52 protein-coding genes (2 of these 52 only partly in view) are annotated in these 57,458 nt (G+C 65.8%); 13 read left to right on the forward strand and 39 right to left on the reverse strand.

The window, feature by feature from the left end; all coding sequences use genetic code 11:
- The 7 genes from ACSF9G_RS11685 to dusB all read right to left on the reverse strand — a co-directional run.
- A protein-coding gene (locus ACSF9G_RS11685) for a TrkH family potassium uptake protein (protein ID WP_436641687.1) crosses the window boundary here: on the reverse strand, positions 1-972 show its 5' portion. It extends 480 nt beyond the left edge of the window; 972 of the gene's 1,452 nt are visible here — the first part of the coding sequence; it begins with the start codon at positions 970-972; the stop codon falls past the left edge of the window.
- 16 nt (positions 973-988) lie between these two features.
- The gene (gene trkA, locus ACSF9G_RS11690) at positions 989-2,365 is read right to left on the reverse strand and encodes a Trk system potassium transporter TrkA (protein ID WP_436641689.1); all 1,377 of its coding nucleotides are present in this window, start codon (positions 2,363-2,365) and stop codon (positions 989-991) included.
- Positions 2,366-2,482: 117 nt separating this feature from the next.
- Positions 2,483-3,847, reverse strand: a complete 1,365-nt coding sequence (gene ntrX, locus ACSF9G_RS11695) for a nitrogen assimilation response regulator NtrX (protein WP_436641691.1) — start codon at positions 3,845-3,847, stop codon at positions 2,483-2,485.
- 23 nt (positions 3,848-3,870) lie between these two features.
- A complete protein-coding gene (locus ACSF9G_RS11700; protein WP_436641693.1) occupies positions 3,871-6,129 on the reverse strand; it encodes a sensor histidine kinase NtrY-like in 2,259 nt (752 codons plus the stop codon).
- Between the two features lie 155 nt (positions 6,130-6,284).
- The gene (ntrC, locus tag ACSF9G_RS11705) at positions 6,285-7,724 is read right to left on the reverse strand and encodes a nitrogen regulation protein NR(I) (RefSeq protein ID WP_436641695.1); all 1,440 of its coding nucleotides are present in this window, start codon (positions 7,722-7,724) and stop codon (positions 6,285-6,287) included.
- 6 nt (positions 7,725-7,730) lie between these two features.
- The gene (locus ACSF9G_RS11710) at positions 7,731-8,891 is read right to left on the reverse strand and encodes a two-component system sensor histidine kinase NtrB (RefSeq protein ID WP_436641697.1); all 1,161 of its coding nucleotides are present in this window, start codon (positions 8,889-8,891) and stop codon (positions 7,731-7,733) included.
- Positions 8,891-9,985, reverse strand: coding sequence for a tRNA dihydrouridine synthase DusB (gene dusB / locus ACSF9G_RS11715; RefSeq protein WP_436641699.1), 1,095 nt, complete (start codon positions 9,983-9,985; stop codon positions 8,891-8,893). The genes ACSF9G_RS11710 and dusB overlap by 1 nt, the downstream gene beginning before the upstream one ends.
- Before the next feature lie 131 nt (positions 9,986-10,116).
- Between dusB and ACSF9G_RS11720 the strand changes: the two genes are divergently transcribed.
- Complete coding sequence (locus tag ACSF9G_RS11720; protein ID WP_436641701.1) at positions 10,117-11,298, forward strand: bifunctional 2-C-methyl-D-erythritol 4-phosphate cytidylyltransferase/2-C-methyl-D-erythritol 2,4-cyclodiphosphate synthase; 1,182 nt, start codon at positions 10,117-10,119, stop codon at positions 11,296-11,298.
- Positions 11,295-11,798, forward strand: coding sequence for a CinA family protein (locus tag ACSF9G_RS11725; protein WP_436641703.1), 504 nt, complete (start codon positions 11,295-11,297; stop codon positions 11,796-11,798). The genes ACSF9G_RS11720 and ACSF9G_RS11725 overlap by 4 nt, the downstream gene beginning before the upstream one ends.
- 22 nt (positions 11,799-11,820) lie before the next feature.
- Here ACSF9G_RS11725 and ACSF9G_RS11730 read toward each other — a convergent pair whose 3' ends face one another.
- The 11 genes from ACSF9G_RS11730 to eno form a co-directional block, all read right to left on the reverse strand.
- Positions 11,821-14,103 (reverse strand): fused MFS/spermidine synthase, encoded by a 2,283-nt coding sequence (locus ACSF9G_RS11730; protein WP_436641705.1) that lies wholly within the window; start codon positions 14,101-14,103, stop codon positions 11,821-11,823.
- A 63-nt stretch (positions 14,104-14,166) separates the two neighbouring features.
- Complete coding sequence (locus tag ACSF9G_RS11735; protein WP_436641707.1) at positions 14,167-14,631, reverse strand: type II toxin-antitoxin system RatA family toxin; 465 nt, start codon at positions 14,629-14,631, stop codon at positions 14,167-14,169.
- 10 nt (positions 14,632-14,641) lie between these two features.
- Positions 14,642-15,604, reverse strand: a complete 963-nt coding sequence (gene lipA, locus ACSF9G_RS11740) for a lipoyl synthase (protein ID WP_436641709.1) — start codon at positions 15,602-15,604, stop codon at positions 14,642-14,644.
- 156 nt (positions 15,605-15,760) lie between these two features.
- Complete coding sequence (locus ACSF9G_RS11745; RefSeq protein WP_436641711.1) at positions 15,761-16,015, reverse strand: GlsB/YeaQ/YmgE family stress response membrane protein; 255 nt, start codon at positions 16,013-16,015, stop codon at positions 15,761-15,763.
- A 15-nt stretch (positions 16,016-16,030) separates the two neighbouring features.
- Complete coding sequence (gene lpdA / locus ACSF9G_RS11750; RefSeq protein WP_436641713.1) at positions 16,031-17,449, reverse strand: dihydrolipoyl dehydrogenase; 1,419 nt, start codon at positions 17,447-17,449, stop codon at positions 16,031-16,033.
- Between the two features lie 27 nt (positions 17,450-17,476).
- Positions 17,477-17,791: a hypothetical protein gene (locus tag ACSF9G_RS11755; RefSeq protein ID WP_436641715.1), complete on the reverse strand. Its 315-nt coding sequence runs from the start codon at positions 17,789-17,791 to the stop codon at positions 17,477-17,479.
- A gap of 43 nt (positions 17,792-17,834) precedes the next feature.
- A complete protein-coding gene (locus ACSF9G_RS11760) occupies positions 17,835-19,232 on the reverse strand; it encodes a pyruvate dehydrogenase complex dihydrolipoamide acetyltransferase (RefSeq protein WP_436641717.1) in 1,398 nt (465 codons plus the stop codon).
- Between the two features lie 49 nt (positions 19,233-19,281).
- Positions 19,282-20,715 (reverse strand): pyruvate dehydrogenase complex E1 component subunit beta, encoded by a 1,434-nt coding sequence (locus tag ACSF9G_RS11765; RefSeq protein ID WP_436641719.1) that lies wholly within the window; start codon positions 20,713-20,715, stop codon positions 19,282-19,284.
- Between the two features lie 18 nt (positions 20,716-20,733).
- Positions 20,734-21,822, reverse strand: a complete 1,089-nt coding sequence (gene pdhA, locus ACSF9G_RS11770; RefSeq protein WP_436641721.1) for a pyruvate dehydrogenase (acetyl-transferring) E1 component subunit alpha — start codon at positions 21,820-21,822, stop codon at positions 20,734-20,736.
- Between the two features lie 170 nt (positions 21,823-21,992).
- Positions 21,993-22,307 carry an FtsB family cell division protein gene (locus tag ACSF9G_RS11775; RefSeq protein WP_436641723.1) on the reverse strand — a complete coding sequence of 105 codons (315 nt, stop codon included), beginning with the start codon at positions 22,305-22,307 and terminating at the stop codon, positions 21,993-21,995.
- Between the two features lie 215 nt (positions 22,308-22,522).
- Positions 22,523-23,800 (reverse strand): phosphopyruvate hydratase, encoded by a 1,278-nt coding sequence (gene eno, locus ACSF9G_RS11780; protein ID WP_436641725.1) that lies wholly within the window; start codon positions 23,798-23,800, stop codon positions 22,523-22,525.
- A 155-nt stretch (positions 23,801-23,955) separates the two neighbouring features.
- Between eno and queF the strand changes: the two genes are divergently transcribed.
- On the forward strand, positions 23,956-24,408 hold the full coding sequence (gene queF, locus ACSF9G_RS11785) for a preQ(1) synthase (RefSeq protein WP_436641727.1): 453 nt from the start codon (positions 23,956-23,958) through the stop codon (positions 24,406-24,408).
- Here the strand turns inward: queF and kdsA are convergent.
- The 8 genes from kdsA to ACSF9G_RS11825 all read right to left on the reverse strand — a co-directional run bounded on the left by kdsA (position 24,405) and on the right by ACSF9G_RS11825 (position 30,834).
- Entirely contained in the window at positions 24,405-25,250 is an 846-nt protein-coding gene (kdsA, locus tag ACSF9G_RS11790) for a 3-deoxy-8-phosphooctulonate synthase (RefSeq protein ID WP_436641729.1), read from the reverse strand. The two genes, queF and kdsA, sit on opposite strands and share 4 nt — an antisense overlap.
- An 83-nt stretch (positions 25,251-25,333) precedes the next feature.
- Positions 25,334-25,837 carry a P-loop nucleotide/nucleoside kinase family protein gene (locus ACSF9G_RS11795; protein ID WP_436641731.1) on the reverse strand — a complete coding sequence of 168 codons (504 nt, stop codon included), beginning with the start codon at positions 25,835-25,837 and terminating at the stop codon, positions 25,334-25,336.
- A gap of 1 nt (position 25,838) precedes the next feature.
- Positions 25,839-26,714 carry a VOC family protein gene (locus tag ACSF9G_RS11800; protein ID WP_436641733.1) on the reverse strand — a complete coding sequence of 292 codons (876 nt, stop codon included), beginning with the start codon at positions 26,712-26,714 and terminating at the stop codon, positions 25,839-25,841.
- Positions 26,715-26,764: 50 nt separating this feature from the next.
- Entirely contained in the window at positions 26,765-28,393 is a 1,629-nt protein-coding gene (pyrG, locus tag ACSF9G_RS11805) for a CTP synthase (protein ID WP_436641735.1), read from the reverse strand.
- A gap of 154 nt (positions 28,394-28,547) precedes the next feature.
- Entirely contained in the window at positions 28,548-28,934 is a 387-nt protein-coding gene (secG, locus tag ACSF9G_RS11810; protein ID WP_436641737.1) for a preprotein translocase subunit SecG, read from the reverse strand.
- Between the two features lie 85 nt (positions 28,935-29,019).
- Positions 29,020-29,790 carry a triose-phosphate isomerase gene (tpiA, locus tag ACSF9G_RS11815; RefSeq protein ID WP_436641739.1) on the reverse strand — a complete coding sequence of 257 codons (771 nt, stop codon included), beginning with the start codon at positions 29,788-29,790 and terminating at the stop codon, positions 29,020-29,022.
- A gap of 78 nt (positions 29,791-29,868) precedes the next feature.
- Positions 29,869-30,339: a hypothetical protein gene (locus ACSF9G_RS11820; RefSeq protein WP_436641741.1), complete on the reverse strand. Its 471-nt coding sequence runs from the start codon at positions 30,337-30,339 to the stop codon at positions 29,869-29,871.
- A gap of 204 nt (positions 30,340-30,543) precedes the next feature.
- Entirely contained in the window at positions 30,544-30,834 is a 291-nt protein-coding gene (locus ACSF9G_RS11825; protein WP_436641743.1) for a virulence factor, read from the reverse strand.
- Between the two features lie 204 nt (positions 30,835-31,038).
- Here ACSF9G_RS11825 and ACSF9G_RS11830 point away from each other — a divergent pair, with 204 nt between their 5' ends.
- The 8 genes from ACSF9G_RS11830 (at position 31,039) to lexA (ending at position 39,630) form a co-directional block, all read left to right on the forward strand.
- Positions 31,039-32,928, forward strand: coding sequence for a SurA N-terminal domain-containing protein (locus tag ACSF9G_RS11830; protein ID WP_436641745.1), 1,890 nt, complete (start codon positions 31,039-31,041; stop codon positions 32,926-32,928).
- Between the two features lie 28 nt (positions 32,929-32,956).
- Entirely contained in the window at positions 32,957-34,477 is a 1,521-nt protein-coding gene (gene trpE, locus ACSF9G_RS11835) for an anthranilate synthase component I (RefSeq protein ID WP_436641747.1), read from the forward strand.
- Between the two features lie 32 nt (positions 34,478-34,509).
- Complete coding sequence (locus ACSF9G_RS11840) at positions 34,510-35,100, forward strand: anthranilate synthase component II (protein ID WP_436641749.1); 591 nt, start codon at positions 34,510-34,512, stop codon at positions 35,098-35,100.
- Positions 35,101-35,164: 64 nt separating this feature from the next.
- Positions 35,165-36,184, forward strand: a complete 1,020-nt coding sequence (gene trpD / locus ACSF9G_RS11845; protein ID WP_436641751.1) for an anthranilate phosphoribosyltransferase — start codon at positions 35,165-35,167, stop codon at positions 36,182-36,184.
- 4 nt (positions 36,185-36,188) lie between these two features.
- A complete protein-coding gene (gene trpC / locus ACSF9G_RS11850; protein ID WP_436641753.1) occupies positions 36,189-37,001 on the forward strand; it encodes an indole-3-glycerol phosphate synthase TrpC in 813 nt (270 codons plus the stop codon).
- A gap of 19 nt (positions 37,002-37,020) precedes the next feature.
- On the forward strand, positions 37,021-37,524 hold the full coding sequence (gene moaC / locus ACSF9G_RS11855; protein ID WP_436641755.1) for a cyclic pyranopterin monophosphate synthase MoaC: 504 nt from the start codon (positions 37,021-37,023) through the stop codon (positions 37,522-37,524).
- Between the two features lie 4 nt (positions 37,525-37,528).
- Complete coding sequence (locus ACSF9G_RS11860; RefSeq protein ID WP_436641757.1) at positions 37,529-38,740, forward strand: molybdopterin molybdotransferase MoeA; 1,212 nt, start codon at positions 37,529-37,531, stop codon at positions 38,738-38,740.
- Between the two features lie 173 nt (positions 38,741-38,913).
- Positions 38,914-39,630, forward strand: coding sequence for a transcriptional repressor LexA (gene lexA, locus ACSF9G_RS11865; protein WP_436641759.1), 717 nt, complete (start codon positions 38,914-38,916; stop codon positions 39,628-39,630).
- Between the two features lie 15 nt (positions 39,631-39,645).
- Here lexA and ACSF9G_RS11870 read toward each other — a convergent pair whose 3' ends face one another.
- Positions 39,646-41,736 (reverse strand): ComEC/Rec2 family competence protein, encoded by a 2,091-nt coding sequence (locus ACSF9G_RS11870; protein WP_436641761.1) that lies wholly within the window; start codon positions 41,734-41,736, stop codon positions 39,646-39,648.
- A 209-nt stretch (positions 41,737-41,945) separates the two neighbouring features.
- Here ACSF9G_RS11870 and gltX point away from each other — a divergent pair, with 209 nt between their 5' ends.
- Both gltX and gltA read left to right on the forward strand, forming a co-directional pair.
- A complete protein-coding gene (gltX, locus tag ACSF9G_RS11875; protein ID WP_436641763.1) occupies positions 41,946-43,370 on the forward strand; it encodes a glutamate--tRNA ligase in 1,425 nt (474 codons plus the stop codon).
- A gap of 194 nt (positions 43,371-43,564) precedes the next feature.
- The gene (gene gltA / locus ACSF9G_RS11880; RefSeq protein ID WP_436641765.1) at positions 43,565-44,875 is read left to right on the forward strand and encodes a citrate synthase; all 1,311 of its coding nucleotides are present in this window, start codon (positions 43,565-43,567) and stop codon (positions 44,873-44,875) included.
- A gap of 23 nt (positions 44,876-44,898) precedes the next feature.
- Here the strand turns inward: gltA and lpxB are convergent, their stop codons facing one another.
- From lpxB to pyrH, 12 genes are all read right to left on the reverse strand, one after another.
- A complete protein-coding gene (gene lpxB, locus ACSF9G_RS11885) occupies positions 44,899-46,098 on the reverse strand; it encodes a lipid-A-disaccharide synthase (RefSeq protein ID WP_436641767.1) in 1,200 nt (399 codons plus the stop codon).
- Positions 46,095-46,991: an LpxI family protein gene (locus ACSF9G_RS11890; protein WP_436641769.1), complete on the reverse strand. Its 897-nt coding sequence runs from the start codon at positions 46,989-46,991 to the stop codon at positions 46,095-46,097. Before ACSF9G_RS11890 ends, lpxB begins: the two co-directional genes overlap by 4 nt.
- Positions 46,992-46,995: 4 nt before the next feature.
- The gene (lpxA, locus tag ACSF9G_RS11895; RefSeq protein WP_436641771.1) at positions 46,996-47,796 is read right to left on the reverse strand and encodes an acyl-ACP--UDP-N-acetylglucosamine O-acyltransferase; all 801 of its coding nucleotides are present in this window, start codon (positions 47,794-47,796) and stop codon (positions 46,996-46,998) included.
- A 10-nt stretch (positions 47,797-47,806) separates the two neighbouring features.
- Entirely contained in the window at positions 47,807-48,280 is a 474-nt protein-coding gene (fabZ, locus tag ACSF9G_RS11900) for a 3-hydroxyacyl-ACP dehydratase FabZ (RefSeq protein ID WP_436641773.1), read from the reverse strand.
- The gene (gene lpxD, locus ACSF9G_RS11905; RefSeq protein WP_436641775.1) at positions 48,255-49,340 is read right to left on the reverse strand and encodes a UDP-3-O-(3-hydroxymyristoyl)glucosamine N-acyltransferase; all 1,086 of its coding nucleotides are present in this window, start codon (positions 49,338-49,340) and stop codon (positions 48,255-48,257) included. The genes fabZ and lpxD overlap by 26 nt, the downstream gene beginning before the upstream one ends.
- Positions 49,341-49,524: 184 nt before the next feature.
- Entirely contained in the window at positions 49,525-52,038 is a 2,514-nt protein-coding gene (gene bamA, locus ACSF9G_RS11910; RefSeq protein ID WP_436641777.1) for an outer membrane protein assembly factor BamA, read from the reverse strand.
- 250 nt (positions 52,039-52,288) lie between these two features.
- Complete coding sequence (gene rseP / locus ACSF9G_RS11915) at positions 52,289-53,437, reverse strand: RIP metalloprotease RseP (RefSeq protein WP_436641779.1); 1,149 nt, start codon at positions 53,435-53,437, stop codon at positions 52,289-52,291.
- Positions 53,438-53,460: 23 nt separating this feature from the next.
- Positions 53,461-54,678, reverse strand: a complete 1,218-nt coding sequence (locus tag ACSF9G_RS11920) for a 1-deoxy-D-xylulose-5-phosphate reductoisomerase (RefSeq protein WP_436641781.1) — start codon at positions 54,676-54,678, stop codon at positions 53,461-53,463.
- On the reverse strand, positions 54,672-55,526 hold the full coding sequence (locus ACSF9G_RS11925; RefSeq protein ID WP_436641783.1) for a phosphatidate cytidylyltransferase: 855 nt from the start codon (positions 55,524-55,526) through the stop codon (positions 54,672-54,674). The genes ACSF9G_RS11920 and ACSF9G_RS11925 overlap by 7 nt, the downstream gene beginning before the upstream one ends.
- A 1-nt stretch (position 55,527) precedes the next feature.
- Positions 55,528-56,286 carry an isoprenyl transferase gene (locus tag ACSF9G_RS11930; RefSeq protein WP_436641785.1) on the reverse strand — a complete coding sequence of 253 codons (759 nt, stop codon included), beginning with the start codon at positions 56,284-56,286 and terminating at the stop codon, positions 55,528-55,530.
- Positions 56,287-56,320: 34 nt separating this feature from the next.
- Positions 56,321-56,881 carry a ribosome recycling factor gene (gene frr, locus ACSF9G_RS11935; RefSeq protein ID WP_436641787.1) on the reverse strand — a complete coding sequence of 187 codons (561 nt, stop codon included), beginning with the start codon at positions 56,879-56,881 and terminating at the stop codon, positions 56,321-56,323.
- A gap of 72 nt (positions 56,882-56,953) precedes the next feature.
- Positions 56,954-57,458, reverse strand: partial view of a UMP kinase gene (gene pyrH / locus ACSF9G_RS11940; RefSeq protein ID WP_436641789.1) — the 3' portion only. The gene runs 215 nt beyond the window's last position; only the last 505 of its 720 coding nucleotides appear in the window; its start codon lies off the right edge, out of view; it ends in the stop codon at positions 56,954-56,956.

Raw genomic sequence — 57,458 nt, forward strand, 5'->3', positions numbered from 1 at the left:
CTCGAAGCTAGCATGTCGGATCTCGAAGCCGGACGTGGTGATCAGCGACGTCGCGGTGAACATTCCGTCCCGGATGGCAATGCCGACGCCCTGCCCCGCGGCCTGAAAGAACGCGAAGCCCGCGATCAGGCCGAGCCCCAGGCACAGTCCGATCGTCCACAGGCTCTCCCGATCCGACATCCGGCGCGAACGGCGCAGTTGGAACAGATTGCGCTGCCACAGCACGTTCGTCGCTCCGTACAGCATCGCCACGACGAGGACGACAATGCCAAAAGTCGGCACGTATTCGCCGATCGTCACCGATCGCGGCGAGAATCCGCCGGTCGACACCGCGCTGAACGCAAGGCAAAGCGCTTCGAACGCCTCGAGCTCCGTTGCCGCCAGCAGCAGGAACGTGACGGCCGTGGCGCCGAGATAAATCGGAAAGACGTCACGAACGAGCAGGACAAGGCGGCGCCGCTCCGGCAGTCCGCCGTGCTCGATCATCCGAGAATGGGTCTCGGGCAGACCGCCGACGCCGGAGGGAGCGAGCGCCAGCACCACGACCAGCAGGGTCAGGCCGCCGCCGATCCACTGTGTCATCGCCAGCCAGAGCACGACGCTGCGCGGCAGCTCCTCGGGCGGCGGCAGCACGGTGGCGCCCGTCGTCGTCAGTCCCGAGACCGCTTCGAAATAGGCATCGACCGCTCCCAGCCCGTCGACGGTCATCGCGAGGGTCAGCGCCCCGACCAGAGGCAACAGCAGCCAGAGCATCAGGGCCAGCAGATAGCGCTGGGACGGCCGCAGCCGCCGCTCGCGCCCGCGCAGGCTCAGCATCATCGCCCCCGCGACGAAGATCCAGAGGCCGGCGCTGATCAGGAAATCGAGGCCCAGTGTCCCCTCGCCCAGACCGATCGCCACCACGGCCGGCAGAACCAGCGCAATCGCGTAGGCGGCGAGGAAGTAGGCGAAGACGTAGACGACGGGGATCATGGGAACCGCGATCGGCTTAGAAGAATTCCAGGCTGACGCGGAACATCTGCTCGACCTTGCGAACCTGGTCGGCCATCGCCGCCATGACGATGCGATCGTGTGGTTGAATGTAGGTGTCGCCGCGCGGAATGATCACCTCCTCGCCACGATAGATGGCGCCGATCCGCACGCCATCGAACAGATCGAGTTCGCGCAGCGGCTTGCCCACGAGCGGAGAGGTTTCCAGCGCCTCCGCCTCGATGATCTCGGCAGCGCCGTTCTGGACCGAATGGACGCCGCGGATACGGCCGCGCCGCACGTGCTGAAGCACCTTGGAAACGGTGATCTGGCGCGGATTGACGTAGGCAGAGATGCCCAGCGACCGCGTCAGGTCGGGATAGCCCCGGTTGTTGATCAGACAGAGGCTGCGACCCGCGCCGAGTTTCTGGCCCATCACGCACGCCAGGATGTTGACTTCGTCGCTGTTGGTCAGCGCCACGATGGTGTCGGCGTCGGCGACATCGGCTTCGCGCAGCAGTTCCTCGTCGAGGGCGCTGCCGTGCAGCACGACGGTGCGGCGCAGCTCGTCGGCCACCTCGATCGCGCGTTTGCGGGACGTCTCGATGACTTTCACCCGCGCACTGCGTTGCCGCGCCTCGATCTCGCGCGCCACGTAGAAGCCGATATTGCCGGCACCGACGATCACCACCCGGGAGGCGGCCGCTTCCTCGTGGCCGAAAATGCCGAGCGTGCGACGCACCTGGTCGCGGTCGGCGGCGAAGTAGGCGACGTCGCCGACCAGCATCGAATCGGAGGAATCCGGCACGAAGAAGCGTTCGCCGCGCTGAATGCCGATGACCAGCGCCTTCAGGTCGGGGAATAGCTCGGTGAGCTGGCGCAGCGGCGTGTCGACGATCGGGCAGTTCTCGTCGCAGTAGACCCCCGCGACCACGACCTGCCCGTCGGCGAAGGTGACCGTGTCTGTCGCCCCCGGCAGCGCCAGCCGCCGCAGCACCATCTCGCCGACCTCCACCTCCGGCGAGATGATCACGTCGATCGGCAGGTGCTCGCGCGAGAACAGGTCGCGCCAGTGCGGCGCGAGATAGCTCTGGGCACGGATGCGGGAGACCTTTGTCGGGACATTGAACAAGGAATGCGCCACCTGGCAGGCGATCATGTTGACTTCGTCGTGCAGCGTCACGGCGATCAGCATGTCGGCCTGCTCGGCGCCGGCCAGGGCAAGCGTGTCCGGATGGGCGCCATGGCCGACGAAACCGCGCACATCGAGCGTCTCGGTGATCGACTGGATCAGTTCCGGAGCCCGGTCGATGATGCTGACGTCGTTGCCTTCGGCGGCGAGTTTCTCGGCAATGCCGAATCCCACCTGGCCAGCTCCACAGATCACGACCTTCATGGTTCATCCCCGAATTGCGACGACGCGGCGCCCGCGGCCCCCCGGCCGCGGACGTCAGCCCAGCTTCATAGCTTGTTTTGCTTGATCAGCCTACGTCCGGCGTAGCGTCTTGTCCGCTCAGCCAACACCGAGCGTCTTGAGCTTGCGGTGCAGCGCCGAGCGTTCCATGCCGACGAACTCCGCGGTGCGCGAGATATTGCCGCCGAAACGATTGATCTGGGCGATCAGGTATTCCCGCTCGAAGATCTCGCGCGCGTCGCGCAGAGGCAGGGCCAGCATCTCCTCGGCCCGCGAATTGCCGGGCGCCGGCGGCAGCGACGCGCCGACCTCCGCCGGCAGCAGGTCCGCGGTGATGACCGCATCGGCATCGCCGCCGGCGAGGATCATCAACCGTTCGACGTTGTTGCGAAGCTGGCGCACGTTGCCCGGCCAGTCGTGCGCCTGCAGCACCGCCATCGCGTCGGCGCCGATGCGGCGGATCGGCAGGCCGCTCGAGTTGGAGATCTGCTGCATGAAGTGGTCGACGAGTTCGGGAATGTCCTCGCGCCGCTCGGCCAGCGCGGGAACCCGCACGGGAACCACGCCCAGGCGATGGAACAGGTCCTCCCGGAACCGGCCTTCCTGCACCTCCAGCTCGAGGTCGCGGCTGGTCGAGGAGACGATCCGCACGTCGACGAACACCCGGGCCGAACCGCCGACCCGCTGGAAGTTCTGATCGACCAGAACCCGTAGAATGCGGTTCTGGGTCTCGCGCGGCATGTCGGCGACTTCGTCGATGAACAACGTGCCGCCGTGCGCTTCTTCGAGAGCGCCGATCACGCGCCGGCCGTCCGCGGTCTCCGTGCCGAACAGCGCGACCTCCATGTTCTCCGGCGTGATCGTAGCTGCGTTGATGACGACGAACGGCCCGGACGCGCGGGCCGACAGGCTGTGCAGCGTCCGCGCGGCGAGCTCCTTGCCCGCCCCCGAAGAACCGGAAATCAGTACGCGGCTGTTCGTCGGGGCAATCCGCTCGATCGCATTGCGCAACTGATTGGCCGCGCTCGACTTGCCGACGATGCGGTTGGTTTCGCCGGAGCGCTGCTTGAGGTCCTTGACCTCCCGGCGCAGCTGCGAGGTCTCCAGCGCGCGCGTGGCCACGAGCACCAGGCGGTCGGCCTTGAACGGCTTCTCGATGTAGTCGTAGGCGCCCTTCTTGATCGCCGAAACCGCCGTCTCGATGTTGCCGTGGCCGCTGATCATCACCACCGGAAGGTCCGGATGGTCCTCCTTGATGACCTCGAGCAGCTCGAGCCCGTCGAGCCGACTGCCCTGCAGCCAGATGTCGAGAAAGACCATGGAGGGCCGGCGCGACTCGATCTCGGACAACGCCTCCTCGCTGTTGCGGGCCGACCGGGCGTTGTAGCCCTCGTCCTCCAGGATTCCCGCCACGAGATCGCGAATATCGGCCTCGTCATCGACGATCAGGATATCTTTCGCCATTCACCGTTGCTCCACTGAAGCGTTCACGACACGGCCGCGTCGACCGCGCGTTCGAGTTCGTCCATTTCCAGATCCGAATTGCCGCCGACAGGCAGGGCAAGGCGAACCCACGCGCCGTGTCCGCCCTTCGCCACCGACGGCGCATCCGCCAGCTCGACCCGTCCGCCGTGTTCCTCCATGATGCGTCCGACGATGGCCAGCCCGAGGCCCGTGCCCTTCTCGCGCGTCGTCATGTACGGCTCGAGCAGCCTGGCCCTGTTCTCGCTCGGCAGGCCGATCCCGTTGTCGATCGCGTCGATCGTCACCCAGCCGTTCGCCTCGCCGACTTTCACCGCGACGTGGCCGCGTTCCCCGTCGGCCTCGAGATCGGTCGCCGATATGGCCTCGATCGCGTTCTTGATGATGTTGGTCACCGCCTGCGAGATGAGCCGGCGATCGACGGGCACGGTGATCGGCGCGTCCGGCAGGTCGAGCTCGATGTCGACCTCCGGGTTGCCGACCCGCATCAGGAACGCGGCCTGCTTGACCGTCTCCACGATATCGGCGGGCTCGATCACCGCCTTGGGCATGCGCGCGAACGACGAGAACTCGTCGACCATGCGGCCGATATCGCCGACCTGCCGGATGATCGTGTCGGTGCACTGGTCGAAGATCTCGCGGTCTTCGGTGATCGCTCTGCCGTATTTGCGTTTTAGCCGCTCCGCCGAAAGCTGGATAGGCGTCAGCGGGTTCTTGATCTCGTGGGCGATGCGACGCGCGACGTCGGCCCAGGCGGAGGTCCGCTGCGCCGTCACCAGTTCGGTGATGTCGTCGAGGGTGACGACATAGCCGCGATGGCCTGTCGCCGAGATCTCGGTCGCCACCCGAACGGCGATGGTCCGGTCGCGCCCGCCGCGGCGCACCGATATCTGCTCCTGGATCAGCCGTGACGGCTGCACCCGGGCCTGCTCGATGCAGGGAATGAGTTCCGGCAGTTCGTCGGTCAACGGTTTGCCGAGCAGCTCTTCCTGGCTCGTCTCCAGCAGCACGGCAGCCGACCGGTTAGCCAGCGAGACGGCGCCGGAATCATCGACCCCGAGCACGCCTGCCGGGACGCCGGCGAGCACCGTCTCGATGAAGCGCCGCCGTTCGTCGAGTTCCTCGTTAGCTTCGAGCAGATCGTCGCGCTGGGAGCGCAACTGCGTCGTCATCTTGTTGAAGGTCGTGCTCAGGCTCGCCAGATCGCCTTCCTTATTGCGGATAGGCACCTGTACGTAGAGGTTACCCTGGGCGACCTGATCGGCGGCGCCGATCAGCCGTCGGATCGGAGAGACGAGCCGGTTGGCGAACCCCATGCCGACCCACACCGCCGCCAGCAGCAGAATGAAGGCGAAGCCCACATACATGAGCCCAAAGGCGATTTGCACGCCGAAGCGCCGCCGCTCGAGGCTGGAGAACTCGGCGATATTCGCCTGGGCCAGACGCAGGTAGTTGATCACCAGGGGATCGACCGAGCGGGCGACGTAGAGATAGGCCCCGTCGAAGTCATCGAGTTTCTTGATCGCACCGACCTGGTTCGAGACGCCGGGGGCGATGACGATCACCTCGCCGCCCTTGGCCTGCTCCACCGCGTTCGCCGGCGGCATGAGAAACTCGCGCTTCAGGTCGATATCCGCGCGTCTCAGGACAGTCAGGTTCTCGTCCAGCAGGAAAGCCGCCGGCAGCGACCGGATCGCGGCCTGCGCGGTGAAGAACTTCTGGAACTGCACCGGATCGTCCCGATACATCGCCTCGGCGCGTTCCAGGTCGGTCGCCATGGCGAGGATGTCGGCCCGGATGACCTGCCCGTGTTCGCGCAGATAGGCATCGGCGACCGACAGAGAGGTCTGCATGATCGTCTTGGTGCGCTCGGAGAACCACGTATCGAGACCGCGGCTGAGCGTGACGCTGGCGATGATCGCGACGATCACCGCCGGAACCACCGCGATGACCGCGAATAGCCCGAGAATGCGCAGATGAAGTCCCGCCCCCGCGATGCCGCGCCGGCGCGCCAGCCACAACCGGCTGATCTCGACCGCGACGATAGCGCCCAGGCCGGCAACCAGTATCAGGTTCACGACGAGCGCAGCGGCGACGACGTCCTCGTCCGGCTCGACGGCGGTCAGACCGGTCAGGACCGCGAACGTACCGGTCCCAGCAACGAGCGACAGGACGACCAGAAGCGCGCCCACGATCCGCAGGGATTTGCTGCGTCGCGTCGAAAACGCCGGCACTGTGGGCTGTCGCGGTTCGACAATCGTCACTGACAGAAATCCATTCGCGTTCCGGCTCGAAACGCTGCAGCGGAATAGCGACAGCGGCGCGTGCCGAGCCGGCGCCGAATACTGGTCGCCGGACCGATGCAGATCAACCACAAATGTTGCAGAAATGAGACAAGGAAAAGGCAGCGGCCGGAAAATTACCGGCTGCTGCGGATAACCTGGATATCGAGGTCGCGGATTTTCTTGCGCAGAGTGTTGCGATTCAGCCCCAGAAGCTCGGCGGCGCGAATCTGATTGCCGCGCGTCGCCGCCAACGCGGCGCCGATGAGCGGCTCCTCGATCTCCCGCAGAACCCGGTGATAGAGCCCCGGGGGCGGCAGGTTGTCGCCGAACTCCCGGAAGTAGCCCGACATATGGCGTTCGACGGAGCCACCGAGCGTTTCTTCCTCATGGTCGCCATCGTTGGCGGGGTTGGACAACGGCTCCCCGAGCTCGGCCTCGATCGTCTGCTCGGTTATGATTTCCTGCGGATAAAGCGCGGCGAGCCGCCGGACCAGGTTTTCCAGTTCGCGCACGTTGCCCGGCCAGCGATACCGCCGAAGACGGTCGAGGGCCGCCTGCTCGATCTGCTTGTGCGGCAGGCCTTCCTTTTCGGCCTGGGCGAAGAAATGGCGCACCAGATCGGGAATGTCCTCGGTGCGTTCGCGCAAGGGCGGCAGCCGGATCGGCACGACGTTCAGGCGATAGTAGAGGTCCTCCCTGAACAACCCCTGGTTGATAAGCTGCCGGAGATCCTTGTTGGTGGCCGCGATGATCCGGACGTTGGTCTTGATCGGCACGCGCCCGCCGACCGTCGTGTACTCGCCCTGCTGCAGGACGCGCAGGAGACGGGTCTGCGCCTCCATCGGCATGTCGCCGATCTCGTCGAGGAACAGCGTCCCGCCCTCCGCCTGTTCGAAGCGGCCGGTGTTGCGGGTCTGCGCGCCGGTGAAGGCGCCCTTCTCGTGGCCGAACAGCTCGGCTTCGATCAGGTCGCGCGGAATGGCCGCCATATTGATGGCCACGAACGGCCCGTTCGCGCGCTTGCCGTAGTCGTGCAGCGCCTTGGCGACCAGTTCCTTGCCGGTGCCGGACTCGCCCGCGATCATCACCGTCAGATCGGTCTGCATCAGCCGCGCGAGCAGCCGGTAGATATCCTGCATCGCCGGCGAGCGGCCGACGAGCGGGATATTGTCCCCCTCCACGTCAGCGACGTCCGCCGTCCGCGGCTTCGGTTCGGCCAGGGCGCGGCCGACGATCGTCACCAGTTCGTTCAGGTCGAACGGCTTCGGCAGGTATTCGTAGGCACCGCGCTCCGATGCCTTGACCGCGGTCAGGAATGTGTTCTGGGCGCTCATCACGATGATCGGTATTTCGGGCCGGATCTTCTTGATGCGCGGCAGAAGATCGAACGCGTTCTCGTCGGGCATCACCACGTCGGTGATCACGAGGTCGCCCTCCCCTTGCGAGACCCAGCGCCACAGGGTGGCGGCGTTGCCGGTCACGCGCACGTCGTATCCGACGCGCGACAGCGCCTGGTTGAGCACGGTTCGGATCGCGGCGTCGTCGTCGGCGACCAGGATGTTACCGTTAGGCATCGTCTCTCAGTCCTCGTCGGATTTCGCGTCGGACGCGCGCGGGTCGGGGGCGCGGTGGGTCAGATACATCGGCATGAGAACGCGGAACACGGTTCGTCGCGGCTGCGACTGGCACTCGATCACGCCGCCATGATCGCCCACGATCTTGGCGACGAGCGCGAGACCGAGGCCGGAACCGGAGATCTTGGTGGTCACGAACGGATCGAACAGATGCGGCAGGAAGTCCTCCGCCACGCCGGGACCGTTGTCGCGCACGCAGAACTCCAGCGGCAGGCTGACCTTCTCGGTATTTCCCGGAACCGACAGCCGCACGCCCGGCCGGAACGCCGTCGACAGCACGATCTCGCCGTCCGTCGCGTTGGGGCCGATCGACTCCGCGGCGTTCTTCACCAGGTTCAGGAACACCTGCACGAGTTGATCGCGATTGCCCAGAACCGGCGGTAGCGAGGGGTCGTATTCCTCGACGAAGCGGATGTGCTTGGCGAAACCGGCCGACGCGATGTGCTTCACCCGATCGAGCACCACGTGGATATTGACTGGATCGCGGTCGACCGGACGCTGGTCGGAAAACACTTCCATCCGGTCGACCAGCTTGACGATCCGGTCGGTCTCCTCGCGGATCAGCCGGGCAAGGGCCCTGTCGCCCTCCTCCACCGTCGACTCGAGAAGCTGCGCGGCGCCGCGAATGCCCGACAGCGGGTTCTTGATCTCGTGCGCCAGCATGCTGGCGAGCCCGGTGACGCTGCGCGCCGCCGCCCGATGCGTGAACTGGCGGTCGAACTGCTCGGCGATGGTGCGCTCGTGGATCATCACCACGGTCGTGTCGTTTTCCTCGGCGATCGGCGCGACGTAGATGTCGACCAACCGCTCGCCGCCGGTGCGCGGCGTTCCGATCGCCACGCGGTATTCGCTGACGGAGGCGGCGCGCTCGCGCACCTGCGCCAACAGATCGATCAACGGGCTGTCATGCGGCACCAGATCGGTGATGGCGTAGCGCTGCAACACCGAAAGGCTCGCCTGGAAGAAGGCTTCCGCCGCCGCGTTCGCCGAGACGATCGCGTTGTCTTGCGCGACCGCGATCACCGGATGCGGCAAGGCGTTGAAGACAGCCTCCGACGCCGGTGCGTGGACGTCGCCGGAGACCTTATCGAGGACCGCGCTCGTCATCAGGCTGCACACTCCAGTTGTCCCGCGGCGAAGGCAGCCGGGATCGAAGCCGCCACCTTGCGCGGATCGTCTTCGGTCAGAAGGGCCGCGCGCCAGTCGCCGATCTCGTCGGCCGGCTTCACGGCTTCCAGGTACCAGCCCAGATGCTTGCGGGCGATGCGCATGCCGAGCGTATCGCCGTAATGTCCGAGCATCGCTTCGTAATGCTCCAGAACGATGGCGGCGATGTCCGCGGGTGCCGGCTCCAGCTCGGGGGCGCCGGACTCCAGCGCCCGCGCGATCGCACCGACCTGCCAGGGCCGCCCGCACGCGCCGCGACCGACCATGACCGCGTCGGCCCCCGACAGCGCCAGCGCCTCGCGGGCGTCCTCCAGACCGAGAATATCGCCGTTCACGACGACCGGTACGTCGACCGCCTCGACCACGGCACGAACCGCGGGCCAGTCGACCGGTCCCTTGTAGAAATCGCAGCGTGTGCGCGCATGGACCGTGATCATCCGCACGCCCAGCGCTTCGGCGCGGGTCGCCAGTTCGGCTGCGTTGAGCGAGTCGCGATCCCAGCCGAGCCGCATCTTCAGGGTGACCGGAACGGTGACCGCATCGACGGTCGCCTCGATCAACCGACAGGCGGTATCGAGGTCGCGCATCAGCGCCGACCCGGACCATCGGTTGGCCACGCGCCGGGACGGGCAACCCATGTTGATGTCTACGATGTCGGCGCCGGCATCTACGGCGAGCCGCGCCCCTTCGGTCATCCATTTGGCCTCGCAGCCGGCCAGCTGTACAACGTTCGGCGCCACGCCCTCGCCTTCGATGCGCAGCACGGCGTCGGGCTTCTGCTGCACGAGTTCTTCGCTGGCCACCATCTCCGAGATGACGAGGCTCGCGCCGAACCGGTGGGCCAATCGGCGAAACGGCGCATCGGTAATGCCGGACATCGGCGCCAGAAGCGCACGGCCAGCGAGCAGCGTCCCGTCGACCGTCAGGCCGTGCCCCTTCGGATCGGTGCCGGACTCATCGGCCTCGGGACCGATCCCACCGGGCGCGTCGGCCGTGGCCGCATTGGGCATGCCCATTTCATGTGCGTTTTTCATATTGCCCGCATTTTAGACAGATAATTTCGCGGCGCAACAAAAACGATGGCCCCGCGTAAACCATGATAAACGTTGCGCGAACGCGGTTTTTTCTAAAGACGCGGACCGACATACCGCGCTATCAGGGCCAAATGACCACGATTGCCGTAATTGTCGCCGGCGGCACCGGCACCAGAGCATCCGTAGGCGATGGCGCGGAGCCGAAGCAGTTTCGCCTTATCGGTGGGCGCTCGGTCGTCGCGCGCTCCATTGCCCCGTTTCTCGATCATCCGCGTATCGACGCCGTGCAGGTCGTCATCCGCGAGGGATGGCAGGACCGGCTGGCGACGGAGATCGGCGACCGCGACGGGCTGCTCCCGGCGGTTCCCGGCGGCGCGACGCGCCAGGCGTCGGTACGCGCCGGGCTCGAGGCCATCACCGGGCACGCGCCCGACCGGGTGCTGATCCACGACGCCGCCCGCCCCTTCGTCTCGTCCGCGGTCATCGACCGGGTGCTCGACGGCCTGGAGGGAACCCCGGGCGCGATCCCCGCGCTGCCCGTCGCCGACACGCTGAAGCGCGCGGGCCGCGACGAAACGGTCTCCGCGACGGTCGACCGCGACGGCCTGTTCGCCGCGCAGACACCCCAGGGCTTCCGCTTCGCGGAAATCCTTAAGGCCCATCGCCGCGCGGCGACAATCGACCGCGATTTCACCGACGATGCCGCGATCGCCGAATGGGCGGGCATCCCCGTCACCCTCGTCGCCGGCGATCCGGCCAACCGCAAACTGACGACACCCGAGGACTTCGCCATGGCCGAGGCTCTGCTTGGTATCGCCCGGGAAACCCGCGTGGGCACGGGCTACGACGTGCACCGTTTCGCCGAGGGTGATTTCGTAACCCTGTGCGGCATCGAGGTTGCGCACGACCGCGGCCTGCTCGGCCACTCCGATGCCGATGTCGGCCTGCACGCCCTGACTGACGCGATCCTCGGCGCCATCGCCGACGGCGACATCGGCAGCCACTTCCCGCCGAGCGATCCGCAATGGAAGGCCGCCGCCTCCGACATCTTCCTGCGCCACGCCGCCGGCCTCGTCGCCAAACGCGGCGGCACGATCGTCCATGCCGACGTGACGCTGATCTGCGAAACGCCCAAGATCGGCCCGCATCGCGACGCCATGCGGGCGCGCATCGCCGATATCCTCGCCATCGCGCCCGAGCGCGTCTCGGTCAAGGCGACGACGAGCGAGGGCCTCGGCTTCACCGGCCGGCGCGAGGGCATCGCCGCACAGGCCGTCGCCACGGTCTCCCTGCCTGGGGAGGGCACGAGATGATAACCGCGACGGCTCTCGACGAACGCGCCGCCGACCTGATCGACACCATGCGGCGGAAAGGCCTGACGGCCGCCACCGCCGAATCCTGCACGGGTGGCCTGGTCGCCGGCTTCCTGACCGAGATCCCCGGATCGTCCGCCGTCTTCGACCGCGGTTTCGTGACCTATTCGAACGCGGCGAAGACCGAGGTTCTGGGCGTTCCCGCCGACCTGATCGCCGTGCATGGCGCGGTCAGCGAGCCGGTCGCGCGGGCCATGGCCGAAGGGGCGGTCGGCGCCGCAGGGGCCGATATCGCCGTGGCGGTCACCGGCATCGCCGGCCCCGGCGGCGGCTCGGCGGAGAAGCCGGTCGGCCTGGTCCATTTCGCCGCCGCCCGCAGGAACGGCCCCACCATCCACCGCGAATGCCGGTTCGGCGATCTCGGTCGCCGGCAGGTCAGGCTGGAAAGCGTCGGCGTCGCCCTGGACCTGTTGACGGAAGCAGCGGCCCCGGCAGCGTAGTCGGCCAACGTAGTCAGCCAGTCTAATCCTGGCCGTCCGCCCTGTGCTTGGCCATGATCGCACCGAGGATATTGGAGTAGTCGTCGGTCCACTCGGAAAATCCTTCCGTGGGCTCGAGGACCTGCCAGTCGGGCGAGGCCGACAGCGCCTCGACCGAGCGGGCATCCCTTGCGAAAACGACGACCCGGGCCGCGGATTTGTAGGTCAGCGACATCGGTTCGCCCGCCACCGGTTCATGGATCAACGCGGCAATCCCGAGCGCCTCCGCGCTCGCCGCGAGCGCCGGTGCCAGGTCCATGTTCCGGTTGCTGATATGCACCGCGACAATTCCCTCCGGGGCGAGCTTGGACAGGTACATCGAGATCGCCTCGCGCGTCATCAGATGCACCGGGATCGAATCCGACGAGAACGCATCGACCACCAGGATGTCGTAGCTGCCGTCTGGCTCGTCCGCTACGGTCAGGCGCGCGTCGCCGAGTGCGATCGGAAGATCTGGGCTGCACGTCGACAGGAACGAGAAGTACGTCGGATCGGACGCGATATCGGCGACGATCGGGTCGATCTCGAAATAGCGCCATGCCTCGCCGGGCTTGCGCCAGCAAGCCAGGCTGCCGCTGCCCAGGCCGATGATACCGACCTTGCCGAGACCGCCATGCGCGCGCCGAGTTTCCACGATCGCCTGATAGAGCGGCCCCTTGTCATGATAGTAGGTGAGCGGCTCGGGGCGCTCGACCGGAGACCCGTCTTCGTTCGTCAGCTTCTGGGCACCATGCAGCGTTGTCCCGTGATACAGCAGCCGGAACCGCCCGTCCGCGCTGAGTGCGACCTTGTTGACGCCGAAGAATCCGCGCCGCGTCTCGATGATCTGGCGTTCGTTCTGGAACGCCAGTGCCGAGACGAAGACGGCGAGCACCAGTGCGGTCAGCAGGCTTGGCGATTTTACGTAGACCGCAGCAAGGACGGCGAACAGCACGACGCCGACGATCACGTAGCGCGGATCGCCCATGACGTTCACGCCGAACAGCAGCAGCGGTAGTGACAGCATTCCGAAGGCAAGAGCGCCGATCGCGAGGTCCCGCAGCCAGCGCACCGGCGGACGGGACAAGGCGCCGGGGCGCGCGAGCAGGCTGGCGACGAGCAGCACCGGATACTCGATCACGGTCGCGAACACGTGCGGTGCGATGAGTCCCGCGAAGACGCCGCCGAGCACGCCGCCGACCGACATCCATAGATAGAACCCGGTGAGCTGCGACGCGGCCGGCCGTTTGCGCACCAGTTCCCCGTGGCAGACCATCGCGACGACGAAGTAGCCGATCAGGTTGAGGACGAGAAAAAGGGCCCAGAGCCTTGTCTGCCCCCACTGCGCCAGAACGGCGAGCGGGATGACGAAGGCCGGCTGCAACAGCAGCATCAGGGTATGCGAGACCACCGGCCGGCGCGCGAAGGTGATGACGAAGGTCAGCAGGAACAGCGCGAGCGGCAGCACCCACAGGAACGGCGCGGCGGCGACATCCGTCGAGATATGCGCCGTCAATGCCACCAGCAGCGCCGAGGGAATGAAGGCATAGCCCATCCAGCCGAGGCGGCGGCCCCAGGTGACCTCGCCATCGGTTTCCGATCTTCCGCGCGGTATGACGGCCGTCACGCCCTGCCCGCTGACGATCGCCAGCGACCCGCAAGCGGCGATCAGCGCGATCAGTGCGACATAGCCGATGGTCCAGCTCAGGCTCTGCGTCTGCAGCCGCAGGAACGGCTCGAACAGGATCGGATAGCCGAGCAGCGCGATAAGGCTGCCGACGTTGCTCGCCCCGTACAGGAAATAGGGATCTGCGGCATGGCGATGCCCGGTGCGGGAGAACCAGGCCTGCAGCAGCGGACTGTTGGCCGAAACGGCTACGAACGGCAATCCGATGGAGACCGCGAACAGGCCGATCAGCCAGATTTCCTTGTTGTCGAGCGGCGGCCGGTCCCATCCTGCCGCAAGACCGATCGGCAGCGCGACGAGCGCAACCAGGCAAACGCCGATATGGACGACGACCGCGGCCAGAAGCGACAGATACCGAGTCAGAAGATGCGCATAGGCATAGCCGCCCAGCAGCGCCGCCTGGAAGAAGCACATCGCCACCGACCACACCGAAGGCGAACCGCCGAGCCGCGGCAGCACCATCTTCGCGAACATCGGCTGGATCGCGAACAGCAGGAACGCGCTGACGAAAATCGCGGAGGTGAACGCGGGAAGCGCCACCGCGAGCGCGCGTGGCGCGCGGGCGCCCGCGACACTGGCATTCACGTCCGAGGGATACATCGATCGCCTACCCGATCCCTTCCGGCTGAAGTGCCGGAGGATCATAGGCAAGCCGAATTAACTCTAGGTTAGTGCGTTCCGCTTGCCATACACGACGTCGGCGCGCTTCTCGAAGGCCTCGGCGAAGCGGGAGAAGGCAGCGTCGAACATCGCCCCCATCAGCGTCTGCAGGGTGCGGCTGCGGAACTCGTATTCGAGATAGAAGTCGATCTCGGAGGCACCCTCCCCCAGCGGCGCGAAGCGCCAGCGGTTCTCCAGGTGCTTGAACGGGCCGCTCAGATACTCGACCAGGATCGTCTGGTGATCGGGATCGAGCGTCACCCGGCTGGTAAACGTCTCGCGGAAGAACTTGTAGGCCGCCGTCATGTCGGCCACGAGCACCGTGTTGCCGTCCTTGACCGCGCGGCTGCGGACCTTCAACGCCTCGCAGAGCGGGACGAACGCCGGATAGCGCTCGACGTCGGCGACCAGCGCGAACATGTCCTCGGCGCTGTGGGCGACCTTGTGGCGGGTCTTGAATGTCCGCATGCCGGGACGGTCAGGCGCCGAGCCGTTGCCGGCGGGCGGCGCGCAGTTTTTCGAAATCGTCGCCGGCGTGATAGCTCGACCGGGTGAGCGGGCTCGAGGCGACCAGCAGGAACCCCTTAGAGCGGCCGATGGTCTCGAACGCCTTGAACTCCTCGGGCGTCACGAAACGCTCGACGCGATGGTGCTTGCGCGTCGGCTGCAGGTACTGGCCGATGGTCAGGAAGTCGACATCGGCGCTCCTGAGATCGTCCATCAGCTGCAGCACCTCGTTCCGCTCCTCGCCGAGCCCCACCATGATGCCCGACTTGGTGAACATCGACGGATCGAGCTCCTTGACCCGCTGCAGCAGGCGGATCGAGTGGAAGTAGCGGGCTCCGGGGCGCACGGTCAGGTAGTTCGACGGCACCGTCTCGAGATTGTGGTTGAACACGTCCGGCCGCGCCTCGACGACGATCTCCAGCGCCCCGTCCTTGCGCAGGAAATCGGGCGTCAGCACCTCGATAGTGGTGCCCGGCGCGCGTTCGCGGATGGCCAGGATGGTGTCGGCGATATGGCGGGCGCCGCCGTCGTCGAGATCGTCGCGGTCGACCGAGGTGACCACGACATGGGTGAGGCCGAGTGCCGCCGTCGCATCGGCGACCTTGCCGGGCTCGGTGGCATCGAGCGGTTCGGGCAGCCCCGTGCGCACGTTGCAGAAGGCGCAGGCCCGCGTGCACGTGTCACCCATTATCATGAAGGTCGCGTGCTTCTTCGACCAGCACTCGCCGATATTCGGACAGCCGGCTTCCTCGCACACGGTCACCAGGCCGTTTTCGCGAACGATGTCGACGGTTTCGCGATAGACGGGTGAACCGGGCGCCTTCACCCGGATCCAGTCGGGCTTGCGCAGGATCGGATTGTCCGGCCGCGCGGCCTTTTCGGGGTGGCGGGGCCGTTCCTTCCTGTCGGAAACGGTATCGATGATCGTTACCATGCTCGTCGCTTCGCTTAATCCGGATACGCCGTCAAGGCGGCGATGTGTATCATCCCGTTGAAATAGGCGATTTCCCGCGCCGATCCACGCCGTTCCGCCATTCGGTCTCTCCGCTCCACTTCGGCCGGGACGACGATGGCCGGGCGGGAGCCGTCCTCAGGCGAGGATCCGCGCCACCAGAACGACGATGATCGCGCCGACGGCGGCGATGATCACCTGCTCGATGAAGGCGTTGCCGATCTTCAGCCTGATACCGAACCTCTGCGCCAGGAATCCGCCGACCAGCGACCCCGCCAACCCGGTCAGGACATAGCGGATCAGCCCGCCGCCTCCGACGATGAAACTCGCCAGCCAGCCGGCGAGAAGGCCGATCAGGACCCAGATGAGGATCGATTTGGTCTGGTCGCTCATGCGCCCTCCATGCCCTCAGATGTGGATCGCCCGCCCGTAGGCCGCGAGCACGCTCTCATGCATCATCTCAGACAGCGTGGGATGCGGGAAGATCGAATGGATCAGCTCTTCCTCGGTCGTCTCAAGGTTCATGGCGACGACGAAGCCCTGGATCAGCTCGGTGACCTCCGCGCCCACCATGTGCGCGCCGAGCAGCTGGCCGGTCTTGGCGTCGAACACGGTCTTCACCAGCCCGTCCGGCTCGCCGAGCGCGATCGCCTTGCCGTTGCCGATGAACGGGAACTTGCCGACCTTCACCTCGTGGCCAGCCTCCTTGGCCTTCTTCTCGGTCAGGCCGACCGAGGCGACCTGCGGATTACAGTAGGTGCAGCCCGGGATCATCAGCTTGTCCATCGGATGGGTGTCGAGGCCGGCGATCGTCTCGACGCAGATGACGCCCTCGTGCTCGGCCTTGTGGGCGAGCATCGGCGGCCCGGCCACGTCGCCGATCGCGTAGACGCCCGGCACGTTGGTGCGCCCGAAGCCGTCGGTGACGATGGTGCCGCGATCGGTCTTCACGCCGAGCTTTTCGAGCCCGAGATCCTCAATATTGCCGACCACGCCGACAGCCGAGATCACCCGGTCGACGGTGATCGTCTCCGCCTTGCCCGTCTCGTCCTCGATGGTGGCGGTGACGGAGTCCGATTTCTTGTCGAGCTTGGTCACCTTGGCCGACGTAAGGATGCGGATCCCCTGCTTCTCGAAGCGCTTGCGCGCGAGCGCGGCGATTTCCTCGTCCTCCACCGGCAGGATCTGCGGCAGGACCTCGACCACGGTCACGTCCACGCCCATGGTCCGGAAAAAGCTGGCGAATTCGATACCGATCGCACCGGAGCCGATCACCAGCAGCGATTTCGGCATCTTTTCGGGCACCATCGCCTCGAAATAGGTCCAGACCAGCTTCCGGTCGGGCTCCAGCCCGGGCAACGCGCGCGGCCGCGCGCCGGTCGCCACAATGACGTGCTTGGCCGTATAGTCGCCGCCGCCGAGCGCGCCCTTGATCGGATTGTCGGCCGGCTTGACCGAGACCTTGCCGCCACCGGCGAGCGTCGCCGTGCCCCAGATCACGTCGACCTTGTTCTTCTTGAGCAGGAACTGCACGCCGTTGCTGAGCTGGGCGGCGACGCCGCGCGAGCGTTTCACGACGGCTTTCGGATCATAGGAGATGCCGGTCGCCGACAGCCCGTAGTCCTTGGCGTTCTCCATGTAATGGTAGATCTCGGCCGACCTGAGCAGCGCCTTGGTCGGGATGCAGCCCCAGTTCAAGCAGATGCCGCCCAGGTACTTGTTCTCGATGACCGCCGTCCGGAGCCCGAGCTGGGCCGAGCGGATCGCGGTGACATAGCCACCCGGGCCCGATCCGATGACGATCACGTCGTAGCTGTTGTCGGCCATACTCGACTCCCCGATTGTCCCGTTGTCCTAGCGGCAGGCCGGCGGGCTCACTTCCGCGATCTCGTACCCCGTCGCCCCGACCATGCCGTCCTTCCGCGGGAGCGCCTTCAGCGTCACGAAGACCATGCATTCGCCGGCATGGACCACGAACACGCCGTCCTTGCGGCGCACGATACGGTCGATCGGCCGTTCGCCGAGCGCGTCGACGACCTGCGACCCCAGGACCGTCTCGAACTGGCGCAGGCGATCGTATTTCGGCGCGAGCGCGGCCTCGGCGACGGACGCTCCGGCGGCGACCATGGCAAGCGCCGCGGCAATGAGCCCGGTCCGTCGCATCGTCATCCTCGCGCCTCCCTTTCCGCCGGCCGCGCCGCGCATCGCCGCATCAAACCAGCATCGACATGGGCTTCTCGATGAAGCCCTTGAACGCACCGATCAGCTCCGAGCCGAGCGCGCCGTCGACGGCACGGTGGTCGGTCGACAGCGTGCAGGTCATCACCGTGGCGATGGCCAGCGCGTGGTCCTTGACGACAGCCCTCTCCTCGCCCGCGCCGACCGCCAGGATTGTCGCGTGCGGCGGGTTGATGACGGCGGAGAAGTCCTTGATGCCGTACATGCCGAGATTGGAGATCGCCGTCGAGCCGCCCTGGTATTCCTCGGGCATCAGCTTGCGCGCCTTGGCGCGGGCGGCGAAGTCCTTCATCTCGCTGGAAATCGTCGACAGCGTCTTCTTGTCGGCATCGCGCACCACCGGCGTGATCAGGCCGCCGGGAATGGCGACGGCGACGCCGACATCGGCGACGGAGTGCTTCAAGAGGCCGCTTTCGGTCCAGGTGACGTTCGCCTCAGGCACGGCCTTCAGCGCCAGCGCCTGCGCCTTGATCACGAAGTCGTTGACCGACAGCTTGTAGGCCGGGCTGCCGTCCACCACGGTCGCCTGCGCGTTGATCTCGCTTCTGAGCTTCAGCAGCGCGTCGAGCGCGACATCGACGCTCAGGTAGAAATGCGGGATCGTCGACTTCGCCTCGGTCAGCCGCCGCGCGATCACCTTGCGCATGTTGTCGTGCGGAACGACCTCGTAGGTCCCGTCCCGGAACAGCGCCCGGATCTTGTCGTCGGACGGTGCCTGGATCGGCGCGGGCCCGGCAGCCGGGGCACTGGCGGCAGCGGCCGCTTTCGGCGCCGCCTTGGCCGCGCCGGATTCGGCGGCCGCCTCGATGTCGCGCTTCACCACCCGTCCGTGCGGGCCGGAGCCCGAGATCGCGGAAAGATCGAGCCCCTGCTCCTTCGCCAGCCGTCGCGCCAGGGGCGAGGCGAAGACGCGCGCGCCGCCGGCATCGTGCCCGTTGGCGGCCGGCGCGCTTCCGCCCTTCGTGGCGGGCGCGGACGCGCCCTCTTCGGGACGCGGGCTCGGCGGTGTTGCGGCGGCCTCCTCCCGAGGCGCCGGCGCGGCCGGCGTCTCGGAGGCTGGCGCGGCTTGCGCCGGCGTGCCGGGCTTCGGCGCCGCGGCCTCCGCGTCCTTCAGCGCGCCCGCGTCCTCGCCCTCTTCGAGCAGGATCGCGATCTTCTGGTTGACCGGCACGTCGGCGGTGCCGGCGGCCACGAGGAGCTTGCCGACGGTTCCCTCGTCGACCGCCTCCACTTCCATCGTCGCCTTGTCGGTCTCGATCTCGGCGATGATATCGCCCGGCGCGACCGCGTCGCCTTCGTTTACGAGCCACTTGGACAGCGTCCCGACCTCCATGGTCGGCGACAGCGCGGGCATCAGGATGTCGATGGGCATGGTCGTTTCCTAGCGATACCTGGGACGGCCTTGGTTCGTTGTCCGACCGTCAATCCTTGTACGTCACGGCCTTCACCGCCTCGATGACCTCCTTCACCGAGGGCAGCGCCAGCTTCTCGAGATTGGCGGCATAGGGCATCGGCACGTCCTTGCCGGTGACGCGCAGCACGGGCGCGTCGAGCCAGTCGAAGGCCTTGTCCATCAGTTGCGCGGCGATCTCCGAGGAGACCGACGACTGCGGCCAGCCTTCCTCGACGGTGACACAGCGCCCGGTCTTCTTGACCGACTTGACGATCGTGTCGACGTCCATCGGCCGGATCGTCCTCAGGTCGATCACCTCGGCGTCGATCCCATCGGCGCGCAGCTCCTCGGCCGCCTTCAGCGCATAGGTCATGCCGATGCCCCAGGACACGATCGTCGCGTCCGTGCCTTCCCTGGCCACCTTCGCCTTGCCGATCGGCAGCACGAAGTCGTCCATTATCGGTACCGGGAAGGTGTGGCCGTAGAGGATCTCGTTTTCCAGGAACACGACCGGATTGGGGTCGCGGATGGCCGCCTTCAGCAGCCCCTTGGCGTCGGCCGCCGAATGCGGCTGCACGACCGTGAGCCCCGGAACGTGGCTGTACCAGCTCGCGTAGTCCTGGCTGTGCTGGGCGGCGACCCGGGAGGCCGCGCCGTTGGGCCCGCGGAACACGATCGAGCAGGTTACCTGGCCGCCCGACATGTAGTGGGTCTTGGCGGCCGAGTTGATGATCTGGTCCATCGCCTGCATGGCGAAATTGAAGGTCATGAACTCGACGATCGGCTTCAGCCCCGCCATCGCCGCGCCGACGCCGAGGCCGGTGAAGCCGTGCTCGGTGATCGGCGTGTCGACCACGCGGCGCGGGCCGAACTCGTCCAGCAGTCCCTGCGAGATCTTGTAGGCGCCCTGGTACTCGGCGACTTCCTCGCCCATCAGGAACACCACCTCGTCGCGACGCATTTCCTCCGCCATGGCGTCGCGCAGCGCCTCGCGAACCGTTATCTCGACCATCTCGGTGCCTTCCGGCACCTCGGGCAGAGCCTCGGCCTCTTCGGCGGGGCGCGTCTGGGTAGACAGCGCCGGCTGCGCGGCCGGTGCTTCAGCGGGTGCTGCGGCGGCCGATGCTTCGGCGGCGGGCGCCTTCGGGGCGGCCGCGGGTTCGGGCTCCGCCGGCTTCGGCGCAGGCGCCGCGGCCCCCTCGAGCGCGCTGGCGTCCTCGCCCTCGGACAGGATCAACGCGATCGGCGTGTTGACCTTGACCGCCTCGGTGCCCTCCGCGACGAGGATCTTGCCCAGCGTGCCCTCGTCGACGGCCTCGACTTCCATGGTTGCCTTGTCGGTCTCGATCTCGGCGATGACGTCGCCGGCGGCGACCGCATCCCCTTCCTTCTTGACCCATTTCGACAGCGTGCCCTCTTCCATCGTCGGGGAAAGGGCGGGCATCAGTACCTGTACCGGCATGTGTCGTCCCTCCCCGGCTCAGCGCAGCACGTCGGTCCAGAGCTCGGACGCGTCGGGCTCGGGATCGGTCTGGGCGAATTCGGCCGCCTCGTTGACGATGCCGCGCACGTCGCGGTCGATATCCTTCAGCTCGCCTTCGGCGACCTTGTGCTCCTCGGCCAGGCGCGCCTTCACCTGCTCGATCGGATCGTGCTCCTGCCGCATTTTCTGGACCTCTTCCTTGGAACGGTACTTGGCCGGGTCGGACATGGAATGGCCGCGATAGCGATAGGTCAGCATTTCCAGGATGAACGGGCCATTGCCGGAGCGGCACCAGTCGGCCGCTTCCTCGCCGGCGGCATGCACGGCGCGCACGTCCATGCCGTCGACCTGCTTGCCGGGAATGTCGAAGGAGGCTCCACGATGCGACAGGTCCGTGGTGGCCGAGGCACGGCTGATGCTCGTGCCCATCCCGTACTTGTTGTTCTCGATCACGTACACGACCGGCAGCATCCACAGCTTCGCCATGTTGAAGCTTTCGTAGACCTGGCCCTGGTTGGCCGCGCCGTCGCCGAAATAGGTGTAGCTGACGTTGTCGTTGCCGCGATACTTGTTCGCGAAGGCCAGGCCGGTTCCCAGCGACACCTGGCCGCCGACGATGCCGTGTCCGCCGAAGAAGCCCTTCTCGACGGAGAACATGTGCATCGAGCCGCCCTTGCCCTTGGAGTAGCCGCCGCGCCGTCCGGTCAACTCGGCCATGACGCCCTTCGGGTCCATGCCGCAGGCCAGCATGTGGCCATGATCGCGATACCCGGTAATGACCTGATCGCCGTTCTTGGACACCATCTGCATGCCGACGACGACGGCTTCCTGGCCGATGTAGAGATGGCAGAAGCCGCCGATCAGCCCCATGCCGTACATCTGGCCGGCCTTCTCCTCGAAGCGCCGGATCAGCAGCATCTCGCGATAGGCTTCCAGCTCCTGGTCCTTGGTGAAATCGGAAGCAGGGCTGCCACGAAGCGACGTCTTCGTCCCGGCGCGCGATTTCGCCTTCGCCGCGGGCTTCGTTTTAGACCGGGATCTCGCCGCCGCCGTGCGACGGGTGTCGGATTTGGCGCGAGCCGCCATGCGGGTCCTCCCTAGATGCCCAGTTGTTGCGCAACAGGTATCGTACCCGCGATCTAAAAACCAGTAACAGAGAAAAATTCTCCAATGAATTAGCTAGCTGATATATATAGGAAAATCAGATTTTAACTGGAATTCGGTTAAATGACGGATGGCCGACGGCGGACCCGCATTCAGCGCTGGCCGCGCATGATCACGATATCGTTGGGATGAGCGACGTTGAGCAGGACGCGCGCCCGCTCCTCGAGCATATCGGGATCCAGGCTTTCGGGACGGAGCAGCGCCACATGCTGCTCGAGCGACTCCCGCTCCCGGCGCAGGTCGGCAAGCTCCTGCTCCAGCTCCGCGACCTCGGCGCGAAGCTGCTGGGACGCATAGAAACCGCGCGCGCCCGTGAGGCCGTGATAGACGAAATAGCCGATCACGGCGACGCCGATTACAGGAATGAGAATTCCGGCCGTCGAGGAACGGACGGTACGCCTCGCCATTGCAGTAGCCTCCACAGGGATTGCGGACAGCATCGTCCGCCAATCCTGTTAAGGCTCGATTAACTGTGGCGACTGGCCGTGGCGATCGGCGCGCGAGCCGGCCCTCGCCGGGCGCCATCGGCGCCCGGCCCGGACGTGTTCCGGGTATCTCCCGGCGCCTTGCGGGATTGCCGGGCCAGGCCCGGCAATCGAGACGTATCGGCGGAGCGACGCTCCTACCGCGCCTTCAACGCGGCCCTGCCCGCATAGAGCGCGGTCGCGCCGAGCTCTTCCTCGATCCGCAGGAGCTGGTTGTATTTCGCGAGCCGGTCGGAACGGGCAAGCGAACCGGTCTTGATCTGCCCGCAATTGGTGGCGACGGCGAGATCGGCGATTGTCGAATCCTCCGTCTCTCCGGACCGATGCGACATCACCGCGCGATAGCCGGCCCGGTGCGCCATGTCGACGGCTTCCAGCGTCTCGGTCAGCGAGCCGATCTGGTTGACCTTCACCAGGATCGCGTTGGCGACGCCTTCCTCGATGCCGCGCGACAGACGCTCGGTGTTGGTGACGAACAGGTCGTCACCGACGAGCTGGCAGCGATCACCGATCGTCTCTGTCAGCATCTTCCAGCCGCGCCAGTCGTCCTCGTCCATGCCGTCCTCGATCGAGACGATCGGATAGGCGTCCACCAGCTCCGCGAGGTAGGCGACCATGTGCTCGGGATCGAGCACCTTGCCCTCGCCCTTCAGCTGGTAGCGGCCGTTCTCGAAGAACTCGGTGGAGGCGACGTCGAGCGCCAGCACCACGTCCTCGCCCGGCTTGTAGCCTGCCGTCTCGACCGACTTCATGATGAAGTCGAGCGCCTCTCTGGCCGAGCTCAGGTTCGGTGCGAAGCCGCCCTCGTCGCCGACATTGGTATTGTGGCCCGCATCCTTCAGGCCGCTCTTTAGCGTATGGAACACCTCCGCGCCCATGCGCAGGCCCTCGGCGAAGGTCTCCGCGCCGACCGGCATGATCATGAATTCCTGGATGTCGATCGGGTTGTCGGCGTGCGCGCCGCCATTCACGATGTTCATCATCGGAACTGGCAGCACGCGCGCGTTGACGCCGCCGACATAGCGATAGAGCGGCAGCCCCACCGCGTCGGCCGCCGCTCGCGCGACAGCCAGGGAAACGCCGAGAATGGCGTTGGCGCCGAGCCGCTTCTTGTTGGGCGTGCCGTCGAGTTCAGTCAGAACGGTGTCGATCTGGACCTGTTCTTCGGCGTCCATCCCCGACAGCGTGTCGAAGATCTCGCCGTTGACCGCGTCCACGGCCTCGCATACGCCCTTGCCGAGATAGCGCTCGCCGCCATCGCGCAGCTCGACCGCCTCGTGCGCGCCGGTCGAGGCGCCGGAGGGCACCGCGGCGCGGCCAACCGTCCCGTCCTCCAGAACCACGTCGACTTCCACGGTCGGATTGCCGCGGCTGTCGAGGATCTCGCGGCCGACGATGTCGAAGATGGCGGTCATTTCTGTCCTTTCCGGTGCTTGCAGCATGCTTTCACGGGCTAATAGCCGAGCAGCCTGCCACAGGAAAGGGCCATTGGCGTGAAAACCGCCACTTGCACCCGTGTCCCGCGTGCTGCAGCTATGCATTCGAAGTCCGCGCCCGAAGGAGTTCCGCCATGACCGACACCGACCTGCAGCTCGGCCGCGACGTTCCCGCCCCCACCTCTCCGGAGGAGGCGGTGCTCGACCGCGTGCCCAATCCGCACCCCGACACCGATTACCTGACCCGCTTCACCTGCCCGGAATTCACCTCGCTCTGCCCGGTGACGGGCCAGCCGGATTTCGCCCACCTGGTCATCGACTACGTGCCCGGACAGTGGCTGCTCGAGTCGAAGTCCCTGAAACTGTACCTGCATTCGTTCCGCAACCATGCCGCCTTCCACGAAGGCTGCACGGTTTCGATCGGCAAGCGCTTGGTCGAGCGGCTCGAGCCACGCTGGCTGCGGATAGGCGGCTACTGGTATCCGCGCGGCGGTATCCCGATCGACGTGTTCTGGCAGACCGGCGCCCCCCCGGCGGGCCTGTGGGTGCCGCATCAGGGCGTATCGCCATATCGGGGGCGCGGCTAAAGCCGGACCGGCCGCCCCTTGGCGACGGCATCGAACGCCATCAGCGTCTCGACCAGCGCCGGCAGGTCCTTCATCGCGATCATGTTCGGCCCGTCCGACGGCGCCTTGTCGGGATCCGGGTGGGTCTCGATGAAGACGCCGGCGACACCCACGGCGACGGCGGCGCGCGCAAGGACCGGCACGAACTCGCGCTGTCCGCCCGAAGAGGTGCCCTGCCCGCCCGGCTGCTGCACCGAATGGGTGGCGTCGAAGATCACCGGCGCGCCGAGGCCCGCCAGGATCGGCAGCGACCGCATGTCGGAGACCAGCGTGTTGTAGCCGAAGCTCGCGCCGCGCTCGGTCACCAGCACGTTCGGGTTGCCGAAGCCGGCGACCTTGTCGACCACATTCTTCATGTCCCAGGGCGCAAGGAACTGGCCCTTCTTGACGTTGACGACTCGGCCGGTCTCGGCCGCGGCCTTCAGCAGGTCGGTCTGCCGGCACAGGAAAGCGGGGATCTGCAGCACGTCGACCGCCTCGGCGACCATCGCGCACTGCCAGGTCTCGTGCACATCGGTGAGCACGGGGAGCCCAGTCGTCTCGCGGATCTCGGCGAATACCGGCAGCGAGGCGTCGAGGCCGATGCCGCGCGCGCCCGACGCGCTGGTACGGTTCGCCTTGTCGTACGAACTCTTGTAGACGAGCCCGATGCCGAGCGTTTCGGCCATGTCCTTCAGCGCCTGCGCCGTCTCCAGCGCATGCGCCCGGCTTTCCATCTGACAGGGCCCCGCGATCAGGCAGAGCGGCCTGTCGTTGCCGAAGCTGGCCGGTCCGATGCTGACGGTAGCGTTTACGCCTGACATGTCGTCTCCCGCGAAGTGAGCCGTCGGGCCCGATGGTGCTCGACCGGTGTTTCCGCCAAGCTGTTTACACCGAGGTGTTTACGTCAAATGCCTGGAAGCCGCGAGACCAGACGCGCGACGGCAGCGTCCAGATCGCAGTCCGCGGTATCGATCACCACATCCGCCGTGTCCCACGGCTCGTAGTGCCGCGCCACCACCGCGTCCCAGGTCGGCAGCGCGAAGCCGGGAATGTCGGGCGCCCGCGTCTCGACCCGGCGGCGATGCTCGTCCTCGTCCGAGCACAGGATTTCCACCTCGACGGCCCGGACGCCGGCCCGCTCCGCCACCGCCCGCCAGGCCTCCCGCGTGATCGCGATCGGATTGACGGAGTCCGCGATCACCGTCCGGCCGAGCCTCAGGTTGTCCTCTGCGACGGCGTAGGCGACCCGGTAGCCCGCGTCCTCCATCGACTGGACGACCTTGCCGGTCTCCCGCAGCGCCTGCTCGATCGTATCGATGCGGAGGTGTACCGCGCCCAGCCGGCACGCCACCGCACGCGCGATTGAAGTCTTCCCGCTACCGGGCAGGCCGCCGAGAATGATCAGCACGTCAGGCCCGAACCGCCTCGAACCCAACCGCCGCGCCCAGCGTCTCGCTTGCTGGCACGATCAGCCTGTCGCCGCGTGTCTCGAAGAGGATTCCGGCGCGTTCCAGGCAGTCTGCCGCCGCCTCGAGCCGCTCGACCCCGATGACATAGGCGGCAAAGCGCGGGCTGCGGTAGTCCGCCACCGGGACCGCATCGCCCCAGGTCGCCGCAACCGCAGCCGGCGTTTCGATGCGGATCCGGCCGCGCGCCGTCTCGACCGTAAGGCCCATGCTGGTCGCCCGCACCTCGCGCGTCCCGACGAAGGCCTCGTAGAACATGTGGTGGTCCGCCGGCGTCTCGGCGATCATCACCACCTCCAGGACCGTCTTCGCGGTGTTGGCGTGGCGCTGGTAGTCCGTTTTCCAGAAGTGTTCCGGCGCGAGTTGCTGGCAGGTGAAGAAAGCTGCCTCCGGAGCCGACGGATCCGACGCGAAAGCCAACGTGAAGCCGACCCGCGCGAGCGAACCGTCGGGTAGCTGGGCGTCGCGGCCGAACGCGAATGGCATATAGGCCTGGATGCCTGCCTCGGCGAAGGCCTTCGCGTCGGCGACGGCATCGCTCGAGTCGAGCACGAGCATGCTCATGCCCTCAAATTGCTCGAGAAAGCGGAAATTGAAGCGTGGAAAACTGAACTGGCCGGGTTCGGGCACCGGAAACAGGTCCGGATCGGTGATTCCCAGCAGTTCCAGGAAACAGCCGTCGAGCTGGACCAGATGGTTCTCGGTGCCGAAGGGATGCTGCGCCTTCGGCGTCACCGTGAAGCCGAGACGTTCGTAGACGCTGCGCGCCCGGTCGAGACCGTGCACGGCAAGAACGAGATGATCGATACCGCGAGCCATGATCGAAGCGGCTTAACGCGTCACACCGCCGCTGGCAATCACGCCGACCGTCACACCAGGCGGCTCTGCTCGACCGCGGCCGCGATGAACGAGCGGAACAGCGGATGCGGGTCGAACGGACGCGATTTCAGCTCCGGGTGGTACTGAACGCCGATGAACCACGGGTGCTCGGCGAATTCCACCGTCTCCGGCAGGATCCCGTCCGGCGACATGCCGGCAAACCGCATCCCGTGCTGTTCCAGCCGGTCGCGGTAGGCGACATTGACCTCGTAGCGGTGCCGGTGGCGCTCGGAAATCTCGATTGCGCCGTAGATGCCGGCGATCTTGCTGCCATCCTGCAGAGCGGCCGGATAGGCACCAAGCCGCATCGTGCCGCCGAGATCGCCTTGCGCGGCGCGCTTCTCCAGTTCGTTGCCCTTCAGCCACTCGGTCATCAGGCCGACGACCGGCTCGGCGGTCGGACCGAATTCCGTGGAGCTGGCGTTCGCGATGCCGACCAGGCTGCGGGTCGCCTCGATGACGGCCATCTGCATGCCGAAGCAGATGCCGAAATAGGGCACGTTGCGCTCCCGCGCGAAGCCGGCAGCCGCGATCTTGCCTTCGGCCCCGCGCTCGCCGAACCCGCCGGGCACCAGGATGCCGTTGACCTGCTCCAGGAATGGTGCGGGATCCTCGCGCTCGAAGACCTCGGACTCGATCCAGTCGATATTGACGCGTACCCGGTTCGCGATGCCGCCGTGCATCAGCGCTTCGTTCAGCGACTTGTAGGCGTCCTTCAGGCCCGTGTACTTGCCGACGATGGCGATGGTCACCTCGCCTTCCGGATTGCGGACGCGCTCTGCGATCTCCACCCAACTCGACAGGTCCGGCTCGGCGCCGGGGTCCATGCCGAAGGCACGCAGGAGTTCGTCGTCGAGCCCCTCGTCATGATAGGCCAGCGGCACGGCATAGATCGTGTCGACGTCCCGGGCCTCGATCACCGCGGATTCGCGCACGTTGCAGAACAGCGCCAGCTTGCGCCGCTCGTCGTGCGGGATCGGCCGGTCGCAACGGCACAACAGGATGTCGGGCTGGATGCCGATCGACCGCAGCTCCTTCACCGAGTGCTGCGTCGGCTTGGTCTTCATCTCGCCGGCGCTCGGAATGAACGGCAGCAGGGTGAGATGGATGAACACGGCGTCGCCGCGCGGCAGTTCCTGACCGAGCTGGCGGATAGCCTCGAAGAACGGCAGCCCCTCGATGTCGCCGACGGTGCCACCGATCTCGACGAGCACGAAATCGACACCATCGTTTCCGCGCCGCACGAAGTCCTTGATGGCGTCGGTGACGTGGGGAATCACCTGGATGGTGGCGCCGAGATAGTCGCCGCGCCGCTCCTTGGTGATGATGTCCTGGTAGATCCGACCCGTGGTGATGTTGTCGTCCTGCGAGCAGGGCACCCCGGTGAATCGCTCGTAGTGGCCGAGATCGAGGTCGGTTTCGGCACCGTCATCGGTGACGAAGACCTCGCCGTGCTGATAGGGGCTCATGGTCCCCGGATCGACATTGAGATAGGGATCCAGCTTCTTCAGCCGCACTGAATAGCCGCGCGCCTGAAGGAGCGCGCCGAGCGCCGCTGAAGCGAGACCCTTGCCGAGGGAGGAGACCACGCCGCCGGTGATGAATACGTACCGCGCCATGGGCCCCGAAATTAACTCCGTCCCGAACGATTCGGGGAGTCGTTTTACGCCTCCCCACCCGATTTTCGACATGCGAACCGACCTGCCGCTACGGACAGGTCGGAATCCGGTGAATTCACTGTGCCCCGACGACCGGGGCTGGCTCCTGCGCCGACTACTGCGATTGCGGCGCCTGCGGAGACGCGGGCTGCTGCTCTTGTTCCTCGAGCCGCTTTATCTGGTCGAGGACGTTGGCGCCGCCCGTGCCGTCTGCCGGAGCCTCACCCGCCACAGGCGCACCTGCCGGGCCGCTGTCAAAGATCGACGGCGCTTCGCCGCCGCTTCGCGCAAGCAAAGTCAACACGATCGAAGTCGCGAAAAACGCCGCGGCGAGGATCGTGGTGGTGCGGGTCAGGACGTTCGCCGTCCCGCGACCGGTCATGAAGCCGCCGCCACCGCCGCCGCCGATGCCTAGCGCACCGCCTTCGGACTTCTGCAGCATTACAACGGCAACTAGCGCCACGACCACCATGAGGTGGATGACGATGATGACGGTTTCCATCTTCGATACAAATCCAGATGTCGGGAATTCGCAGGCCTTTTACACCGGGTAAGCCCGACGCGCTACCCCGGCAGAACCATTTCGATCAGCCTGTGATCTGGCGATAGGCATCCGCGATTGCAAGGAAATCGGATGCATTCAGGCTCGCTCCGCCGACAAGTGCCCCGTCCACGTTGGCAACAGCCATCAGTTCGACGGCATTCGAGGGCTTTACCGAGCCGCCGTACAGCACGCGGGTTCTCGCCCCTTCATCGCCGAAACGCTCCTTCAGCCGCTCACGGATGAACCCGTGGACCTCGGCGACGTCCTTGGGCGTCGGCGTCATGCCCGTGCCGATCGCCCATACCGGCTCGTAGGCCACGATCAGGCGCGCGGCCATCGCACCCTCGGGTATCGAGCCGTCGAGCTGAGACCCGATCCTTTCGAGGGTCTTGCCGTCCTTGCGCTCGGCCTCCGTCTCGCCGACACAGACGATCGCGGTGAGGCCCGCCCGCCATGCCGCTTCGGCCTTGGCGCGCACCATCTCGTCGGTTTCCCCGTGATCCTGCCGCCGCTCCGAGTGACCGACGATCACCGCCGCCGCACCGGCATCGGCCATCATCCCGGCGGAGATATCCCCGGTATGGGCCCCCGAATCCTTCGCGTGGCAATCCTGCCCCCCGACCGAAAGCGACGACTGGAGCGCGATCTGGGAAAATGCCATGACCAGCGTCGACGGCGGGCAGATCATTAGATCGACCCGTTCCTTCAAATCGTCGCCATACCCTTCGATCATCGCGCCGAATTCAGCGGCCGACGCTCTGAGGCCGTTCATTTTCCAGTTTCCGGCGACAAGCGGCCGAATGTCGGGTGTCATGCTCTCTACTTTCTTTAGGAACCTGGCGCTGCATAGCAGATCGGCGGGAGAAGTCGAACCCAATCGAAATTCGAGGTCTCAGGGCCGCGGAGCGACGCCGAAAAGACCGGATCGCGACAGCTTCGGCGTCATCGCACTACTTTCCATGAGGTCTACCGGCAGCGGAGCATCGCCAAAGACCTCGAAGAGCGCCGACTGTTCCTCCAGGCCCCAAACCGTTCTCTCCGCACCGGCCTTGTAGTCGTATCCGGGACCGAGACGGAACGTGAGTCCGAGCCCCTCCGACACAAGCTCGTCCTGTATCGCCGCGGCAAGCATCCGTGTCGCCTTCTCGACGCACAGCCAGCCGGCGGTTTCCATGAACAGCGCGTCGACCGGTTCGGCAGCCTCAAATCGGCGTGCCACGGCTGCGTCCAATTCCGCTCCAAGCGTCAGAACGAAGACGATGACCTCCGTCGCTTCCCCCAGCAGCCGGTCGAAGGCCACGCAATTGAACCGGTGCCCGCCGGCAAGCGTCAGAACGCCGCCAGCGACGGATACGATCGGCAACCGGACATATCGGGCCTCGGGGGACGCAATCGCGGCGATCTCCCCGGACACCCGCTCGGCGATGGCCCGCACGCGTGGACGGATGCGGGCTGAATCCCGATACCCATGAACGCGAAGAACGCGACCTGGATCTGCGGCGAACCCCTCGCTGCGCCAGGACATCACTCGGGGGCTTTTTCCGGCACCACCCACGAATGCAACCGCTCAGCCGTCCGTGCCCGCGATAGCGGCAGCGCGAATCGCGTCGTACTGAGCCTCGATTTCCTCGGCGAGCGCCTGCGCCGCGCTCGCGGCGTCGCCCTCCCGTTCCACCGGTCTGCCGCGACGCCACGCCTCCAGATACTGGTCTGTGCCCGCCAAGCCGCGCCGCATGGCGACAAGGTCGATCAGCTCCTGGAAGCGGGCACTCAGCTGTATCTTGTGGCTGCCGGTCCTATCGCGCGCCTCGACCATCGAGGGGATGTCCTGCCACGTCAGGATGCTGCATTTTGCCATCGCAATCGCCTCCGGCAGCAAGTTCGCTTATATACCCTATCCGTCGGTTGGGTGACGTCACGCTGCAATCGCGAATTCGGTTGGCGCATCTGCGACTTCGAAGGACCGCTTGCCGCCCGGGCATGAGATTCCTAATATGCGCGCCCTTAGCCGGCCGGAATCGAGCCGAGTAATGAAGACAAATCAAACGGATATCGTATCGCTATGTTGGAAGCCTTGCGTCGTAGCACGTCCGGATGGGTTGCGAAGATCTTTCTGGGGCTGTTGGTGCTCAGCTTCGCGGTCTGGGGCGTCGCCGACATTTTCACCGGTTATCGCGGTACCGACGTAGCCGAGGTCGGCAACACGCCGATCACGATCGACGAGTTCCGGACCTCCCTGCAGCAGGAAATCCAGCAGGTTTCGCGCCAGGTCGGCACCTATCTGACCATGGATCAGGCCCGTTCGATCGGTCTCGACAATCGTGTCCTCGGACGTCTGATGGCGGAGGCCGCGCTCAATGACGAGGCCAAGACCATGGGCCTCGGCGTGACCGACGCGGTGATTGCCGAAAGTATCCGCAGAGATCCGGCATTCCAGGCCCCCGGCGGACAATTCGACCGGAGCTACTTCGAACAGGTGCTGCGGTCCAACGGCTTCTCCGAAGCCGGCTTCGTCTACCAGCAGCGGAACGTCCTGATGCGCCAGATGATCGCCGAGGCGGTCGGTGGCGAGCTTCGCGCCCCGGAAGTCCTCGAAAAGGCCATCGACCGGTTCCGCAACGAGACGCGGTCGGCCGAATTCATCGTCATCACGCCGGCAATGGTCGATGCCGTTCCAGACCCGACCGAGGAGCAGCTCCGAAGCTACTACGACGAAAACAAGGTCGATTTCCGGGCTCCGGAATACCGAAAGGTCGCCATGCTCGCGATCGCTCCGGCGGAACTGGCGAACGATATCGAGGTGAGCGAGGAGGAGCTGAGAGCCTCCTACGACGCCGATCCGAGCCGGTTCGGGGCTCCGGAGCGCCGCGCCATCGAACGGATCGTCTTCAGCGACGCTGCCGCCGCCGAAGCGGCGCGCACCGAAATCGAAGCCGGCAAGAGCTTCGAGGACGTCGCGGCAGACCTCGGCCTCACCGAAGAGGACCGCAAGCTGGGCACCCTGACCAAGGATGGCATCCTCGACCCGGCAATCGGCGAAGCCGCCTTCGATCTCGAGATCGGCGAGGTCAGCCAGCCGGTTCAGGGCACCTTCGGCCCGGTGCTGGTGCGCGTGACCGAGATCGAGGCCGGTTTGAACAAGTCCTTCGAAGACGTTCGCGACGAAATCCGTATCGATCTGGCCACGCAAAAGGCCAAGGACCAGATCCTCGACGTCTACGATGCGATCGAGGACGACCGCGCCGCCGGCATGACGCTCGCCGAGATCAGCCAGAAGCAGGGCCTGCCCTACCGCGAGGTCGAGGCGATCGACAGCAACGGACTTGCCCCGGACGAAAGCCCTGTTTCCGGCCTCCCGGAGTCGCCGCAGTTCCTCTCTGAAGTCTTGGCCACAGACATTGGCGTCGAGGCCGATCCCCTCCAGACCCGCGGCGACGGCTGGGCCTGGTTGGAGGTCCTCGATATCACCCCGTCCCGCGACCTGGCGTTCGAGGAGGCCCGCGACAAGGTCGCCGAGGCCTGGCGCGCCGACGAGACCCGCAAGGCCGTCGAGGCGAAAGCCAAGGACGTCGCCGAGCAGATTCGCGGCGGCACCGGCTTCTTCGCCGTGGCCGAGGAACTGGGAACCACGTCGGGCCTCGTCGGCCCGATCGCGCGCGGCGCGACCGATGGTCCGTTCGCCGCACCGGCGGTGCAGCTCCTGTTCACGACGCCGGAGGGCGAGATCAACGCGACCGCCGCCGCGCAGGCGCCGCAGCGGGTCGTCTTCCGCGTCACCGACATCGATATCCCCCCGTTCAAGCCCGGCGAAGCCGAGGAATACACGGCGGAAATCGAGGACGGCATCTCCAACGATCTCCTCAGCCAATATCTGCAGCAGCTGGAGAAGCGCATCGGCACCTCGATCAATCAGGAAGCCCTGCGGGTCGCTCTGGGCGAGAGCAGCCTGTGACACCGCCCGCTACGCCCAGGGCCGCGTCATGGCTTTGATCGAGCCGGCCTACGACGGTTTCGAGGAACGCTATCGGGTCGGCGCCCCCCAGGTGGTCTGGACCCGCCTCGTCGCCGATCTCGAAACCCCCGTCTCGGCGATGCTGAAGATCGCCGGTGACAGGCCGAACAGTTTCCTGCTCGAGTCCGTCGAGGGCGGCGCCGTGCGCGGCCGCTACTCGATCATCGGCATCGCGCCCGATGTCGTCTTCCGTGCGTTTGGAAACAAGGCCGAGATCAACACCAGCCCGGACGCCCACCCCGATGCTTTCAGGCCCTGCCCCGAACCGACGCTTGCCGCCCTGCGGCGCCTGATCAATGAGGCCCGCGTCGACCTGCCCGAGGACCTACCGGCCATGTCGGCCGGCGTCTTCGGCTACATGGCCTACGACACGGTGCGGCTGATGGAGGATCTGGGCGATCCCAATCCGGACCCCTTCGGGCTGCCGGATGCCATATTCGCCCGGCCGACGATCATGGTGATCTTCGATTCCGTGAAGGACGAGGTCACGGTGGTGACCCCGGTGCGCCCCTCCGCGGAACTGTCGGCGAGCGCCGCCTATTCCCGCGCCGTCGACCGCATCAACGAGGTCATCGACGCCCTCGACCGTCCGATCGAGAAATCGGCGATCGCCGATACCGACGACGTCATCGGCCGCGCTCCGGTGTCGAACACCACGCCGGCCGAATATCGCGCCATGGTCGAGCACGCTAAGGACTACATCGCCGCCGGCGACATCTTCCAGGTCGTCCTGAGCCAGCGCTTCGAGGCCCCGTTCACGCTGCCACCCTTCGCCCTCTACCGGGCGCTGCGGCGGGTCAATCCGGCGCCGTTCCTGTATTTCCTGAACTTCGCCGACTTCGCCGTCGTCGGGTCGAGCCCCGAGATTCTGGTGCGCCTGCGCGAGGACAAGGTGACGATCCGCCCGATCGCCGGAACCCGTCCGCGCGGCGCGACGCCGACCGAAGACCGCGCCAACGCCGAGGACCTTCTGGCCGACCCGAAGGAACGCGCCGAGCACCTGATGCTGCTCGATCTCGGCCGCAACGACGCCGGCCGCGTTTCCAAGGTCGGCTCGGTGAAGGTCACCGACCAATTCTTCCTCGAATACTACAGCCAGGTGATGCACATCGTCTCCAACGTGGAAGGCGAGATCGATCCCTCGCGCGACTCCATCGATGCGCTGATCGCCGGCTTCCCCGCAGGCACGGTCTCGGGCGCGCCCAAGGTCCGGGCGATGCAGATCATCGATGAGCTGGAGAAGGAAAAGCGCGGGATCTACGCCGGCTGCGTCGGCTATTTCTCCGCCGACGGCGACATGGATACCTGCATCGTGCTAAGAACCGCCGTCGTGAAGGACGGCAAGATGTACGTTCAGGCCGGCGCCGGCATCGTCGCCGACTCCATCCCGGAAAATGAGCAGCGGGAGTGCATCAACAAGGCGCGCGCGCTGTTCAGGGCCGCCGACGAGGCCGTACGCTTCGCCTCCGCGGCGAGCCGCGGACAATGATTTAGGGTGCAACAGGAAGCGCTGGGCTGGCGATGATCATCCTGATCGACAACTACGACAGCTTCACCTGGAACCTCGTCCATTTCCTGGGCGAGCTCGGTGCCCGCGTGCGCGTTCACCGCAACGACAAGATCGCTGTCGAGGACGTGCTCGCAGCTGATCCGTCCGGAATCGTGCTCTCGCCCGGCCCCTGCACGCCGAACGAGGCCGGTATCTGCCTCGACCTGATCACGCGCGCCAGCGGGTCGGTGCCAATCCTGGGCGTCTGCCTCGGCCACCAGGCGATTGGCCAGGCCTATGGCGGCACCGTGGGGCGCGCCCCGACGCTGATGCACGGCAAGCTGAGCGAGATCAGCCATACCGGCGCCGGCGTGTTCCGCGGCATCGACGGGCCGTTCCACGCCACCCGCTATCACTCGCTGATCGTCGAACGCGACAGCCTGCCGGAAGACCTCATTGTCGACGCGGAGACCGAAGACGGCATCGTCATGGGGATGCATCATGCCACCCATCCCGTCTTCGGCGTCCAGTTCCATCCCGAAAGCATCGCCTCCGAGCACGGGCATCTGATCCTGCGCAACTTCCTCGATGCGTCGGCCGAGTGGCACAGGCGCGCCGCCTGATACGCGCCAAGCGCTTGCACCAGCGGGCGTTTTGCGGCACGACAAGATCGCACAGGACGAAGAGATGCAACCGACGAGCCTCAAGGACTTCATCGCCAAGGTCGCCGCGGGCGAACCGCTGAGCCGCCAGGAGGCGACGCGCGCCTTCGACATCATCATGTCTGGCGAGGCGACGCCGACGCAGATCGGCGGCTTCCTGATGGCGCTCAGGGTGCGCGGCGAGACCGTCGACGAGATCGCCGGCGCGGTCACCACCATGCGCGCCAAGATGCTGCCGGTGAAGGCCCCCGCGAACGCCATCGACATCGTCGGCACCGGCGGCGACGCGGCCGGCACCTACAACATCTCGACCTGCGCGGCGATCGTCACGGCGGCCTGCGGCGTGCCCGTCGCCAAGCACGGCAACCGCGCGCTGTCGTCGAAGTCCGGTGCCGCCGACGCGCTTGCAGCGCTCGGCGTCGATATCGAGCTTTCCCCGGGCCGCATCGCCGACTGCATCGCGCAGGCCGGTGTCGGCTTCATGTTCGCGCCGGCCCATCACGCGGCGATGAAGCATGTCGGCCCCAGCCGGGTCGAGCTCGGCACCCGGACGATCTTCAACATCCTCGGCCCCCTCTCCAATCCGGCCGGCGTCAAGCGCCAGATGATCGGCGTCTTCGACCGGCAGTGGATCGTGCCGATGGCCGAAGTGCTGTCGTCGCTCGGCTCCGAGCATGTCTGGGTCGTGCACGGCAGCGACGGCCTCGACGAGATCACCACCACCGGGCCGACCTATGTCGCCGAACTGATCGACGGCAACGTCCGCACCTTCGAGATCGCGCCGGCCGATATCGGCCTTAAGACCGCCAGCCCCGACGACCTGAAGGGCGGCGACGCGGCAACCAACGCCGCGGCGATCCGCGCCCTGCTCGGTGGCGAGCACAGCCCCTTCCGCGACATCGTCGTCTTCAACGCCGCCGCCGCGCTGGTGGTCGCGGGACAGGCGGCAACTCTCACGGAGGGCGCCGAGATAGCGGCCAGGGCGATCGATTCCGGCGACGCACTCGCCGTTCTGCAAAAGCTCGTCACCGTTTCGACCGCGTGAGGCCATGGCCGACATCCTGAAGAAAATCGAGGCCTACAAGCGCGAGGAAATCGCCGCCGCCAAGGCCACACGGCCGCTCGTCGATGTCTGTGCGGCCGCCCGTCACGCCCCCCCGGTACGCCCGTTCAAGGAGGCGCTCGACGCCCGTATCGCCAGGGGCGAGACCGCGCTGATTGCGGAGATCAAGAAGGCGAGCCCGTCGAAGGGGCTTATCCGCCCGGATTTCGATCCGCCGAAACTCGCCAGCGCCTATGAGGCCGGAGGCGCGGCCTGCCTGTCGATCTTGACCGATGGCCCCTCGTTCATGGGCAGCCCCGACTATCTGACCGCCGCGCGCGACGCCGTTTCCCTGCCCGTCCTGCGCAAGGATTTTCTGTTCGATCCCTACCAGGTCGATGAGGCCCGCGCCTGGGGCGCCGACTGCATCCTGATCATCATGGCCGCCGTCACCGACGACGAGGCCGCCGCGCTCGAGAATGCCGCCGAGATCTACGGCATGTCCGTCCTGATCGAGATCCACGACACGGCCGAACTCGACCGGGCGTTGCAACTCAGGTCGAAAATGATCGGCATAAACAATAGAAATCTCAGGACGTTCGAAACCTCTCTTAAGACATCGGTCGAATTGGCGAAGGCTGTACCGGACGACTATACCCTGGTCGGCGAGAGCGGCATCTTCACGCCCGCCGACGTAGCCCTGCTTGCCGATGCCGGCATCAATGCGATCCTGGTGGGCGAAAGCCTGATGCGCCAGGACGACGTCACCGCGGCGACCCGCACGCTGTTGTCGCGAACCGCCGCCGACGTGGCCGTATAGGCTGGAGCGAGCGCCGCCCATGTGCGCCGACAAGGCCCTCACCCACCTCGACGAGACCGGCACCGCCCGCATGGTCGATGTCTCCGGCAAGGCGGTCACCGCCCGTTCGGCGACGGCCGAAGGCTGGGTTCGGATGGCGCCGGAGACGCTGGACCTGATCGTCCGGGGCGAGGCCAAGAAGGGCGACGTGCTCGGTACGGCCCGCATCGCCGGCATCATGGGCGCCAAGCGCACCCACGAGCTGATCCCGCTCTGCCATCCGCTCGGCCTGTCGAAGGTGTCCGTCGATCTCGAGCCGGTTGCCGCAGAAAGCGCCGTGCGCGTGACGGCGACGGCCAAGGTGACCGGCCAGACCGGTGTCGAGATGGAAGCGCTGACCGCCGTCGGCGTCGCCTGCCTGACCGTCTACGACATGGTCAAGGCGGTCGACCGCGGCATCGAGATCACCGGCATTCGCCTGCTGGAGAAATCCGGTGGCCGCTCGGGCAGCTGGCACGCCGACGACAGCGGACAGGATGGCTGAGACCATGGCCCTCCTCCCGGTCGAAGAAGCCCTGCGGCGCATCGTCGAAGGCGTTCCCCCAAGGCCCGCCGAGCGGGTGCCCCTCGACGACGCGCTGGACCGTGTCCTCGCTGAGGACATCGCCGCCCGGCGCACGCAGCCGCCCTGGGACACCTCGGCGATGGACGGCTATGCGGTGCGCGCCGCCGACGTCGCGACCGTGCCCGCGCGTCTGCGCGTCATCGGAGCCGCCCCCGCCGGCCATTCCTTCCAGGGAACGGTCGGTCCGGGCGAAGCCGTGCGCATCTTCACCGGCGCCCCCCTGCCCGACGGCGCCGACGCGATCGTCATCCAGGAAGATACCGAGCGCGCCGGCGACGAGGTCACCGTTCTTGAATCCTCCGGCATCGGCCGGTTCGTGCGCAAACGCGGGCTCGACTTCGCCGAAGGCGACGTGCTGCTCGGCGCCGGCCGCCGTGCCGACCCGCGCGCCATCGCCCTCGCCGCCGCGATGAACCATGCCGACCTGTCCGTACATGGCCGGCCGAGGGTCGCGATCCTGTCGACAGGCGACGAGCTCGCCCTGCCCGGCTCCGATCCCGGACCGGAAAAGATCATCGCGTCCAACGGCTTCGGGCTTGCGGCCATTGTCCGGCGGGCCGGCGGCATTCCCGTCGATCTCGGCATCGCGGCGGACGACCGCGAGGCCCTGGCCGGCGCCGTCGCGAAAGCGCGGGACTCCGCCGCCGATGTCCTGGTGACCCTCGGCGGCGCTTCGGTCGGCGAGCATGACATCGTCCAGGACGTTCTGGTCGCCGAAGGCCTGTCGCTCGATTTCTGGAAGATCGCCATGCGGCCCGGCAAGCCGCTGATGTTCGGCATGTTCGGCGCCAGTCGATTCCTCGGGCTGCCCGGCAATCCGGTCTCGGCGATGATCACCGCGCGGCTGTTCCTCGTGCCACTGATCCACGCGCTGAGCGGCCTTACGGAAACGCGGTCCGGCGAGACCAACGCGCGCCTCGGCGCGGATCTCGGCGAAAACGATCAGCGCCAGGATTATCTGCGCGCGATGTCCAGCATCGATCCCGACGGCACCCTCGTCGTCACGCCCTTCGGCAGGCAGGACAGCTCCATGCTGGCCACGCTGGCCAGGGCCGACGCGCTGATCATCCGCCCGCCCTTCGCCCCGGCCGCGAAGGCCGGCGAGACCTGCCGAGCGCTCCTGATGGACTTCTAGAGCCCGGGCGAATTCCGATTCGCAAAGACGCCCCCGGCGCATCGGACCCATCTGGCGCCAGTTTGCACGCGATATTAGCCGTTGCCGAACACAACAAGAACATGTATGTTTGTTCTTGATTTGTACACACCCTGGCGCCCGAAGACGGGCGGAAGCGGCAACGGGAGCGCGCAATGCTCACGCGGAAACAGCATGAATTGCTGATGTTCATCCACGAACGTCTCAAGGAATCGGGCGTGCCACCCTCCTTCGACGAGATGAAGGAAGCGCTGGACCTGCGCTCGAAATCCGGCATCCACCGGCTCATCACGGCGCTCGAGGAGCGCGGCTTCATCCGACGCCTGCCGCATCGCGCCCGTGCGCTGGAAATCGTCCGGCTGCCAGACTCGGTGGCACCGGGACTTGCCGCGCGCGGTCGCGGCTTCGCACCGAGCGTCATCGAGGGCAGTCTCGGCAAGGTTCCGCCCCCCGCACCCGAGCCCGTCGAGACCGAAGCTGCAAACTCGAACGCGGTGGCGGTCCCCGTCATGGGCCGCATTGCCGCGGGCACGCCGATCTCGGCGATCCAGAACCACAGCCATTCGATCCAGGTGCCGGTCGAGCTTCTGACGAAGGGCGAGCATTTCGCCCTCGAGGTACGCGGCGACTCCATGGTCGACGCCGGTATCCTCGACGGCGACACGGTCCTGATCCGCAAGACGGACACCGCCGACACGGGCGATATCGTGGTGGCGCTGATCGACGACGAGGAAGCCACCTTGAAGCGCCTGCGCCGCAAGGGCGCATCGATCGCGCTGGAGGCGGCAAACCCGGCCTACGAAACCCGGATTTTCGGTCCGGACCGGGTTGCCATTCAGGGCCGGCTGGTCGGCCTCATCCGTCAATACTGAAGGCGCCCGCCGGACTCAGCGGGCCCGGCGCGTCCAGGGGCGGTCGCCGGACCGGTCCGCCGCCGTCTCGATGGCGATGCCGTTGGCTGTCTTTGTGAGCGTGATCGCGCCGGACCGCGCGGCATCCTGCGGACCGATCACGATTGCGTCGTCCCTGCACCACTGAGGCGGCGAGATCGGTGTGACGACGACGTCTGCCCAGGCGCAATCCTCCGCAAACGCCACCGGATCGCTCACGTAGGAAACACGCAGGCGGCCGTTGTCGGCGACACAGGCCCACTCGTCGCAGTCCGCCCGTCTTCGCGGTGTCCCTTCGGGCACGAGGCCGGCGCTGCGCAGCCACACCTCCACCTCGTAGTCCGATCCGGCCTTTGGCAGGAACGCCAGCTCGCCATCCTGCATCCGCAGCGCCGCCATCCGCAGGTCCCGCGCGACGAAGAGGTCCGGAGGCCCGGAGAGCACGGTCAGGCCGACTCCGGCCGCAATGAACGGTAGCCCCAGGAGTCGGACGCCCGTGCGCCAAAGCAACAGCCAGAGCCCGCCGGCAATCGTCAGAAGCAACGCGACCGCCGGCACCTGCGGGACCATGCGCACCGCCCCGTCCCAGCCGGCAACCGTCCTGGCCACGGCGAGAACGCCCTCGATGCCCTGCCCCATCGGGGCGAGCGCGAGCCCCTCCAGCCCGAAGGGCATGAGCAACATCGCGAACAGAGCGGACGGCATGACCAGCACGCTGACGAGCGGCATCGCCGCGACGTTGGCGATCAACCCGTAGATCGCCACGCGGTTGAAGTGATAGGCAGCGAACGGTCCCGTCGCCAACCCGGCGATCAGCGCGGTGAACATGAGACCAAGCACGGCACGAACGAGAAAGCGGATCTGCGGCGAAACCGCGCTCTCGCCGCGCGCAAGCGACCAGGACCGAAGCGCCTCATAGGCCGATATCAGGGCCACGGTCGCGGCGAACGACATCTGGAAGCTCGCCGTCACGAGCGCTTCGGGCGTCAGCACGAGCACGATCGATGCAGCGATCGCGACGTTGCGCAGCGTGATCGCAGGCCGGTCGAGCAGCACGGCGACCAGCATGATCGCCGCCATGATGAAGGCGCGCTGCGTTGCGATCGAGGCGCCAGACAGCACCAGGTAGCCGAGCCCGCCGATCAGAGCGATCGACGCCGCCCACTTCTTGATCGGCCGGGTCAGCGCGAGATCCGGCGACAGCGCGAAGCAGGCACGGGCGAACCAGAACAGCGTCCCGACGACAAGCATCATGTGCAGGCCCGAGATCGCCAGGATGTGCGCCAGGCCGGAGGCCCGAAGCGCGTCCTCGTCGGCTTCGGGTATCGCGCCGCGCTCACCGGTCACAAGCGCCGTCGCGATCGCACCGACGGAGCCAGGCAGCGACCGCTGGATTCGCCCGGCGACATAAAGGCGCGTTCGCTCGATCGCGGTTTCGAGACGCGCCGACAGCCCGGCTTGCCGCGCGGGCAGAACCGATTTCGGCGCGCTGGTCAGGAACCCGACGCCACCGATGCCGGAGAACCACGCCCGCCGGGCGTAATCGAAGCCGCCCGGCACGGCAGCGTCGGGCGGCGGCAACAGCATCGCGTTGAACCGGACCGTCTGCCCCGGCACCGGCACCGACCATTTCCCGCGCATCCACAACGACAGCAGGGTCGGCACGTCCGCGGCGGCGTCGCGACCGATCCGCTCCGGTGCCACCGTGAGCCGTGCCGCCCCGTCCTCCCTGAGCTCCACCCCGATGACCCGCCCTGTCACCGGAACCGGATATCCGGCCTCGAACACGACCGGCGCGGCGACCCAGCGGCTGCGAAGCCCCGCATCCAACATGCCAAGCGACGCCAGGAACAGGCCGATGAACACGGTGCCCGACAACCGGCCCGGCCCACAGCGGACGGCAACGGTCCCGGTAACGACGCACAGGACCAGCACCGCCGCGAGCACCGGTTCCCGAGGCAACGCGAAATAGGCAGCGATGCCTGCGCCGAAAGCAACAGGCACCCAAAGGAACAACCGCTCCCGCTCGCTGTCGGCGATGCTTCGGAGAGAAAGGCGGCTCGACAGGCGGTCCAGCGGGGCCGGCAACGCCGGCAATCGCCGCGCTGCCGCGGAGCGCGATCTGCCGATCAAGGACGCGTCGTCGAACACCGCAGTCCCCCCAGGCCCACGCCGAAGGTTTGGGCGCGGCCGTTGCCCACACCGCTTCTATCTGCGCCGGCGGCCGTGCTACACAGCGGCCAGCCAAAACCGCACCATCCATACTAGACCGCACGAGAAACCGGCCGCCACCTGTCATGTCCAAACCTGAGATCGTTACCCGCTTCGCCCCCTCGCCGACCGGCTTCCTGCATATCGGCGGCGCCCGCACAGCTTTGTTCAACTGGCTCTACGCCCGCGGACGCGGCGGCAAGATGCTGCTGAGGATCGAGGATACCGACCGCGCGCGCTCGACAGACGAGGCGATCGCCGCGATCGTCGACGGCCTGAAGTGGCTGGGCCTGGATTGGGACGGCGAGGCGATCTCGCAATACGCCCGCGCCGAGCGGCACCGCGAGGTGGTCGAGGACCTGTTGGCCCGGGGCAAGGCCTACCGGTGCTACGCGACGCCGGAGGAGCTCGCCGAGATGCGCGAGAAGGCGCGCGCCGAGGGCCGTCCGCCGCGCTACGACGGCCGCTGGCGCGACCGCGATCCCTCGGAAGCGCCTCAGGCCGTCAAGCCGGCGATCCGCCTCAAGGCGCCGACCGAGGGCGAGACGGCGATCGACGACCACGTCCAGGGGCGCGTTGTCTGGCAGAACAAGGATCTGGATGATCTGATTCTGCTGCGATCCGACGGAAACCCGACCTATATGCTCGCCGTCGTCGTCGACGACCACGACATGGGCGTCACCCACGTCATCCGCGGTGACGACCACCTGACCAACGCCGCCCGCCAGGCACAGATCTATCAGGCACTCGGTTGGGCCGAGCCCGAGATGGCTCACATCCCGCTGATTCACGGGCCGGACGGCGCGAAACTGTCGAAGCGCCACGGCGCACTCGGCGTCGACGCCTATCGCGCCATGGGCTATCTGCCGCAGGCGATGCGCAATTATCTCGTCCGCCTCGGCTGGAGCCACGGTGACGCCGAGGTGATGTCGAGCGAACAGATGCTCGAATGGTTCGACCTCGACGCCATCGGCAAGTCCGCCGCCCGCTTCGATTTCGCCAAGCTGGAAAATCTGAACGGCATTTACATGCGGCAGACACCGGATGCGGACCTGTATGACGCCCTGATCGAGAACCTGGACTATCTGCCTGACGGACCTGAGTTCAGATCCCGGCTCGACGCGGTAAAGTGGGACCGCATTCGACAGGCGATGCCGGGACTAAAGGAACGCGCGAAGAATCTTATAGAACTCCTTGAAAGCACAAAATTTCTTGTCGATGATCGACCGCTCTCACTGGACCAGAAGGCGTCCAAGATACTCGACGACAATGCGCGCAAGACCCTGAGCGAGGTCCTGCCGGTCCTTGAAGAGGCGCCGCAGTGGGATGCCGCCAGCCTCGAAGCGGCAGTGAAGGCTTTTGCGGAGACCACCGACCGCAAGCTCGGCACGATCGCACAGCCGCTCCGTGCCGCATTGACGGGACGGGCGACGTCGCCTGGAATCTTTGACGTTCTGGTGGTGCTCGGACGCGAGGAAAGCCTTGCCCGCATTGCCGATCAGACCGCTTGACCGTACCTGTCCCGCCCTATGTATCGACTATCGTGCCAATGCCCGGAGCTTGCCGATCCCGATCAAATCGGCTACCGAGTCACTCATATTCCTACCGAACCGCACACCAGCCGACCGCGGGACCGAATCCGTATCCCGGCGAGCCGAATCTGGGCTGTGCGGGTGCCCGCCACCAGGACAGGAGCCACCTGCCCATGAATGACAAGAACATCACCGCAGCCAACGCCGCTACGCTAAAGCTCGGCGACACCGAGCATCAGTTTCCGGTCTACCCGGGAACGATCGGGCCCGATGTCGTGGATATCTCGCGGCTGTATGCCGATGCCCACGCCTTCACTTACGACCCGGGCTTCACGTCGACGGCGAGCTGTGAGTCGAAGATCACCTACATCGATGGTGACGAAGGCGTGCTGCTTTATCGCGGCTACCCGATCGACCAGTTGGCGGAGCACGGCGACTTCCTCGAGACCTGCTATCTGCTGCTCTACGGTGAACTGCCGACCCAGGGGCAAAAGGCCGATTTCGATTTCCGCGTGACGCGGCACACCATGCTGCACGAGCAGATGATGCGCTTCTTCTCCGGCTTCCGCCGCGACGCCCATCCGATGGCGGTGATGGTTGGCGTGGTCGGCGCCCTGTCGGCGTTCTATCACGACTCCACCGACATCTCGGACCCGTATCAGCGCATGGTCGCCAGCGTCCGAATGATCGCGAAGATGCCCACGATCGCGGCGATGGCCTTCAAGTATCACGTCGGCCAGCCGTTCATGTATCCGCGCAACGAGCTCGACTACTCCTCGAACTTCATGCACATGTGCTTCTCGGTGCCGTGCGAGGAATACAAGGTCAATCCGGTGCTCGCCCGCGCCATGGACCGCATCTTCATCCTGCACGCCGACCACGAGCAGAACGCCTCGACCTCGACGGTCCGGCTCGCCGGCTCCTCGGGTGCAAACCCGTTCGCCTGCATCGCCGCCGGCATCGCCTGCCTGTGGGGCCCCGCGCACGGCGGCGCCAACGAGGCGGCCCTGAACATGCTTTCGGAGATCGGGTCGGTCGACCGCATTCCGGAATTCGTCGCCCGCGCCAAGGACAAGGACGACCCGTTCCGGCTGATGGGCTTCGGGCACCGGGTCTACAAGAACTATGATCCGCGCGCCAAGATCATGCAGAAGACCTGCCACGAAGTGCTGGCCGAGGTCGGCATCAAGGACGATCCGCTTCTCGACGTGGCACTGGAGCTCGAGCGCATCGCCCTGCAGGACGAGTACTTCATCGAGAAGAAGCTGTATCCCAACATCGACTTCTATTCCGGCATCACGCTGAAGGCGCTCGGCTTCCCGACCTCCATGTTCACGGTGCTCTTCTCGGTCGCCCGCACTGTCGGCTGGATCGCCCAGTGGAAGGAAATGATCGAGGATCCGAAGCAGAAGATCGGCCGTCCGCGTCAGCTCTATACCGGTGCCACGCGACGCGACTACGTTCCGGTGTCGATGCGCAAATAGCGATCGTCGCCGAAATCAGGTTTCTATGGCCGGGGCGTCAGTGCGCCCCGGCCATTTTTTTCAAGTATGTCCAGGACCGCCGCGGCCGCCCTCTGGCTCGGGCTGTCACCGTCGATCAGCGTTGCGTCCCGCACCGTGTCGATCGCAGCCAGCTGCGCATGTCGCTCCGGTCCGTCGTCGAACAACGGATCGATCGCGGCGGACAGCGTCTGCGGATCGCAGCCTCCGTGGATGAACTCCGGAAACGCGTTCTCACCGATCACCAGGTTGGCCATCACCACCGAATGGGTGCGCACCATCCAGCGCAGCGCCGCGGTCAGCGGATCGAGCCTGTAGGTGACGACCATCGGCACGCCGGCAAGCGCCAGTTCGAGCGTAACCGTCCCGGAAGCCGCCAGCGCGACCCGCCCCGCGGAAAATGCCTTCCATTTCTCGCGTTCTCCCGCGACGACACGCGGTCTGACCGGCCAGTCCGATACCTCCTGGCTGAGCCGATCGGCCAGATGCGGGACCGCCGGGAGGATCGCGTCGAAGTCCCTGCCCTTGTCGCGCAGCGCCTGCAGCGAATCGCGGAAGACCGGCATGAGACGTTCGATTTCCGTGATGCGGCTGCCGGGCAGCACCAGCAAGGTCGGTCTGTCGCCGGCCTGTGCCGTTCTGGGCGGCATCAGTTTCAGCCGTTCGATCGCCGGATGCCCCACATACACGCAGTCGGGACCGCCAAGACGCGCGTGCACCGCAGGTTCGAATGGAAAGACGGCGAGAACCCGATCGACATAGCCGCGCATCTTCCGTGCCCGCCAGGGACGCCAGGCCCAGACAGTCGGTGAGACGTAATCGACAATCGGCAGTCCGGGTAACCGCCGGCGCACACGCTTGGCGACCGGATGGGTGAATTCCGGACTGTCGACGATGATCAGGATGTCGGGCTCGAACGCAACGACGTGATCGACAGCTTCGTGAACGCGTCGAATGAGGCCTGGCAGCCGCGCCAGAATGGCGAACGGCCCCATTACGGCGATCTCGGACAGTGGAAATGCGCTCGTCAGGCCCGCGCGTTCCATCTCCGGGCCGCCAACGCCGGCGTAGGATACCGGCCGGTCCGCATCGGCACGCATGGCCTCCATGAGACCGGCGCCGAGATGATCGCCCGAGGACTCTCCCGCAATCATCGCGATGCGCAGCGGACGCGATTGCGATCGCTCCGGAAGCGGTTCGTTCATGACCCGCGGCTTGATCCGCTACCGGTGTCGATTCCGACGAAAAACAGACCGGCTTCGTCGGCTGCCCGGCGCACGTCGTCGATGCGCGGCACCAAGACCTTTCCCGTCTCGACGGCAATCCCCTCGAGGCCGGCATCTTTCGCCACGCGTATCGTCTCCTCGCCGGCGACCGGCATGTCGAGCCGAAGCTCCTGGCCGGGCTTCGCCGACTTGATAAGGACGCCCGAGGGCGCCGGCACCGCTATACGCCCCTCCCGGCGCAGGTCGGAACACCGGGCCACCATCGCATTGGTACCTTCGGCGGCCTCCACCGCGATCACGCGCCCGTCGAGCACGACGACCGCCTGACCGATGTCGAATGGTCCCATCTGGCGGATTGCCCGGAATCCGTAGTCTATGTCGGCGCGGGCCTTTCGCCCGGGCTTCAGGCGTCCGAGCGGTCCCGTCGGCGCGACTAGGCGCGGCACGACGTCTGCCGGTCCGACGATCCGGAATCCTTCGCTTTCGAATATCTGGACGACACCGTTCACGACCTTGTCGTCGCCGCCACGCTTGAGGCGCATGATGGCGGGCAGCAACGCCGCCTTGACGGCGCTCATGTCCCATTCGATATCGGAAAAGCGGGGCCTTCGAAAATTCCCCGCCATCAATACGTCACGGCATTTCCGCTCGACAAGCAGCGCCTTGAGCCGCCCGGCCGCACCGATCGGCAGTCGCGCCGTCGCAAAGGTGGAGAAATCGGCGTCCGCCTCGCCTTCCACTTCTATGACAAAAAGGGAGCGCCCGGAGTTCCGGACCTCCTCGGCGACAACGCGCGGCAGGTCCCCGGCGCCGGCGATTATGGCCAGCGGTCCCAGGCTCGCCTCCTCCCGGCTCGCCGGATCCGCAAGCATCCCGTCACCCTCCGCGTCCGCTACGCGGGGTGCACAGTGCCCGATCGGAATCGGCCCGTATGAAATCAACGACAGTCGTGACCAACGGATGGTCAGGGAACAGCTGGGCGACGTCCTCCACCCGCTCCATCAGCGTGCCTTCGTTCGAAAACAGCAACCGATAGGCCTGGCGCATCGTGTGGATCTGTTCGCGATTGAAGCCATGCCGCTTGAGGCCCACGATATTGAGGCCACCCAGATAGGCCCGGTTTCCGAGGACCGATCCGTAGGGGATCACGTCGTTCTCGACGCCGCTCAGGCCGCCGACGAAGGCATATTCGCCGATCCGCACCCATTGATGGACGGCCGCGAGACCGCCGAGGATGGCGTGATCCTGGACTTGGCAATGCCCAGCCAACGTCGCGTTGTTGATGAACAGCACATTGTTGCCGACCTTGCAGTCGTGCGCGACATGCGATCCCACCATGAAGTAGCAGTTGTCGCCGACCAAGGTCTCCATTCCCCCGAACGACGTGCCCGGGTTCATGGTCACCTGCTCGCGGATGACACAATCGGTGCCGATGCGCAGGACGCTTGGCTCCCCCGCATACTTCAGGTGTTGCGGCGGTTGGCCGAGGGAGGAATACGGATAGATGCTGGTGCGCGCGCCGATGCTCGTATGCCCGTCGAGCACGACATGCCCGACCAGCTCTACGTCATCGCCGAGTTCCACATCGTCGCCGACGATGCAGTATGGACCGATCTTGACCCTTTCGCCGAGGCGGGCACCTTTGCCGACGATAGCCGTCGCGTGAACGTCTGCCATGGAATATGCTTTACTTATCCGCGATCATCGCACTGATTTCAGCTTCCGCGACCAACGCACCATCGACGCGGGCTTCCGCCGCATACTTCCAGATCGTGCGGCGGTTTCGGATCTTACGAACATGGTAATGGACGACATCACCGGGAACGACGGGCTTGCGGAACTTGCACTTGTCGATGGTCATGAAATAGACGAGTTTCGGCTGCCCGGCTGCGTACCGCATAATACACACCGCACCGGCCGTCTGCGCCATTCCCTCGACGAGCAAGATCCCCGGCATTACCGGACGATCCGGGAAATGACCGGTGAAATGCGGCTCATTGATGGTCACGTTCTTGATGCCCACGCAGGATTCGTCGCCATCTATGTCGACGATCCGGTCAACCATCAGGAACGGATAACGATGCGGCAACAGCTCTAAAAGCCGCAAGATATCAAGCGACTCGAGCGTCTGCGGGTCAGTCGTGCTCGCGCTCATGTCCATTTCCGCCTGCCTTCTCCTGCGGCCGTCGCTCCGCGATATAGTCTCGGGCGAGCTTCTGAAGCGCCGCGACCTCTTTCAGCCATTCGCGCGCCGGCCTGGCAGGAACCCCGCCGTAACGGCCGCCCGGTGCCAAATCCTCTTTGACGGCGCTCAGAGTAGCTACCTGGGCACCGTCGCCGATCGTGACATGATTCATGACGCCGGCCTGCCCGCCAATCGCGACGAAATCACCCAAGGTCGCGCTTCCGGCGATTCCGACCTGGGAAACGATGACGCAGTGCCGACCGATGACAACGTTATGGCCTATCTGGACCATGTTGTCGATCTTGGTCCCCTCGCCGATCACGGTGTCGCGCAGGGCGCCCCGATCGATCGTCGTATTGGCCCCAACTTCCACATCGTCCTGGATGATGACGCGGCCAATCTGGGGGATTTTCGCATGTCCCTTCGCGCTCATCGCGAAGCCAAAACCGTCCTGGCCGATCCGCACGCCCGGGTGAAAAATGACCCGGTCTCCGACCAGCGCATGAAGCACGGTAGCAGCCGGACCGATCGAGCAATCCCGGCCGATCTGCACCCGCCTGCCGATCACGCTGCCCGCCAGGACACGCGTTCCACGGCCGATCCGCGCCTCCGCGCCGACGATCGCTCCGGGCTCTATGACGGCCCCTGCGTCGACGATCGCCGTCGGGTGGACACCGTTGCCCGCCGGGGCATCGTCCCACACCCGCGCAGGGCGCGCCGCATCCGGATAGAAGCGCCGGACGATCTCGTTGAATGCCACTGACGGTTTGGCGACAATCAGAGCCGCGGAACTTGCGGGCACATGACCAGCGCCGCGCGGGCCCACGACACAGGCGCCCGCGCCGGTCGCGGCCAGATCGACCGCGTATTTCGGATTGTCGAAGAAAGAGATCTGCGTCGGACCTGCCAACTGCAGTGTCGCGACGTCCTCCACGACGCGATCGCCGTCGCCCGGCTCGATCTGACCATCGAACCAGCCGGCAATCTCATTCAGCGAAAACGGGCCGGCCCGCTCGAAGAAACGAACATCATCCATTTCGGGAAACTACCCCAACCCTGGCACACTTCATACAGAACAGAAGGGGGAGGCTTGCCAGCCGGATCGCAAAGGACTTTCACCCCTCCCCCGTGGCCGGATCAGGCCGATCGGCGGAGATCGCTGCAAATCCATCGGAACCGGGTTGAGAATGGAGAGGCCGGCATGATGCCGGCCTCAACCGTCAGAACTGCTTGCCCGCGCCGAAGCGGAAGATCTGCGTGTTGTCGTAGTCTTCCTTCAACACGGCGTACCCCAGATCCGCGCGCAGCGGACCGAACGGCGAGTCCCACAGCAGGCTGAAGCCAACCGAAGCGCGCGGCTCCGTATCGTCGACATAGCAGCCGTTGGCCCCTCCCGGCACCACGCCCGTCCAGCCGCCCGGGTTCACCGAGGAGCATTCCGCCAGCGTCAGGGTCAGCTGCCGGCCACCCGGCTGGGTGATCATCAGCGGCCCGCTGTCGCCGACATCGAAAAGGATGCCCGCATCGGCGAAGAACGCGCCACGGAAACCGAATTCATCCGGAACGAACGGGATCGGGAACTGCACCTCGGCCGTCGCAGCGGCGAACACCTTGCCGCCGAGCGCGTCGCGTTGACCACCCGGTGTCAGGTCGCGCGGACCATAACCGGACGTATCGAAACCACGGATCGTCTCGCCGCCTTTGAAATAGGTGTCGGTAACGGGGATATCGTATCCGCCCCACCCGTTCATGACGCCGCCCGTCAACTTGACGAGGCCCACAACCTCCGGCGCCATCTCCTTGTAGTACCGCGCCTCGGCGTCCGAACGCAGATACTTCGCATCGCCGCCTGCGCCGGCCAGGTCCTGCGAGAACCGCAGGTACAAGCCGTCATGCGGACGCGTGAAGCTGTCGAGCGTCGAGTAGACCAGATCGTAACCGAAGATGGAGTAGAGCCGCTTGCCCTGGGCCGCGTTGATCGCGATCGACGCTTCCGGCGCGAAAACGTCAGCGATACCGTCGCCGTTGGTGTCGCCACCGGAGGGGAACCGGTAAATCGGGCCGCCCTTGGTGGCCGGTGCGGGAACGCCGCAGGTCTGCATGGCAAGCGAGGCGGCCGTGTTCGGCCCGCAACCATCCATCAGATACGAGTTCGTCTGGATATCCGCCTGATAGATCCGGTAGCGCCCCTGGAAGGACGTTTCCTGGTTCAGCTGGAAGCCGAGACGGGCGCCGCCACCGGCCGCCTTGGCCTTATAGGACGACGTGTCGGTGTAATCGAGGTCGCGATAGAAGACATCGATACCGGCAGCCAGGCGCCGACCGAGGAAGAACGGCTCCGTAAAGCTGAAATCGAAGGCCTGCTTGCGCTCACCGATCGAACCGCCGACCGTCAGGATCTGGCCGCGGCCGAGCAGGTTGCGCTCGGTAACGGACAGGTCGGCAACGAAACCGTCGCGTGTGGAGTAGCCGCCGCCGACCGAGATCTCACCCGTCGGCTGCTCGACAACATCGACATTGATCACGATGCGGTCGGGCGCGGAGCCCTGGGCACGACTGATGTTGACCGTCTTGAAGTACCGCAGATCCTCGAGCCGACGCTTGGCCCGATCGATTATCACGACGTTGTAGGCATCGCCCTCAGCGAAATCGAACTCGCGACGGATCACCCGGTCGAGCGTCCGCGTATTGCCGCGGATATTGATGCGCTCGATATAGACGCGAGGACCTTCCTCCACGACATAGGTGAGGTTGATCGTCTTGTTCTCGTAGTCCCGGTCCCCGCGCGGACGCACCTGAGCGAACGCATAGCCCGAGTTGGCGAGTTCAAGCGTCATGTCCTCGAGCGTGCTCTCGACGAGATCGGCGTTGTAGGTGTCGCCGGCGCGGGTCTTGATGATCCCGCGCAGCGACTCCGGATCGACGTCACGCACATAGGCCTGCACGTCGACGTCGCCGAAATCGTACTTGTCCCCCTCGTCGACCGTGACGGTGATGTAGAAGGCATTGCGCTCGCGGTCGAGCTCGGCGACCGCCGAAATGACCCGGAAATCGGCATAACCGTGCTTGAGATAGTAGCGACGCAGAATTTCCTGATCCGCCTGCAGACGCTCCGGATCATAGACGTCCGTCGCCTTCAGCCAGCTAAGCCAGTTGCGCTGCGTCGTTGTAATCACGTCGCGAAGCGTGTCGTCGCTGTAGGCGCGGTTACCGATGAAATTGATCCCGACGACGCTGGTCTTGTCGCCTTCATCGATCTCGAAAACCAGATTCGCGCGATTGTCCGGCAAATCAATGACTTTCGGGACGACCTGGGCTCCGAAACGGCCGGAACGGCGATAAATTTCCAGGATCCGCTGGGTATCGCCCTCGATCTTCGCGCGGGTCAGCACGGACCTCGGCTGCGACTCGATCTCCGAAAGCAGAACGTCGTCCTTGACCTTCTTATTACCCTCGAACGACACGAGGTTGACGATCGGGTTCTCGACGACCTTCACGACCAGCGTGCTGCCGCGCATGGTCAGGCTGACATCGGCAAACAGCCCGGTGGCGAACAGGGTTTTCAGTGAGTCGTCGGCCCCATAGGCGCTATAGGACTGCCCCGGCTGAATCGAGACGTAAGACTTGATCGTCTCGGCATCGACACGGCGATTGCCTTCGACCTGTATCGTCCGGACAGTCTGCGCCTGCGCAGACGTGACACCGAACCATTCCCCGCCCTGCGGGGCGGACATGAGCGCCACAGCCAATACAACTAGACCCGCGCCACGCTTTAGAAACCGCACAATTGAATTCATCGGGTTGTCGATCCTCAGATCCCTCTGACCTTCTTGTTCTGCGCGCTTTCCACGCACACTACCGGCGGGGCGTTGAGCGAATCCGCCCATCCCGACGCGTTTGTAACGGCTTTTAACTGATATGAAAACAGGCATTCAGCCGCCCCACCGACTCCTGTCAAAAGCGTTGCACGGGGGCAACGACTGTCTACAAACGACCAGCGATATTGACGATATCGTTCCACGTCGCAAACAGCATCAGCATCAGCACCATCGCCAATCCGAGCCTGAACCCGATATCGATCGCCCGCTCCGACAAAGGACGCCCACGCACAGCCTCTATGCCGTAAAATAGTAAATGTCCCCCATCGAGCATGGGAATCGGTATCAGATTCAGGAAGCCGATTGAAATGGATAAAACCGCAGTGAGATTCATCAGCGCAAGAAAGCCGAGCTTGGCAACCTGCCCTGACATCTCCGCGATCCGGATCGGACCGCTCAGCTGATCCGCGGATTCGCGGCCAACGATGATGCCGACCAGATAGTTCACTGTCCGGTCGATGACGAACCAGGTCTCCTTGGTGCCTTCCCAGACCGCGACCGGTACAGAATACCGCACCTGCACAATCTCGTCAGGCTGCGCGCTGCGCTGGATCCCGAGCAGCCCGATCCGGTGTTTGTTGCCGAACCGGTCTTCGACCTCACGCAATTCGGGCGTTGCCGTGAGTTTCACCTTCTCGCCGCCCCGGTCGACCTCGAATTCCAGCGGAATGCCAGGACTGACGCTGACGATGCGCTGCATGTCCGAGAAGCTCTCTATCGGATCACCCGATATCGAGACGATCTTATCGCCGGGCTCGAAACCGGCGATAGCGGCCGCGGACTCCGGGGCCACGGCGTCAACCTGCGGCGGCGTCACGAACTTGCCGACGGTCGCATAGACAGCGGTAAATATCGCGATCGCGAGGATGAAATTGGCGATCGGCCCGGCAGCAACGATCGCCGATCGCTGCCCGATCGACTTGAAGTGGAAGCTGCCGCGCCGCTCCTCTTCGGTCATCTCGGCAAGCGCCTCGGAATTGGCGGAGCTCGCGACGGAATCGTCGCCGAAGAACTTCACGTATCCCCCGAGTGGGATCCAGGAGAGCCGCCAGCGCGTTCCGTGCTTGTCGTAGAATCCACCGATTTCTGGCCCGAATCCGATCGAAAACGTCTCGATCTTTACGCCACACCAGCGCGCGACAAGGAAATGGCCGAGTTCGTGGAAGAACACGACGATCGTAAGAACGAAGAGGAACGGCAGCACATAGGAAATGGCGCCGCCGCCAAACGTTCCCAAAGTTTCGAGAAAACCCATAAGTCTCCCTTCCGCCGACGTCGTCAGCCCGTCCGCTCGAGCCGCTCGGGGATCACCGTGCGCGCGACATCGCGCCCCCAGCGATCAATCGCAAGCGCATCCTCGAGCGAAGCTGGTTCGCCGAAGCCTTCAAGTATCTGTTTCTCCAGAACATCCTCGACGATCTGGGCGATATCAGGAAAGCGAATTCTCTTTTGAAGAAATAAATTAACCCCGATTTCGTTCGCAGCGTTAAGAACCGTCGCCGCCCCGCCACCGGCTTCCATGGCCCGGATGGCGAGACCGAGAGCCGGAAACCGCTCGTAATCGGGCTTTTCGAAGGTGAGTTTGCCCAGCTCCGCCAGGTCGAGCCGCGGCGTTGGCGCTTCGACCCGCTCCGGCCAGGCCAGACTGTAGGCGATCGGCGTACGCATGTCCGGTTCCGAAAGCTGCGCGACAACCGATCCGTCCCGATAGGCGACGAATCCATGCACGATGCTCTCGGGATGTACCAGGACGTCGAGGCGATCCGGCTCGATATCGAACAAATGGTGAGCCTCGATCAGTTCCAGCCCCTTGTTCATCATCGTCGCGGAATCGACCGAAATCTTCGCTCCCATGGACCAGTTGGGATGGCGTACCGCTTCCTCCGGACAGGCGTCCGTCAACCGCTCGATCGGCCAAGTGCGGAATGGCCCGCCCGAGGCCGTCAGTGTCACCCGCTCGATGTCTTTCTTTTGCGTGGGATCGAGTGCCTGGAAAATCGCGCTGTGCTCGGAATCGACGGGAAGAACGCACGCACCGGATTGGCGCGCCGAGCTCATGAAAAGGTCACCCGCCGTTACGAGACATTCCTTGTTGGCAAGCAAGATCGTGGTGCCGCGGCGCACAGCGGCAAGCGTCGGCGCCAATCCGGCGGCGCCGACAATCGCGGCCATCACCCGGTCGGCGGGCCGCGTCGCTGCCTCGACGAGCGCCTCCGGCCCCGCTCCGGCTGCGATACCGCTTCCCGCCAGCGCGGCCTTAAGATCCTCATAGGCGTCCGGATCGGCGACCACGGCGAATTTCGCACCGTGTTTCCTCGCCAACTCCGCGAGCGCAACCGCGTTGCCGTTGGCCGTCACCGCCTCGATAGCATACCGATCGGGCATGCGGCCGATCAGGTCGAGCGTATTGAGCCCGATCGAGCCGGTGGCGCCGAGTATGCTGATCCGTTGCGGGGTGGTCGAGGTTGTCATTGATCTCCTGGCGCACCCTACCATACCAATAACCCCGCACCAGCCGCATCGGGTCCGGAACGCAGGATTCCGAACGCTGCCGCGAGGACGGCCACCACGACGAGCCCGTCGATCCGGTCCATCAATCCGCCGTGCCCAGGAATCAGGCGACTGGAATCCTTGACGTCGTGGCGCCTCTTGAAAGCCGATTCCCCGAGATCGCCAAGCTGGGACACGATCGACAGGAGCCCCGCGAGCCAGATCGGAGCGGCAATGCCCAACCCCGCGATGCGGAAGAACAGCCAGCTCGCGCCAACCGCTGCCACCAGCCCGCCGATGAAGCCGGCCCACGTCTTCTTCGGCGACAGGCGCGGGGCGAGTTTCGGACCGCCGATCAAGCGGCCGAAAACATAGCCGCCGATATCCGTCGCCCAGACCAGAACCAGGAGCCAAATGACGGCGGTAAGGCCGAAACCCGGATCGGAGCGCAGCGCAACCAGCGCGATCCCGGGCAGCCCGCCATAGAGCACCCCGAACCAGAGGCCCGAAGCCGGACCGTCGCTCCTGGCCTTCGCCTGCGCAAGACCGGCCCCCGCGACAAGCACGAGGAAGGCGGCGAGCACGAATCCGCCGGCGAACCCGATCACGGCAACCGCGGCCGCGGTTGCGCCGATGACGACCGCGGCGTCGACGTAACGCGAGCGGCTGATTCCACTCCATTCCGAGACGAGGATCGCCGACGCCAGGGCGGCCAGTGCCACGAACGCCCAGCCGCCGAACCAGACCGCACCGAGGACGACGGGCGCAAGCACCGCCGCGGACAGGATTCGCATGCCGAGGTCGCCCGCACGGCCGCTCGGCGGGGTGCCCGAAAGCCCGGACGACTGGGTCATGTTACGATCCCGTGTGCGCCACGAGCCCACCGAAGCGGCGTTCGCGCGTGCGGTATTCCTCGATGGCCGACATCAAGGCCTCCCGCCCGAAGTCCGGCCAGAACAGCGGCTGGAAGACGAACTCGGTGTAGGCACACTGCCACAGTAGGAAATTGCTGATCCTCTGTTCGCCGCTCGTACGGATCAGCAGATCAGGATCGGGAATGTCGGCGGTATCGAGAAAGGTCTCGAACTGCGTCTCGTCGATCGCGGCTAGGTCGATCGCGCCCGACGCCACGGCCTCGGCGATCCCTCGCGTCGCCCGGAGGATCTCGTCGCGAGCGCCGTAGTTGAATGCGACGACGAGCGTGAGGCCTTGGTTGTCGCGGGTCAGTTCCTCTGCCTCAATCAGCAGGGAGTGGATATCGGATTCCAGATCGTCGCGCCGGCCGATCACCTTGACCCTGACCCCGTTGTGGTGGAGCTCGGCCAGGTCCTTGCGGATGAAGCGGCGCAGCAGCGCCATCAGGTCCAGCACCTCGGACTGCGGGCGCGACCAGTTTTCCGAACTGAAACTGTAGATCGTCAGGTAGCGGATGCCGATCTCGCCGGCCGCGCGCACCGTACGCCTGAGCGCCTCGACGCCCGCCCTGTGCCCCTGCGCGCGCGGCAAGCCGCGCTGCGCCGCCCAGCGCCCGTTTCCGTCCATTATGATGGCGACATGTTCGGGCACGTCTGACGTCTGGCTGCCGCCGGGCTTTGCAGTGGCGTTCGCTTCCATTCCTTCCACCGCCCTGGACGATTGCGGAGTGACCCTAGACCTGCAGGACTTCCTGTTCCTTGGTTGCCAGCGTCTCATCGATCTCGGCGATCGTCGAATCGGTCAGCTTCTGAACGACATCGGCCTGCTGGTGATGTTCGTCCTGGCTCATCTCGTGGTCCTTCTCCAGGCGCTTGAGATGCTCCATTCCGTCCCTGCGCACGTGGCGAACGGCAATACGGGCGTTCTCCGCATACTTGTGCGCGACTTTGACCATCTCCTGACGCCGCTCGGCGTTCAGCTCCGGGATGGGTATCCGCAAATTCTGCCCGTCCATGATTGGATTAAGACCGAGGTCGGCCTCCCGTATCGCCCTGTCGACGGCGCCGACCAGCGACTTGTCCCACACGTTGACGGAAATCATACGCGATTCCGGAACGCTGACCGTCGCGACCTGGTTGATCGGCATCGGCGACCCATAGGCCTCGACCGTGACCGGCTCGAGGATATTGATCGAGGCACGCCCGGTCCGCAGCCCGGCCAACTCGGTCTTGAGAACGCTGACCGCGCCCTGCATTCGCCGTTTCAGGTCTGCAAGATCGAAATTGCCGTCCATGATGCGTCTCCCGCCCGTCAACCGGGCCGATTCGTTCGGATATATCGGGTTGCCCGATGATGAATGGATACGTCAGCCGCTGACAAGGGTCGCACGCCCCGTACCTGCGAGCACCGCGTCCAGCGAGCCCGTTTCGTGAATGTCGAATACGATTATCGGGATAGCGTTGTCGCGGGCAAGTGCGAATGCGGCGGTATCCATAACCTTCAGGTCGCGTTTCAGCGCCTCTGCGAAGGTCAGCGTGTCGAAGCGCTTCGCCCCCGGATGCGTTCGGGGATCCGCTTCATAGATACCGTCGACCTGCGTTCCCTTGAGCAGGGCATCGCAATTCAGTTCCGCGGCGCGCAACGCCGCAGCCGAATCCGTCGTGAAGAACGGGTTTCCGGTACCGCCGGCGCAAATGACGATCTCGCCCGCATCAAGGCATTCGAGCGCCCGGGTTCGGGTGTAGGTCCCGCATAGCGCTTCCATCGGAATCGCCGACAGGGCTCGCCCCTTGCCGCCGGCCTCGTCGATCGCACCGGCGAGTGCGATCGAATTCATCACCGTGGCAAGCATCCCGATATGGTCGGCACGC

Origin of the sequence: Microbaculum mangrovi (assembly GCF_051390635.1) — a bacterium.
In the GTDB taxonomy this organism is placed as follows: Bacteria; Pseudomonadota; Alphaproteobacteria; order Rhizobiales; family Tepidamorphaceae; genus Microbaculum.

Coding starts and splice junctions, on each gene's coding strand:
- bamA (WP_436641777.1), bottom strand. CDS start 52,038: ATGTCCGCCCCGCAGGGCGGGGAATGGTTCGGTGTCACGTCTGCGCAG.
- lexA (WP_436641759.1), top strand. CDS start 38,914: ATGCTCACGCGGAAACAGCATGAATTGCTGATGTTCATCCACGAACGT.
- ACSF9G_RS11725 (WP_436641703.1), top strand. CDS start 11,295: ATGATAACCGCGACGGCTCTCGACGAACGCGCCGCCGACCTGATCGAC.
- gltA (WP_436641765.1), top strand. CDS start 43,565: ATGAATGACAAGAACATCACCGCAGCCAACGCCGCTACGCTAAAGCTC.
- pdhA (WP_436641721.1), bottom strand. CDS start 21,822: ATGGCGGCTCGCGCCAAATCCGACACCCGTCGCACGGCGGCGGCGAGA.
- lpxB (WP_436641767.1), bottom strand. CDS start 46,098: ATGAACGAACCGCTTCCGGAGCGATCGCAATCGCGTCCGCTGCGCATC.
- secG (WP_436641737.1), bottom strand. CDS start 28,934: ATGGAAACCGTCATCATCGTCATCCACCTCATGGTGGTCGTGGCGCTA.
- ACSF9G_RS11925 (WP_436641783.1), bottom strand. CDS start 55,526: ATGACCCAGTCGTCCGGGCTTTCGGGCACCCCGCCGAGCGGCCGTGCG.
- lipA (WP_436641709.1), bottom strand. CDS start 15,604: ATGGTAACGATCATCGATACCGTTTCCGACAGGAAGGAACGGCCCCGC.
- ACSF9G_RS11825 (WP_436641743.1), bottom strand. CDS start 30,834: ATGGCAAAATGCAGCATCCTGACGTGGCAGGACATCCCCTCGATGGTC.
- ACSF9G_RS11775 (WP_436641723.1), bottom strand. CDS start 22,307: ATGGCGAGGCGTACCGTCCGTTCCTCGACGGCCGGAATTCTCATTCCT.
- frr (WP_436641787.1), bottom strand. CDS start 56,881: ATGGACGGCAATTTCGATCTTGCAGACCTGAAACGGCGAATGCAGGGC.
- tpiA (WP_436641739.1), bottom strand. CDS start 29,790: ATGACACCCGACATTCGGCCGCTTGTCGCCGGAAACTGGAAAATGAAC.
- ACSF9G_RS11735 (WP_436641707.1), bottom strand. CDS start 14,631: ATGCGGACATTCAAGACCCGCCACAAGGTCGCCCACAGCGCCGAGGAC.
- ACSF9G_RS11765 (WP_436641719.1), bottom strand. CDS start 20,715: ATGCCGGTACAGGTACTGATGCCCGCCCTTTCCCCGACGATGGAAGAG.
- ntrX (WP_436641691.1), bottom strand. CDS start 3,847: ATGGCGAAAGATATCCTGATCGTCGATGACGAGGCCGATATTCGCGAT.
- ACSF9G_RS11840 (WP_436641749.1), top strand. CDS start 34,510: ATGATCATCCTGATCGACAACTACGACAGCTTCACCTGGAACCTCGTC.
- trpC (WP_436641753.1), top strand. CDS start 36,189: ATGGCCGACATCCTGAAGAAAATCGAGGCCTACAAGCGCGAGGAAATC.
- rseP (WP_436641779.1), bottom strand. CDS start 53,437: ATGGGTTTTCTCGAAACTTTGGGAACGTTTGGCGGCGGCGCCATTTCC.
- kdsA (WP_436641729.1), bottom strand. CDS start 25,250: ATGTCAGGCGTAAACGCTACCGTCAGCATCGGACCGGCCAGCTTCGGC.
- ACSF9G_RS11755 (WP_436641715.1), bottom strand. CDS start 17,791: ATGACGATGCGACGGACCGGGCTCATTGCCGCGGCGCTTGCCATGGTC.
- fabZ (WP_436641773.1), bottom strand. CDS start 48,280: ATGGACATGAGCGCGAGCACGACTGACCCGCAGACGCTCGAGTCGCTT.
- ACSF9G_RS11730 (WP_436641705.1), bottom strand. CDS start 14,103: ATGTATCCCTCGGACGTGAATGCCAGTGTCGCGGGCGCCCGCGCGCCA.
- lpxD (WP_436641775.1), bottom strand. CDS start 49,340: ATGGATGATGTTCGTTTCTTCGAGCGGGCCGGCCCGTTTTCGCTGAAT.
- trpD (WP_436641751.1), top strand. CDS start 35,165: ATGCAACCGACGAGCCTCAAGGACTTCATCGCCAAGGTCGCCGCGGGC.
- ntrC (WP_436641695.1), bottom strand. CDS start 7,724: ATGCCTAACGGTAACATCCTGGTCGCCGACGACGACGCCGCGATCCGA.
- lpxA (WP_436641771.1), bottom strand. CDS start 47,796: ATGGCAGACGTTCACGCGACGGCTATCGTCGGCAAAGGTGCCCGCCTC.
- ACSF9G_RS11930 (WP_436641785.1), bottom strand. CDS start 56,286: ATGGAAGCGAACGCCACTGCAAAGCCCGGCGGCAGCCAGACGTCAGAC.
- ACSF9G_RS11890 (WP_436641769.1), bottom strand. CDS start 46,991: ATGCTTGCGGATCCGGCGAGCCGGGAGGAGGCGAGCCTGGGACCGCTG.
- eno (WP_436641725.1), bottom strand. CDS start 23,800: ATGACCGCCATCTTCGACATCGTCGGCCGCGAGATCCTCGACAGCCGC.
- ACSF9G_RS11745 (WP_436641711.1), bottom strand. CDS start 16,015: ATGAGCGACCAGACCAAATCGATCCTCATCTGGGTCCTGATCGGCCTT.
- pyrG (WP_436641735.1), bottom strand. CDS start 28,393: ATGGCGCGGTACGTATTCATCACCGGCGGCGTGGTCTCCTCCCTCGGC.
- queF (WP_436641727.1), top strand. CDS start 23,956: ATGACCGACACCGACCTGCAGCTCGGCCGCGACGTTCCCGCCCCCACC.
- ACSF9G_RS11860 (WP_436641757.1), top strand. CDS start 37,529: ATGGCCCTCCTCCCGGTCGAAGAAGCCCTGCGGCGCATCGTCGAAGGC.
- ACSF9G_RS11710 (WP_436641697.1), bottom strand. CDS start 8,891: ATGACGAGCGCGGTCCTCGATAAGGTCTCCGGCGACGTCCACGCACCG.
- ACSF9G_RS11760 (WP_436641717.1), bottom strand. CDS start 19,232: ATGCCCATCGACATCCTGATGCCCGCGCTGTCGCCGACCATGGAGGTC.
- ACSF9G_RS11920 (WP_436641781.1), bottom strand. CDS start 54,678: ATGGTAGGGTGCGCCAGGAGATCAATGACAACCTCGACCACCCCGCAA.
- trkA (WP_436641689.1), bottom strand. CDS start 2,365: ATGAAGGTCGTGATCTGTGGAGCTGGCCAGGTGGGATTCGGCATTGCC.
- ACSF9G_RS11830 (WP_436641745.1), top strand. CDS start 31,039: ATGTTGGAAGCCTTGCGTCGTAGCACGTCCGGATGGGTTGCGAAGATC.
- moaC (WP_436641755.1), top strand. CDS start 37,021: ATGTGCGCCGACAAGGCCCTCACCCACCTCGACGAGACCGGCACCGCC.
- lpdA (WP_436641713.1), bottom strand. CDS start 17,449: ATGGCCGACAACAGCTACGACGTGATCGTCATCGGATCGGGCCCGGGT.
- ACSF9G_RS11800 (WP_436641733.1), bottom strand. CDS start 26,714: ATGGCTCGCGGTATCGATCATCTCGTTCTTGCCGTGCACGGTCTCGAC.
- ACSF9G_RS11720 (WP_436641701.1), top strand. CDS start 10,117: ATGACCACGATTGCCGTAATTGTCGCCGGCGGCACCGGCACCAGAGCA.
- dusB (WP_436641699.1), bottom strand. CDS start 9,985: ATGAAAAACGCACATGAAATGGGCATGCCCAATGCGGCCACGGCCGAC.
- gltX (WP_436641763.1), top strand. CDS start 41,946: ATGTCCAAACCTGAGATCGTTACCCGCTTCGCCCCCTCGCCGACCGGC.
- trpE (WP_436641747.1), top strand. CDS start 32,957: ATGGCTTTGATCGAGCCGGCCTACGACGGTTTCGAGGAACGCTATCGG.